General features: G+C 74.0%; 48 protein-coding genes, 4 tRNA genes and 1 pseudogene (2 of these 53 running past the window's edge). 35 read left to right on the forward strand and 18 right to left on the reverse strand.

The features are described 5' to 3' along the window. From NFS20_RS19620 to NFS20_RS19700, 15 genes are all read left to right on the forward strand, one after another. On the forward strand, positions 1-3,387 hold the 3' portion of the coding sequence (locus NFS20_RS19620) for an Ig-like domain-containing protein (RefSeq protein WP_285821159.1). The gene continues 2,547 nt to the left of window position 1, outside the view; only the last 3,387 of its 5,934 coding nucleotides appear in the window; the start codon falls outside the window, past its left edge; the stop codon is at positions 3,385-3,387. A gap of 40 nt (positions 3,388-3,427) precedes the next feature. Then, positions 3,428-4,402 carry an AAA family ATPase gene (locus tag NFS20_RS19630; RefSeq protein WP_251153486.1) on the forward strand — a complete coding sequence of 325 codons (975 nt, stop codon included), beginning with the start codon at positions 3,428-3,430 and terminating at the stop codon, positions 4,400-4,402. A 76-nt stretch (positions 4,403-4,478) separates the two neighbouring features. Further along, entirely contained in the window at positions 4,479-5,771 is a 1,293-nt protein-coding gene (locus NFS20_RS19635) for a DUF58 domain-containing protein (protein ID WP_251153487.1), read from the forward strand. Continuing rightward, positions 5,771-8,284 carry a transglutaminase-like domain-containing protein gene (locus NFS20_RS19640; RefSeq protein ID WP_251153488.1) on the forward strand — a complete coding sequence of 838 codons (2,514 nt, stop codon included), beginning with the start codon at positions 5,771-5,773 and terminating at the stop codon, positions 8,282-8,284. The genes NFS20_RS19635 and NFS20_RS19640 overlap by 1 nt, the downstream gene beginning before the upstream one ends. Continuing rightward, entirely contained in the window at positions 8,284-9,963 is a 1,680-nt protein-coding gene (locus tag NFS20_RS22190; protein WP_285821160.1) for an RDD family protein, read from the forward strand. Before NFS20_RS19640 ends, NFS20_RS22190 begins: the two co-directional genes overlap by 1 nt. Beyond that, complete coding sequence (locus NFS20_RS19655) at positions 9,960-10,814, forward strand: PP2C family protein-serine/threonine phosphatase (protein ID WP_251153489.1); 855 nt, start codon at positions 9,960-9,962, stop codon at positions 10,812-10,814. Before NFS20_RS22190 ends, NFS20_RS19655 begins: the two co-directional genes overlap by 4 nt. 11 nt (positions 10,815-10,825) lie before the next feature. Continuing rightward, positions 10,826-12,544: an FHA domain-containing protein gene (locus NFS20_RS19660; protein ID WP_251153490.1), complete on the forward strand. Its 1,719-nt coding sequence runs from the start codon at positions 10,826-10,828 to the stop codon at positions 12,542-12,544. Next, entirely contained in the window at positions 12,541-14,319 is a 1,779-nt protein-coding gene (locus NFS20_RS19665; protein WP_251153491.1) for a serine/threonine-protein kinase, read from the forward strand. Before NFS20_RS19660 ends, NFS20_RS19665 begins: the two co-directional genes overlap by 4 nt. Beyond that, the gene (locus NFS20_RS19670) at positions 14,316-15,017 is read left to right on the forward strand and encodes a hypothetical protein (RefSeq protein WP_251153492.1); all 702 of its coding nucleotides are present in this window, start codon (positions 14,316-14,318) and stop codon (positions 15,015-15,017) included. Before NFS20_RS19665 ends, NFS20_RS19670 begins: the two co-directional genes overlap by 4 nt. A 69-nt stretch (positions 15,018-15,086) precedes the next feature. Further along, positions 15,087-19,598 carry a type VII secretion EssC family protein gene (locus tag NFS20_RS19675; protein ID WP_251153493.1) on the forward strand — a complete coding sequence of 1,504 codons (4,512 nt, stop codon included), beginning with the start codon at positions 15,087-15,089 and terminating at the stop codon, positions 19,596-19,598. A gap of 146 nt (positions 19,599-19,744) precedes the next feature. After that, entirely contained in the window at positions 19,745-20,014 is a 270-nt protein-coding gene (locus NFS20_RS19680) for a hypothetical protein (protein ID WP_251153494.1), read from the forward strand. A gap of 129 nt (positions 20,015-20,143) precedes the next feature. Beyond that, on the forward strand, positions 20,144-20,617 hold the full coding sequence (locus NFS20_RS19685) for an LpqN/LpqT family lipoprotein (RefSeq protein ID WP_251153495.1): 474 nt from the start codon (positions 20,144-20,146) through the stop codon (positions 20,615-20,617). A 302-nt stretch (positions 20,618-20,919) separates the two neighbouring features. Next, entirely contained in the window at positions 20,920-22,326 is a 1,407-nt protein-coding gene (locus NFS20_RS19690; RefSeq protein ID WP_251153496.1) for an FAD-dependent oxidoreductase, read from the forward strand. A 229-nt stretch (positions 22,327-22,555) separates the two neighbouring features. Then, positions 22,556-23,443 carry a zinc metalloprotease HtpX gene (gene htpX / locus NFS20_RS19695; protein ID WP_251153497.1) on the forward strand — a complete coding sequence of 296 codons (888 nt, stop codon included), beginning with the start codon at positions 22,556-22,558 and terminating at the stop codon, positions 23,441-23,443. Between the two features lie 221 nt (positions 23,444-23,664). After that, positions 23,665-25,422 (forward strand): L-aspartate oxidase, encoded by a 1,758-nt coding sequence (locus tag NFS20_RS19700; RefSeq protein ID WP_251153498.1) that lies wholly within the window; start codon positions 23,665-23,667, stop codon positions 25,420-25,422. Here NFS20_RS19700 and NFS20_RS19705 read toward each other — a convergent pair. The 3 genes from NFS20_RS19705 to rarD all read right to left on the reverse strand — a co-directional run bounded on the left by NFS20_RS19705 (position 25,375) and on the right by rarD (position 27,996). Beyond that, positions 25,375-26,361, reverse strand: coding sequence for an HAD family hydrolase (locus NFS20_RS19705; protein WP_353050490.1), 987 nt, complete (start codon positions 26,359-26,361; stop codon positions 25,375-25,377). The genes NFS20_RS19700 and NFS20_RS19705 overlap by 48 nt on opposite strands. A gap of 5 nt (positions 26,362-26,366) precedes the next feature. Further along, on the reverse strand, positions 26,367-26,861 hold the full coding sequence (locus tag NFS20_RS19710) for a YajQ family cyclic di-GMP-binding protein (RefSeq protein ID WP_251153499.1): 495 nt from the start codon (positions 26,859-26,861) through the stop codon (positions 26,367-26,369). A 124-nt stretch (positions 26,862-26,985) separates the two neighbouring features. Then, entirely contained in the window at positions 26,986-27,996 is a 1,011-nt protein-coding gene (gene rarD / locus NFS20_RS19715; protein ID WP_502800844.1) for an EamA family transporter RarD, read from the reverse strand. Positions 27,997-28,124: 128 nt separating this feature from the next. Between rarD and NFS20_RS19720 the strand changes: the two genes are divergently transcribed. The 7 genes from NFS20_RS19720 to NFS20_RS19750 all read left to right on the forward strand — a co-directional run bounded on the left by NFS20_RS19720 (position 28,125) and on the right by NFS20_RS19750 (position 31,567). Further along, a tRNA-Tyr gene (locus NFS20_RS19720) sits at positions 28,125-28,206 on the forward strand. Between the two features lie 141 nt (positions 28,207-28,347). Next, a tRNA-Thr gene (locus tag NFS20_RS19725) sits at positions 28,348-28,420 on the forward strand. 62 nt (positions 28,421-28,482) lie between these two features. Then, positions 28,483-28,559 (forward strand) — tRNA-Met (locus NFS20_RS19730). 87 nt (positions 28,560-28,646) lie between these two features. Next, a complete protein-coding gene (gene rpmG, locus NFS20_RS19735) occupies positions 28,647-28,817 on the forward strand; it encodes a 50S ribosomal protein L33 (RefSeq protein ID WP_021482899.1) in 171 nt (56 codons plus the stop codon). Positions 28,818-28,840: 23 nt separating this feature from the next. Beyond that, the gene (locus NFS20_RS19740; protein WP_251153500.1) at positions 28,841-29,314 is read left to right on the forward strand and encodes an FAS1-like dehydratase domain-containing protein; all 474 of its coding nucleotides are present in this window, start codon (positions 28,841-28,843) and stop codon (positions 29,312-29,314) included. After that, positions 29,311-29,757 (forward strand): MaoC family dehydratase, encoded by a 447-nt coding sequence (locus NFS20_RS19745; protein WP_251153501.1) that lies wholly within the window; start codon positions 29,311-29,313, stop codon positions 29,755-29,757. Before NFS20_RS19740 ends, NFS20_RS19745 begins: the two co-directional genes overlap by 4 nt. A gap of 289 nt (positions 29,758-30,046) precedes the next feature. Further along, positions 30,047-31,567 carry a YyaL domain-containing protein gene (locus tag NFS20_RS19750; RefSeq protein ID WP_251153502.1) on the forward strand — a complete coding sequence of 507 codons (1,521 nt, stop codon included), beginning with the start codon at positions 30,047-30,049 and terminating at the stop codon, positions 31,565-31,567. A gap of 30 nt (positions 31,568-31,597) precedes the next feature. Here NFS20_RS19750 and NFS20_RS19755 read toward each other — a convergent pair whose 3' ends face one another. After that, complete coding sequence (locus tag NFS20_RS19755; RefSeq protein WP_251153503.1) at positions 31,598-32,770, reverse strand: LacI family DNA-binding transcriptional regulator; 1,173 nt, start codon at positions 32,768-32,770, stop codon at positions 31,598-31,600. 544 nt (positions 32,771-33,314) lie between these two features. On the opposite strand from NFS20_RS19755, the pseudogene NFS20_RS19760 reads away from it, so the two are divergent. The 3 genes and pseudogenes from NFS20_RS19760 to NFS20_RS19770 all read left to right on the forward strand — a co-directional run. Further along, a pseudogene (locus NFS20_RS19760) lies at positions 33,315-34,178 on the forward strand (MFS transporter); the annotation flags it as partial. Between the two features lie 241 nt (positions 34,179-34,419). Then, entirely contained in the window at positions 34,420-35,778 is a 1,359-nt protein-coding gene (locus tag NFS20_RS19765) for an MFS transporter (RefSeq protein ID WP_251153504.1), read from the forward strand. 75 nt (positions 35,779-35,853) lie between these two features. Beyond that, entirely contained in the window at positions 35,854-37,035 is a 1,182-nt protein-coding gene (locus NFS20_RS19770; RefSeq protein ID WP_251153601.1) for a UDP-N-acetylmuramate dehydrogenase, read from the forward strand. 21 nt (positions 37,036-37,056) lie between these two features. On the opposite strand, the gene NFS20_RS19775 is transcribed toward NFS20_RS19770, so the two are convergent. The 3 genes from NFS20_RS19775 to NFS20_RS19785 all read right to left on the reverse strand — a co-directional run bounded on the left by NFS20_RS19775 (position 37,057) and on the right by NFS20_RS19785 (position 39,417). Then, positions 37,057-37,989, reverse strand: a complete 933-nt coding sequence (locus tag NFS20_RS19775; protein ID WP_251153505.1) for a L,D-transpeptidase family protein — start codon at positions 37,987-37,989, stop codon at positions 37,057-37,059. A gap of 233 nt (positions 37,990-38,222) precedes the next feature. Continuing rightward, a complete protein-coding gene (locus tag NFS20_RS19780) occupies positions 38,223-38,609 on the reverse strand; it encodes a GntR family transcriptional regulator (RefSeq protein WP_251153506.1) in 387 nt (128 codons plus the stop codon). Further along, positions 38,602-39,417: a hypothetical protein gene (locus NFS20_RS19785; protein ID WP_251153507.1), complete on the reverse strand. Its 816-nt coding sequence runs from the start codon at positions 39,415-39,417 to the stop codon at positions 38,602-38,604. Before NFS20_RS19785 ends, NFS20_RS19780 begins: the two co-directional genes overlap by 8 nt. A gap of 119 nt (positions 39,418-39,536) precedes the next feature. Here NFS20_RS19785 and NFS20_RS19790 point away from each other — a divergent pair, with 119 nt between their 5' ends. Together NFS20_RS19790 and NFS20_RS19795 are read left to right on the forward strand one after the other, a co-directional pair. Next, positions 39,537-40,970, forward strand: a complete 1,434-nt coding sequence (locus tag NFS20_RS19790; protein WP_251153508.1) for a phosphotransferase — start codon at positions 39,537-39,539, stop codon at positions 40,968-40,970. Continuing rightward, positions 40,967-41,398, forward strand: coding sequence for a hypothetical protein (locus NFS20_RS19795; RefSeq protein WP_251153509.1), 432 nt, complete (start codon positions 40,967-40,969; stop codon positions 41,396-41,398). Before NFS20_RS19790 ends, NFS20_RS19795 begins: the two co-directional genes overlap by 4 nt. A 180-nt stretch (positions 41,399-41,578) precedes the next feature. Here the strand turns inward: NFS20_RS19795 and NFS20_RS19800 are convergent, their stop codons facing one another. The 8 genes from NFS20_RS19800 to NFS20_RS19835 form a co-directional block, all read right to left on the reverse strand. Next, positions 41,579-42,271: a response regulator transcription factor gene (locus NFS20_RS19800; RefSeq protein ID WP_251153510.1), complete on the reverse strand. Its 693-nt coding sequence runs from the start codon at positions 42,269-42,271 to the stop codon at positions 41,579-41,581. Then, complete coding sequence (locus tag NFS20_RS19805; protein WP_251153511.1) at positions 42,268-44,046, reverse strand: sensor histidine kinase; 1,779 nt, start codon at positions 44,044-44,046, stop codon at positions 42,268-42,270. Before NFS20_RS19805 ends, NFS20_RS19800 begins: the two co-directional genes overlap by 4 nt. Then, a complete protein-coding gene (locus tag NFS20_RS19810; protein ID WP_251153512.1) occupies positions 44,046-44,372 on the reverse strand; it encodes a hypothetical protein in 327 nt (108 codons plus the stop codon). Before NFS20_RS19810 ends, NFS20_RS19805 begins: the two co-directional genes overlap by 1 nt. A 71-nt stretch (positions 44,373-44,443) precedes the next feature. Then, positions 44,444-45,463, reverse strand: coding sequence for an adenosine deaminase (locus tag NFS20_RS19815; protein ID WP_251153513.1), 1,020 nt, complete (start codon positions 45,461-45,463; stop codon positions 44,444-44,446). A gap of 20 nt (positions 45,464-45,483) precedes the next feature. Beyond that, entirely contained in the window at positions 45,484-46,092 is a 609-nt protein-coding gene (locus tag NFS20_RS19820; RefSeq protein ID WP_251153602.1) for a response regulator transcription factor, read from the reverse strand. A gap of 77 nt (positions 46,093-46,169) precedes the next feature. Continuing rightward, a complete protein-coding gene (locus NFS20_RS19825) occupies positions 46,170-47,501 on the reverse strand; it encodes a sensor histidine kinase (protein ID WP_251153514.1) in 1,332 nt (443 codons plus the stop codon). Then, positions 47,488-48,360, reverse strand: a complete 873-nt coding sequence (locus NFS20_RS19830; protein WP_251153515.1) for an ABC transporter permease — start codon at positions 48,358-48,360, stop codon at positions 47,488-47,490. The genes NFS20_RS19825 and NFS20_RS19830 overlap by 14 nt, the downstream gene beginning before the upstream one ends. After that, on the reverse strand, positions 48,357-49,352 hold the full coding sequence (locus NFS20_RS19835; RefSeq protein ID WP_251153516.1) for an ABC transporter ATP-binding protein: 996 nt from the start codon (positions 49,350-49,352) through the stop codon (positions 48,357-48,359). The genes NFS20_RS19830 and NFS20_RS19835 overlap by 4 nt, the downstream gene beginning before the upstream one ends. Positions 49,353-49,613: 261 nt before the next feature. On the opposite strand from NFS20_RS19835, the gene NFS20_RS19840 reads away from it, so the two are divergent. From NFS20_RS19840 to rplA, 5 genes are all read left to right on the forward strand, one after another. Continuing rightward, a tRNA-Trp gene (locus NFS20_RS19840) sits at positions 49,614-49,686 on the forward strand. Between the two features lie 105 nt (positions 49,687-49,791). Next, positions 49,792-50,073 carry a preprotein translocase subunit SecE gene (gene secE, locus NFS20_RS19845; protein ID WP_251153517.1) on the forward strand — a complete coding sequence of 94 codons (282 nt, stop codon included), beginning with the start codon at positions 49,792-49,794 and terminating at the stop codon, positions 50,071-50,073. Between the two features lie 125 nt (positions 50,074-50,198). After that, on the forward strand, positions 50,199-51,032 hold the full coding sequence (nusG, locus tag NFS20_RS19850) for a transcription termination/antitermination protein NusG (RefSeq protein ID WP_251153518.1): 834 nt from the start codon (positions 50,199-50,201) through the stop codon (positions 51,030-51,032). 100 nt (positions 51,033-51,132) lie between these two features. Then, entirely contained in the window at positions 51,133-51,564 is a 432-nt protein-coding gene (rplK, locus tag NFS20_RS19855) for a 50S ribosomal protein L11 (RefSeq protein WP_251153519.1), read from the forward strand. A gap of 125 nt (positions 51,565-51,689) precedes the next feature. Beyond that, positions 51,690-52,406, forward strand: a complete 717-nt coding sequence (gene rplA, locus NFS20_RS19860) for a 50S ribosomal protein L1 (protein ID WP_251153520.1) — start codon at positions 51,690-51,692, stop codon at positions 52,404-52,406. Positions 52,407-52,507: 101 nt separating this feature from the next. Here the strand turns inward: rplA and NFS20_RS19865 are convergent, their stop codons facing one another. From NFS20_RS19865 to NFS20_RS19875, 3 genes are all read right to left on the reverse strand, one after another. Continuing rightward, the gene (locus NFS20_RS19865) at positions 52,508-53,791 is read right to left on the reverse strand and encodes a glycosyl hydrolase family 18 protein (RefSeq protein ID WP_251153521.1); all 1,284 of its coding nucleotides are present in this window, start codon (positions 53,789-53,791) and stop codon (positions 52,508-52,510) included. 171 nt (positions 53,792-53,962) lie between these two features. Continuing rightward, a complete protein-coding gene (locus tag NFS20_RS19870; protein ID WP_251153522.1) occupies positions 53,963-54,628 on the reverse strand; it encodes a hypothetical protein in 666 nt (221 codons plus the stop codon). Further along, complete coding sequence (locus NFS20_RS19875; protein ID WP_251153523.1) at positions 54,625-55,032, reverse strand: DUF4383 domain-containing protein; 408 nt, start codon at positions 55,030-55,032, stop codon at positions 54,625-54,627. Before NFS20_RS19875 ends, NFS20_RS19870 begins: the two co-directional genes overlap by 4 nt. Before the next feature lie 372 nt (positions 55,033-55,404). Here NFS20_RS19875 and NFS20_RS19880 point away from each other — a divergent pair, with 372 nt between their 5' ends. The 3 genes from NFS20_RS19880 to NFS20_RS19890 all read left to right on the forward strand — a co-directional run. Beyond that, positions 55,405-56,040: an RNA polymerase sigma factor gene (locus NFS20_RS19880; RefSeq protein WP_251153524.1), complete on the forward strand. Its 636-nt coding sequence runs from the start codon at positions 55,405-55,407 to the stop codon at positions 56,038-56,040. Beyond that, on the forward strand, positions 56,037-56,534 hold the full coding sequence (locus NFS20_RS19885; protein WP_251153525.1) for a hypothetical protein: 498 nt from the start codon (positions 56,037-56,039) through the stop codon (positions 56,532-56,534). Before NFS20_RS19880 ends, NFS20_RS19885 begins: the two co-directional genes overlap by 4 nt. A gap of 147 nt (positions 56,535-56,681) precedes the next feature. Then, positions 56,682-57,671, forward strand: the 5' portion of a protein-coding gene (locus tag NFS20_RS19890; protein ID WP_251153526.1) for a S8/S53 family peptidase. 816 nt of this gene lie beyond the right edge of the window; 990 of the gene's 1,806 nt are visible here — the first part of the coding sequence; it begins with the start codon at positions 56,682-56,684; its stop codon lies beyond the right edge, outside the window.

Here is a 57,671-nt window from a genome sequence, read left to right on the forward strand (position 1 = left end):
ACGATCCGCATCCGCGACGGTGAGGACAACGCGCCGCCGCAGCCGCGCCAGGTCGAGGCCCGCGTGCTCTCCGGCGCGTCGGTGCGCATCGACATCCCGGTGCACGGCATCGATCCCGACGGGGACTCCGTCCAGGTGACCGGTATCGGGGCGCCGGCGTCGAAGGGGACGGCCCGCGTCGTCGACGGCGTCGTGGAGTACGCGGCCTCGAAGAGCTCCGTCGGGCTCGACTCGTTCACCTACACGGTGCTCGACGCGCGCGGCGCGGTGGCGACGGGTTCCGTGCGCGTGGGCATCTCGGCGCCCGGCGAGACGAACCAGCCGCCGGTCGCCGTCGACGACGAGGTGACGGTACGACCCGGACGCACGGTCGCCGTCGCCGCGCTGGTCAACGACACCGACCCGGACGGCGACCAGATCGCGCTCGTGCCCGCCGCGGTCGAGGACGAGCACGGCATGGACGCCGAGGTCGTCGCGGACCGCGTGGTCGTGACGACGCCCGCCGAGGACGGCTCGTACACGTTCTACTACGGCATCCAGGACACCTACGGGGCGCGTGCGACCGGCGCGATCACCGTGAACGTCGCCGCGGACGCCCCGCTCCAGCCGCCCGTCGCCCGTGACGACACGGTGCCGGTCGAGGACATCCTGGGCAGGACGACGGTCACCGTCCCGGTGCTGGACAACGACGACGACCCCGACGGCGCGGCGACGGAGCTGACCGTCGCCGTCGAGGGGGAGACCGTCGCGGTCACCGACGGCAACGAGCTCGAGGTCACCCTGACCGAGAGGCGCCAGGTCGTGACGTACACGGCGACCGACCCCGACGGCCTGACCGCCAAGGCGTTCGTCAAGGTGCCGGGCCTCATGGACCAGGCACCGACCCTCCGCCCGGGCATCGCCCCGCTCGAGGTCAACAGCGGCGAGCCGCTCGAGATCGACATCACCGACTACGTGCTCGTCGTCGAGGGCCGCACGCCGCGGCTGACCGTCGAGGACAAGGTCACCGCGCTCGAGGGATCGCGCGAGGTGACGAGCACGACGCAGATCACGTACACGTCGACCGCCGGCTACGTCGGTCCCGCGGCCGTGACGTTCGAGGTCACCGACGGCTCGGGCCCGGACGACCCGGACGGCAGCACCGCGCTGCTCACGCTGCCGATCAGCGTGCTGCCGCCGGAGAACCTGCCGCCCGAGATCGTCGGGTCGCCGACCCTGGACGTCGCCGCGGGCGAGGAGGCGGCCGTCGACCTCGCGCGCTTCGTCGAGGACGTGGACGGCGACCCGCTGACCTTCCGGACCACCGCTCAGCCGCAGGGTGTCACGCTGGCCGTGGAGGGCTCGACGCTGCAGGCCCAGGCCACGCCCGACGTGCCCAAGGGCACGGTCGTGCAGGTGCCGATCACCGTGACCGACGGCGAGCACCCGCCGGTCGAGGGGGCCGCGACCCTGACCGTGGTGGCGTCGACGCGCCCGCTCGCGCGGGCGAACGACGACGCGGTCCCCGACGCCCACCAGGGCAAGGAGACCGTGGTCCCCGTGCTCGACAACGACTCGAACCCGTTCCCCGACACCCCGCTCACGCTCCTGGACGCCGTCGTCGAGACGGGGCAGGGCACGCCCACGGTCCGCGGTGACTCCGTCGCCGTGACGCCGCGCGAGGACTTCGTCGGGGTGATGGTCGTGCGCTACCGCGTGCAGGACGCGACGAAGGACCCCGACCGCGAGGTCGAGGGCCGGATCCAGCTCACCGTGCTCGGCAAGCCCGAGGCGCCGCCCACGCCGCAGGTCGAGGAGGTCCGCTCGAAGACGGTCGTGCTGTCCTGGGACCCGCCGAACAACAACGGCGCCGAGATCACCGGCTACACCGTGCGGTCCCAGAACGGGTACGAGAAGGCGTGCGGCACCACGACCTGCACCCTGGACGGGCTGACGAACGACGTCGAGTACACGTTCACCGTGTTCGCGACCAACGACGTCGGCGACGAGTCCCTCACCGCCGCGCGGAAGAACGCGACCTACACCGACCGGTCCGCGATCGAGTGCGTCAACCTGCGCATCTCCCCGGCCCCCGCCGGCGGCGCGACCGACAAGACGTGCCTGACCGAGACCACCACCACCTGGGAGGGCCTGACCAACGGCCAGGCCTACACCGTCCAGGTCCAGGCCGAGAACCGCGCACCCGACCCGTCCGAGTGGGGCGAGACCTCGGCGCCGGAGATCCCGGCCGGCAAGCCGGCGGCACCGGCCACGCCGACCGTCTCGCGCGGCGGGCTCGGCAACGAGGTGCAGATGACGGTCTCCTGGACCCCGCCGCACGACAACGGTGGCCCGATCACCAGCTACACCGTCGAGGCCCTGCAGGGCGGTGCCGTCGCCAAGACCGTCACCGCCGGCGGCGGTGCGACCAGCGCCACGGTCCCCGTCCCGGCCTCGACCACCGACTACACGTTCCGTGTCCGGGCGCACAACAAGGCCACCGAAAAGTTCGGAGACGCCGAGTTCTCGCCCCCCTCCGCACCGGTGCGCGCCTTCGCGACGCCCGGCCAGGTGTCGAACCTCCGCGCTGACGCGACCGGGGCGAACGGGCGGATCCAGCTCTCCTTCGGCGCCGCGTCGGGCAACGGGGTGCGTGCCGACGAGATCCGGTACCAGTACGACGCCGGCGGCGGCTGGGCCGCCCTCGGCGCCGACAAGCTGGTCGCCGGCCTCGAGAACGGTCGGAACTACACCATCAAGGTCCGCGCCCTCGCCGGCGTCGCCGGCACGACCGAGCCCGGGCCGGCCGCCAGCGCCAACGCGGAGTCGCCGTACGGCCCGATCCCCGCGCCGGACGTGGCGATGAACGGCGGCAACCAGACGATCTCCTACAGCTGGTCGACGTCCGGCAACGGGCGGGACTACACGACGTCGGTCACCGGCGCGGTCAGCTCGTCCGCCAAGAACGGGTCGGGCTCGCTCAACGTCGGCTACTCCGACACCCGCCGGATCTGCGTGACCGTCACGCCGACCGAGGGCGAGGCCAAGCAGACGTGCCGCGAGGCGACGTCGGACAAGAAGCCCGAGCCGGTGTTCACCGTCAGCAAGGGCAGCAACCACAAGCTGCCCGACGGCAACTGGCCCGGGAACTGCCAGCACTCGTCCTGCGCGGAGCTCTACCTCACGATCAAGGACGGTCCGCCGAACACGTCCTTCCGCTCCACGTGCTACGCGGGCGGGAACCGGATCGGCTCCGGCAACTACTTCCAGGACGCCCAGTACCGGAACCTGCGGACCGACGGCAACGGGAACTACTCCGGTGGCCAGCAGTGCGTGTGGGGCGGCCCCGGCACCCAGGTGTGGGTCGAGACGACGATCGGCACCACGAACCGCATGGCCTGGTACTGAGCACCCCGCCACGTACCCGCGACATCGAACGGAAGCGACAATGACCACGATGACCCCCGAGCAGGCCGCCTGGTTCGCTCAGACCTTCGACCGCCTCGTCGGCAACGTCGGCCAGGCCGTGCTGGGCAAGCCCCACGTCGTGCGCCTCGTGCTGACGTGCATGCTCTCCGAGGGCCACGTCCTCCTCGAGGACGCGCCGGGCACCGGCAAGACGTCGCTCGCGCGAGCGATCGCGGCCAGCGTGCAGGGCACGCAGCAGCGCATCCAGTTCACTCCGGACCTGCTGCCCTCCGACGTCACGGGCGTGACGATCTACGACCAGAAGACGGGCAAGTTCGACTTCCACCCGGGCCCGATCTTCGCGTCGATCGTCCTCGCGGACGAGATCAATCGCGCGTCGCCGAAGACGCAGTCCGCGCTCCTCGAGGTCATGGAGGAGGGTCGGGTCACGGTCGACGGCGTCGGGCACGAGGTCGGCCGCCCGTTCATGGTCATCGCGACGCAGAACCCCATCGAGCAGGCCGGCACCTACCGGCTGCCCGAGGCACAGCTCGACCGCTTCCTCATGAAGACGTCGATCGGCTACCCCGACCACGCGTCGACGGTCGAGATCCTCTCGGGCGCGTCGGTGCGCGACCGCAGCAAGACGCTGCAGCCGCTCATCACGACGCAGGCGGTCACCGAGATGGCCGAGCTCGGCGCGCGCGTGCACGTCGACGGCGCGGTGCTCGAGTACATCTCCCGGCTCGCCGAGGAGACGCGCAACGCTCCCGAGGTCCGCGTCGGGGTCTCGGTCCGTGGTGCCCTCGCGCTGGTGCGGGCCACCAAGGTCTGGGCGGCGGCGCACGGCCGCAACTACGTGCTGCCCGACGACGTCAAGGAGCTCGCGCAGCCCGTCTGGGCGCACCGCTTCGTCCTCGACCCCGAGGCCGAGTTCGCGGGCGCGACCAGCGAGGCCGTGCTCGGCCGCCTCCTCGCCGACGTCGCCGCGCCGCAGGAGCGCCGCAGCGCCTGACCCGGACGCGCCGCCCTCCCCGGCGGTGCGGACCGCCCGACACCCATCTCGCAGGACCCGTTCCGAGAGCAGGACGATGAACGCCTCACGACCCCGATCCCGCGGCGCCACCGCCGGCACCCCGCCGTCGACCGCGCTCGCCGGGCTCCTGCGTCCCCTCCGGGACGTGGTGGCCCGCGCCCTGGCCGGGGTCGGCCGGGCGCTCGCCCCCCTCGAGCCGGTGACGTCCGCGGTGAGCCCGCTCGGCTGGGCCACGGTCGTCGCTACGGTCGCCGCGTGGTGGGCGGGGCTGCGCTACTCGTGGCTCGAGCTGGTCGTCGTGGCGATCCTCCTCACGGTCGCGCTGCTCGCGGCGGTCGTCTTCGTGCTCGGACGCTTCCGCTACGCCGTCGTGCTCGACCTGGCGCAGCGCCGGGTGACCGTCGGGGACAGGGCGGTGGGCCGGCTCGACGTGAAGAACGACTCGTCGCGCCCGCTGCTGCCGTCGGTCATGGAGCTTCCCGTCGGCCAGGGCATGGCGACGTTCCCCGTCCCGCGCCTGCGTCCGGGGGCGAACCACGAGGAGATCTTCACCGTGCCGACCCACCGGCGCTCCGTGATCTCCGTCGGGCCGGTCCGCTCGGTGCGGGCCGACCCGCTGGCGCTCCTGCGCCGAGAGGTGGTGTGGACCGAGCCGGAGGAGCTGTTCGTCCACCCGCGCGTGAAGAACCTCTCCGGGTCGTCGACGGGCTTCCTCAAGGACCTCGAGGGCCGCGTCACGACGGACATCTCGAACTCGGACGTCTCGTTCCACGCGCTGCGGGACTACGTCCCCGGGGACGACCGGCGCCACATCCACTGGAAGACGACGGCGCGCACGGGTCAGCTCATGGTGCGCCAGTTCGAGGAGACCCGGCGCTCGCACCTCGCGGTGCTCCTGTCCACGCGCGCCGAGGACTACGCGAACGACGACGAGTTCGAGCTCGCGGTGAGCGCGTGCGGCTCGCTCGGGCTCCAGGCCATCAAGGAGGACCGCGGGGTCACGGTGCTCGTCAACGACGGCAACCTGCGCGGCGACCACCGGACGCGGCTGCTCGACGACCTCGCGCGCGTCGAGACCCGGTCGCAGCGGGCGTCGCTCGTCGACGTCGCGCGCGTCGCGGGCCTGACGATCACGGACGCGTCGGTCGTCGCGTTCATCGTCGGGTCGCGCGTGACGCCGACCGAGCTCCGCGCGGCGTCGGCGCGGCTGCCCCAGGACGTGCGGGTCATGGCGATCCAGTGCGTCCCGGGCGCGTCGCTGAGCCGGCACGCGATCGCCGAGCTCGTGGTCCTGACGATCGGGGAGCTCGGCGAGCTCCCGCTCGCCCTGCGGAGGCTGAACGACTGATGAGCGCCACCGGTACCACCACCCGCGGCTCGCGCCGCGCACCGTCGGGACAGCCCGGCACCCCGTCCGGCGCCCCCTCCGGCACGTCGTCGGGCACGTCCCGCCGGGGAACGACCCGCCTCCGCGAGGGACGTCCTCGCGCGCTCACCGCGCTGGGCGCCGTCGACGCCGTCGCCCTGGTCGTCGTGCTCGGCGCGACGGTCGTCGGGTTCGCCCCCGTCTGGGGCTCCACCGGCTACCTCCTACCCGCGGTCGGGGGCGTCGTCGTCGGGCTCGGCGTCGCGTGGCTCGGGGCCTGGCGGCGCTGGCCCGCCGTGACCGTCCTCGCGGTCGCGGTCGTGGCCTACGTCCTGCTCGGCGGCGTGCTCGCGCTGCCCGCGGACGCGATCGGCGGCGTGCTGCCGTCGCTCGACACGGTCCGGAACCTGCTCCTCGGCTCCGTCACCGGGTGGAAGGAGTTCGTGACGACGGTCCCGCCGCTGCACTCCTTCCCGGAGCTCGCCGTGGTGCCGTACCTGCTGATGATGGTCACGGCGCTCGTGGCCGGCTCGATCGCGTGGCGCGCGAAGCACGCCGCCTGGGCGCTCGTCCCGCTGGTCGTGACGTTCGTCGGCGTGATCCTCCTCGGGACGGTCATCGCGGCCTACCCCGTGGTGCAGGGGCTCGTCGTCGGGATCGTCGGTCTCCTGTGGGCGAGCTGGCGCGTCACGGCCGCACGGCTCGGCGCGCACCAGGTCACGACGGAGGCGAGCAAGGCCGCCACGCGTCGCCTGTGGTGGCACCGCGTGCGCGCGGGCGCGGCGATGCTCGCCGTCGGTGCCGTCGCCGCCGCCTTCGGCGGCCCCGCCCTGCTGCCCGACGCACCGCGGACCGTGCTACGCGAGACGGTCGTGCCCCCGCTCGACCTCCACGAGTACGTCAGCCCGCTCACCGCGTTCCGCAAGTACGCCAAGGACATGAAGGAGGCCGAGCTCTTCACGGTGCGCGGGCTCCCCGCGGGCACGAAGGTCCGGCTCGCGACGCTCGACGCCTACAACGGCGTCGTCTACGACGCGTCGAGCGGCCTGCCGGGTTCGGGTGTGTACACCCGGGCCGGCGAGGAGATCGCGACCGTGGCGCCCGGCACCGAGGCGACCCTCGACGTCGTCGTCGGCGACTACGCGGGCGTGTGGGTCCCGGAGACGGGCACCCTCGCGGGCATCTCGTACACCGGGAGCCGCGCGCGGGAGCTCGCCGAGGGCACGTACTACAACGCGACGACGGGGACGGCGCTCACGACCGCCGGACTGCGGCCGGGGGACACGTACACCGTCGCCACGCGCGTGACGCCCGAGCCGACCGAGGAGGACCTGCGGGCCGGTGCGATCGACCAGGTCCCGGTGCCGCCGACCCCCAAGGGCCTGCTGCCCGTCTCGCTCGCGGGCAAGGGCGCCCAGTTCATGGGCGAGGAGACCGACCCGGTCGACCAGCTCTTCGCGCTGCGCGACGGGCTCGTCGCCAGCGGGATCTTCTCGAGCGGCCTGGACAACCAGCCGCCCTCGCGGCCCGGTCACTCCGCGGAGCGCATCGACACGCTGCTCGCCGACGACGAGATGGTCGGCGACGACGAGCAGTTCGCCGTCGCGCTCGCCCTCATGGCGAACCAGGCCGGGATCCCGGCGCGCGTCGTCATGGGCTTCTACCCCGACGAGAAGAACCCGTTGGAGCCGGGGGAGCCGTTCACCGCGACGGGGGCCGACGTGCACGCCTGGGCGGAGGTGCCGTTCGTCGGTTACGGGTGGGTGCCGATCACGGCGATCCCGGACGAGGACAACAAGATCCAGCCCGAGCCGAAGAGCCTGCAGGTCCCGAAGCCGCCGGTGCTCGAGGACCCGGAGCCCCCGGAGGAGCCCGCGGAGGCGGAGGCCGGCAAGGTCGACGACGAGGACAAGGAGAAGGCCGACAGCGACGGGTTCGACTGGGGCACCGTGCTGATCATCGGTGTCGCGGTGGCCGTCCCGCTCGCGCTGATCGCCCTGCCGATCGTGCTGATCCTCGCCTACAAGTCGCGTCGCCGGGCCCGGCGGCGCGCGGCCGAGCGCCCGGTCGACCGGGTGAGCGGCGGCTGGCGGGAGGTGCTCGACGCGGCGACCGACCTCGGGACGCCGGTCCCGTCCGGCTCCACCCGGCGCGAGGGGGCGGGCGTCATCGCGCAGACCTTCGGCGCGACGACGACCATCCCGCTCGCCCACCGCGCCGACGCGACGGTCTTCGGGGCCGGAGAGCCGACCGAGCAGGAGATCGAGGCGTTCTGGGCGGACGTCGACGGAGTCGTCGGAGGGCTACGCTCCTCCGTGAACCGGCGTGCCCGGATCCGTGCCGCGCTGTCGACCCGGTCGCTGCGCTCGGCCCGGTCCGCCGGTCGGGCCGGGACGCGACGTCTGACGTCGTGGCTCCGGCGCGGCTCGACACCGACGACCACGTCGTCGCGGAACCCGACGAAGGGCTCCTCGACGAAGCAGGGAGAGAAGTGATGACGGACGTGACGTGCGCCGCGTGCGGTTCCGCGCAGTCGTCGGGCTCGGCGTTCTGCGCGGTGTGCGGCCAGCCGTTCCCGCGGACCGGTCGTCCCGTCGCCTCGGCCGTGGCCGGGCCGCAGGGCGGCGTCCAGGCCGCCGCGGGCGGACCGGGCCTGCCGCCGTTCGCCTCCGGCGGCGGCGCGCCCGACACCACGACCGAGCCCGAGGTCTACACGGCGACGCAGAAGGCCGTGCTGGGCGCACCGTCGTCCGGCGGGCCGACCCTGCTGACGGCGCCGTACGCGGGCGTCGGGCGCAGGTTCCTCGCGTACCTGGTCGACGGCGCCGCGATCGGCGTGATCGTGCTCGCCGTGCTCCTGGTCGGGACCGCGGTCGTCGGCGTCCCGCTCCTGGGCGGCACCCGGACCGTGAGCGCCGAGGAGGCGTCGGCCCTCCTCGGCAGGCTGCTCGGCGTCTACGTCGTCGCCGCCGTGATCGCGATCGCGTGGTGGGTCGGCCTCTGGTTCTGGGAGGGCACCACGGGCAAGACCCTGGGCAACCTCGCGACCGGGATCCGCACGCTCGACGCCGCCACCCGCGCACCGGTCGGCTTCGGGCGGGCGTTCCTGCGCTGGCTCGTCGTCGGGGCGGGCTCGATCGTGGTCTTCGTCGGTCAGCTCGTCGTCGTCCTGAGCCCCGCGTTCGACTCGTCGGGCCGCCGCCAGGGCTGGCAGGACAAGGTGGCGAGGTCCGTCGTCGTCGACGCCCGTGGCGTCGCCCCGGCGCGCGACGGCTTCGAGGGCGTCGCGTCGCTCGTCCCGCCGGCCGCGGGGACCCGGGCTGGAGCGGGGTACCCCGCGCAGGACGCGTACGGGCCGACCGGCGGATACGCCCCTGGCGGGTACGCGCCGGCCGCGACGCCCAGCGGGTACGCGCCGGCCCCGGCTCCCGGCTACCCGACCGGGGCCTCGCCGACCGGGTACGCGCCCCCCGCGCCGCCGCGCCCCACGGGAGCGCCGACGAGCGCGGCACCGTCGGGGCAGCCCGCTCCCACGCAGGCCGGACGAGCAGGGCAGCCCCCGGCACCGCTGCCGGACCCGTGGGCCTTCCCGTCGTCGGCGTCCTCGCCCGCGAGCAGCGGTGGCGGCCTCATCACCGGCGTCCCGGGATCGGCCGGTCCGGCCGTGCCCGCCCAGGCCGCACCGCACCCCCAGCAGCACGTCCCCGCACAGGCCGTCGCGCAGACGCCCGAGCCGGTGCACGCCCGGGCCGCGGCCCCGGTCGCGGAGCCCGAGGACCCGGAGTGGGACAGCACGCGCATGGGCGCCCGCGACGTCCGGGCGATGGAGCCCGCGCCGGTCGTGACCGTCGTGCTCGAGCTCGAGTCAGGCGAGCGGCGCGTCGTCGACGGCCCCGCGCTCGTCGGGCGCAACCCCCAGCCGGCCGACGGCGAGGACTGGATCCTCGTCGCCGTCGAGGACCCGACGCGGTCGGTCTCGAAGACGCACGTCGAGCTCGGCGTCGACCCGGACGGTCTGTGGGTGAGCGACCGCGGATCGACCAACGGGACCGTCGTGTCCGCCCCGGGGACCGCCCCGCGCGTCGCGGCGCCGGGCGCACGCGTCCGCGTGCCGGTCGGCGCGACGATCCACGTGGGCGACCGTCGCCTCGTCGTGCACCCGGGACCGGCATGACGACCCCCGAGACCGAGGTGCACCTCGCCTGGGGTGCCGCGTCGCACCGCGGCGCACGGCGCCTCCTCAACGAGGACCGCTTCCTCGTCTCGCGCTCGGTCTTCGTCGTCGCCGACGGCATGGGGGGCCACGACGCGGGCGAGGTGGCGAGCGCGACCGCCGTCGACGCCCTCCGGCCGCTCGCCGACCTCGAGGTCGTGACGCCCGACGACGTCCGCACGCACCTCGCGGTCGCCCAGGAGAACGTCCGCGCGATCACGACCGAGCCCGGCCGCGGTGCGGGGACGACCGTGACGGGCGTCGCGGTGGCCGAGCAGGACGGCAACCCGTACTGGCTCGTGGTCAACGTCGGGGACTCGCGCACCTACCACCTGTCCGGGGGGCGCCTCGAGCAGGTGAGCGTGGACCACTCGGAGGTCCAGGAGATGGTCGACGCCGGTCTGCTCACCCCGAGCGAGGCGCTCACGCACCCGCGCCGGCACGTCGTGACCCGCGCGCTGGGCTCGCGCGGGGTGCCGCAGGCCGACTTCTGGTACGTCCCGATCCACCGGCACGACCGGATCCTGGTCTGCTCCGACGGCCTCACGGGCGAGCTGTCGGACGAACGGATCGCCGAGGTGCTCCTCGAGAACCCGGACCCGCAGGGTGCCGCCGAGCGCCTCGTGCACGAGGCGATCGCGGCCGGCGGTCGGGATAACATCACAGTCGTCGTCGTCGACGCGACGGGCGTGTCCGACGACACGAGCGGTGGGAGCACCGCACCGCGGGAGCGGACGCCCGAGCCGGGTTCGACGGTCGACGAGGACACCTTGCCGAGAGAGGCTCGACTCCAGATGGGGGGCATGGCGTGACGCTGCGCTACGTGACGGGACAGGCACGCGCGCTCGTGCGGGGCGGTGCCGTCGTGGTGCTCCCCGCGCCGGTCGAGACGGACCTCGTCGACCAGGTGTGGGACCAGCTCGGTGCCGCGCCGGGGGTCGTGGAGGTCCTCCAGGTCCTCACCGGCGCCTTCGGCTCGAGCCTGCGCACGATCCCGCCGTTCGCGGTCGCCGTCGTGGCCGACCGCCGGGTCCACGTCGCCGTGCGGGGTGCCCTCGCGGTGACCCTGGAGGTCGAGGGTGGTGACCGCGTCCACGTCGACGGTGACGACGTCACCACCTGGTCCGAGCGGGTCGTGGACGACGTGGTCGAGCTGCTCGTGCGCACGGGCGCCGCCCCCGCCGACGCCCCGGTCGGCGAGCCGTTGCTCGGGGACCGCGCGACGTGGCCCCTCGCGTCCGCGGTCGTGCTGGCCGACGCCGTGGCGTGGCAGCTCGCCGAGCGTCCCGCGCGGGCGGTCGCGGACCCCGAGCGCGACGAGGCCCCGGTCCACGAGACCTCCGTTCCTGGGACCGCGGCGTCGGCACCGGTCGTCGCCGGCGGCACGAGCAGCGGCACGGACGACTCGCTCCGCGCCGAGCCCGCGTCCGCGGGGGCGCTTCCGGCTGCACCGTCCGAGCAGCCCGGGACGTTCGGCGCGACCATCGCGCTTCCCGAGGAGACGATGGCGCCCGAGCCGGACGGCGCCGGCCTCCTCGACCACCCCGGTACGGCGAGCGAGACCGAGGACGATGCCCCGGTGACGCCGGACGACCCGTTCCCGGCGGCCGACGACTACTCGCACCTGTGGGGCTCGACGGTGCTGCGCACCGTCGAGGACGCGGCGGTCCGGGCGCAGGACGCCGACGACGACGAGGGCGAGCCCTCTACGTCGCCGGCGGAGACACCTGTGCCGGCCGTCCCGGCGCCCGGCTCCGCCGAGCGGGTCGACGCGACCGTCCCGCCGCCCCCGGGGATCGGCGTCCCGCCCGTCCCCGGTCCGGACGAGCCGCCGCAGGCCGGCGGCCTCATCGCCGGCGTCCCGCGCGAGTGGACGGGTGCGACCCCGGCCGCGGCCCATCGCGCCGCGACCGTCACCCCGGACGACGCGGCGCCCGACGGTTCCGCCGACGGCGGTCTCGACCACGACGGGCACACCGTGCTGTCGTCCGCGATCGCCGACCTGCGTGCGGCCGCGCAGGAGGCCGACACCCCGCCGCCACCGCCCGCGACCCCCTCGTTCACGACGCCGCCCGCCTCGGGACAGCAGCGGATCCTCGCGCGGACGTGCGAGCAGGGGCACGGCAACCCGCCGTCGCGCGACACGTGCGCGGTCTGCGGCGGTGCGCTCGACGGCGACGCCGCGCTCGCGGTGCGCCCGCCGCTCGGTCGGCTACTGGTCTCCACCGGGCAGACGATCGAGCTCGACCGCGGGGTCGTCGTCGGGCGGCGACCCAGGACGCCCCGGACGCAGGCGGCCGACCTGCCGCGCCTGGTGACCGTGCCGAGCCCGCAGCAGGACATCTCGCGCTCGCACCTCGAGGTCACCCTCGAGGGCTGGCACGTGCTCGTGAGCGACATGGCGACGACGAACGGCACCACGCTCCTGCGCGCCGGCCAGCCGCCGCGCCGCCTGCACCCGTCGGAGCCCGTGCTCGTCGTCGACGGCGACGTCGTCGACCTCGGGGACGACGTGACCCTGACGTTCGAAGGAATCTGGTGAGCACCAAGCGAGCACCGTCCCCGCCGCCGGAGATCCAGGGCTTCGAGTACGTCTCGCTCATCGGCTCGGGCGGTTTCTCCGACGTCTTCCTGTACCAGCAGCAGCGGCCACGGCGCCGCGTCGCGGTGAAGGTCCTGCTCCAGGAGTGGTCGAGCCCGTCGCAGCGGGCCGCCTTCGACGCCGAGGCCGACCTCATGGCGACGCTGTCGACGCACCCGTCGATCGTCACGATGTACGAGGCGGACGTCGCGGACGACGGGCGTCCGTACCTCGCGATGGAGTTCTGCTCGCGACCCAACCTCGGCGCCCGCTACCGCACCGAGCGGCTGTCCGTCGCGGAGGCCCTGCGGACCGCGGTGCAGATCGCGGGAGCCGTCGAGACGGCGCACCGCGCGGGCATCCTCCACCGCGACATCAAGCCGGCGAACATCCTCGTCACGGAGTACGGCCACCCGGCGCTCACGGACTTCGGCATCTCGTCCACCGTCGACGACGCCGCGCGCGCCGAGGGGATGTCGATCCCGTGGTCCCCGCCGGAGTCGTTCGCGGAGCCCCCGCGCAGCGGCATCGCGACGGACGTGTGGGCGCTCGCCGCGACGACCTACACGCTCCTCGCCGGTCGCTCGCCGTTCGAGGTCCCCGGCGGCTCCAACTCCAGCGCGAACCTCATCTCCCGCATCGAGACGTCGCCCCTGCCGCGCACGGGGCGCACGGACGTGCCCGCGTCGCTCGAGCGCGTGCTCGACACGGCGATGGCCAAGAACCCTGCGTCGCGGTACCCGTCGATGCTGGCGTTCGCCCGCGCCCTGCAGCAGGTCCAGAACGAGCTCTCGTACGCGGTCACACCGGTCGACCTCCTGGACGACTCGGGTCACGTCCACGAGGAGGAGCCGGACGACGACGGCGGGACGCGCCTGCGCCAGGTCGTGTCGATCGACCCCGGAGGTCAGGCGCAGCCGACCCCGACGCGCAACCCCACGCTGCCGACCACCCCGCTCCACCCGCCGCGACAGCCCGCACCGCAGTGGCCCGCGCAGCCCACGCCGGGCGCCCACGTCCCGCAGCAGGCATCGGCGGCACCGGCGGCGTGGGCTGACCGTCCGACCGGCACGTCGCCCGGCCACCCGTCGTCGGGCACCTCGGGCACCTACCCGACCGCCGGTCCGTACGCGCCGGTCGTCGAGGCGACGGACCCGTCGCGGCGGCACCCGGGCGCCGTCGCGCCCTACGCGCCCTGGGGGACGGCGCCGGTCGAGGACACGGTGCAGCGCACCGTCGGTCCGGGGGAGGGAGCGGCGCCGGGCGCGCCGGAGCAGGAGGCGCGACGCGGGGCGCTGGTCCCCGTCCTCGTCGGAGCGGGAGTCCTCGTGCTGGCGGGCGTCGGCATCTTCGCCCTCACCCAGGGCGGGGGCTCCTCCGAGGCCGACGACGACCCGAGCACCACCCCGACGAGCGAGACCTCGACCGTGCCGTCCGACAACCTCGGCGCGCTCGTCCCGCCCGTCAACGACCTCACCGGGACGTACGACCCCGAACGTCAGGTCGCGACCTTCACGTGGGCGTACGACAGCCTGGACGCGCAGGAGGGGGACGGCTTCGCGTGGCGCAAGCTCGACCTCGTGGAGACGGCGCAGTACAAGCAGATCTGGGACCAGGACACCGTCGAGCTGAGCGCGAAGCCGGGCGAGCGCGTGTGCATCGAGGTCATCGTCGAGCGTGACGGCAAGCCCTCCGCCAGCCCGCAGACGGCGTGCGTCGAGGGGGAGGCCGGGTGAGCGAGCTCGCGATCGAGTTCTGCGGCGAGTGGTTCCGTCCCTCCGCGGACGACGGCGACGTCTTCGAGATCGGCCGTGACGGCGACCTCTCGATCGAGGACAACCCGTACCTGCACCGCCGCTTCCTCCGGGTCTCCTTCGAGAGCGGGATCTGGTGGCTCGCCAACGTGGGTTCCCTCATCTCCGCGACGGTGTGCGACGCCGGCGGTGGCGTCCAGTCCTGGCTCTCGCCCGGGAACCGGCTCCCGATCGTCTTCCCGACGACGTCGATCGTCTTCACCGCCGGTCCGACGACGTACGAGATCCTCGCGCAGCTGCACGGCGCGCCGTACCAGGAGATCCGGTCGGAGGACGCCGACTCCGGTGCGACGACCATCGGGATGATCACGTTCACGACGAGCCAGAAGCAGCTCATCGTCTCGCTCGCCGAGCCGATGCTCCGCCGCGACGGCACGGGGCTGTCCGAGATCCCGTCGTCGGCCGCGGCGGCCGCGCGGCTCGGCTGGGCGACGACGCGGTTCAACCGCAAGCTCGACAACGTGTGCGACAAGCTCGACCGGATCGGCGTGAAGGGGCTGCGCGGCGGCCCCGGGGCGCTCGCGACGAACCGGCGGGCGCGGCTCGTCGAGTACGCGGTCGCGTCACGCCTCGTGACGTCCGCCGACCTCCCCCTGCTCGACGCGACCGACGACGGCTGACCCGCTCGCGCCCGTGTCGGCGCGGCCACGACCCAGGACCACCCCCGAGGACCCCCCGAGGACGCCCCTGTGCGCATCAAGCTCACCCTGCACCGCCCCGACTCGACGACGACGAACGTCGCGGTCACGGCCGACGCGACCGCGACCGTGCGCGACGTCGCCGAGGCGCTGTTCGCGGGCGACCCGACGCGCGCGGGGTCCGCCCTGCCCGAACGGCTCACGCTCCAGGTGACCGGGGCGCCGACCGCGAGCGGCGCGTCCGTCCAGGGCCGGGTCCTGTCGCCCACGAGCGACCTGATCGAAGCCGGGCTGCGCTCCGGCTCGACGGTCTCGATCGTGCGGGTCTCCGAGCAGTTCGACTCGCCCGGCCAGGACCGTGGCGCAGCGGTCGCCGTCCTGCGGGTCCTCGAAGGACCGGACGCCGGACGCGAGTTCCCCCTGCCGGTCGGGACGAGCTACGTCGGCCGCGACCGCAACATGGACATCCGGCTCTCGGACCCGCAGGTGTCGAAGCGGCACGCGCGCATCACCGTCGGCGAGTCGATCGAGATCACCGACACGAACTCGGCGAACGGCCTCGTCATGGGCGGTCAGCGCATGACCCGCTCCACGCTGACGTCGGCGGACACCGTCGCGATCGGCAGCACCGTGGTCTCCGTGGTGTCGCTGCACCGGTCGACGAGCCTCGCCCCGACGAGCCCCGTCGTCGAGTTCAACCGCTCGCCGCGCGTGGTCGCGCGCTTCCCCGAGCGCAAGCTGCGGGCACCGAAGCCCCCGCAGCCCCAGGACCCGACGCGCTTCCCGTACCTCGCGATGGTCGCGCCGCTCCTCATGGGCGTGATCCTCTACTCGGTGACGCAGAACATCCTGTCGATCGTGTTCATCGCCCTCAGCCCGATCCTCATGCTCGGCAACTACCTCGACCAGCGGGTGCAGGCCAAGCGCAAGTTCAAGGCCCAGGTCGAGCAGTTCCGGGCCTCGGTCGCCGCGATGCGCGACACCATCGACCGCACGCACGCCGTCGAGCGCGCCGTGCGGCTCACGGAGGCGCCCTCCGTCACGGACACCGTGGACGCGGTCCGTCGCCTGGGCGGGCTCCTGTGGACCCACCGGCCCGAGCACGAGGCGTTCCTCACCGTGCGGGTCGGGCTGGGGACCGCGCCGTCGCGCGCCCAGGTCGACCAGCAGAACGAGAACAACACGCTCCCCGAGTTCTGGAACGAGCTCGAGAAGCTCCACGCGCAGTGCGCGACGATCGACGGCGTGCCCGTCGTCGCGCGCCTGCGCACGGACGGCGCGCTGGGCATCGCTGGTGCCGGGGCGACGGCGGACGCCGTCGGCCGCGGGATCCTCGTGCAGCTCGCGGGGCTGCACTCGCCGTCCGAGCTCGTGCTCGCCGCGATCACGTCGCAGCGGTCGCGCGCCGACTGGGAGTGGCTCGAGTGGCTCCCGCACACCGGCTCGCCGCACAGCCCGCTCGGCGGCGGTGCGCACCTCGCCGACAACCCGGGCGCCGCCCTGTCGCTGCTGTCCCGGCTCGAGGACATCGTCGAGCTCCGCGGGGCAGACCTCGGTGCGCACGCCGAGCTGCGCGGGCCGATCGACCCCGAGGAGCCCCAGGACACCCCGCAGCCCGTCCTGCCGACCGTCGTCGTGCTCGTCGAGGACGACGCGCCGGTGGACCGCTCGCGCCTCACCCGGCTCGCCGAGCGCGGCGCTGACGCGGGAGTCCACCTCGTGTGGGTCGCGCCGTCGGTGGAGCAGCTGCCTGCGGCGTGCCGCACGTTCGTCCTCGTCGAGGAGAACGGCGCCGCGGCCGACGCACAGGGCGCGGGCCGGCCCGGGGCCGCCCAGGGCGCGACCACGGGGGAGGTGCGGGTCGGGCGCCTGTCGTTCCCCGTGACGTGCGAGACCGTCGACCTCGCGACGGCGCACGACGTCGCGCGCATCCTCGCGCCCGTCGTCGACGTCGGCGCGCCCGTCGACGACGACTCCGACCTCCCGCGCTCCGTCTCCTACCTGGCGCTGGCGGGCACGTCGCTCGCGGACGACCCGGGCATCCTCGTCGACGCGTGGCGCGAGAACGGGTCCCTGACCCCGCGCGACGGCTCGCCTCCCGTGCGTCGCCGCACCCCGACGAACCTGCGCGGCCTCGTCGGGCACTCGGGGACGGAGCCGCTCTACCTGGACCTGCGCACGCAAGGGCCCCACGCGCTCGTCGGCGGGACGACGGGTGCGGGCAAGTCGGAGTTCCTCCAGTCGTGGGTGCTCGGCATGGCGGCCGCGCACAGCCCGGACCGCGTGACGTTCCTGTTCGTCGACTACAAGGGCGGCGCGGCCTTCGCGGACTGCGTGAACCTGCCGCACACCGTGGGCCTCGTCACCGACCTGTCGCCGCACCTCGTGCGGCGCGCGCTGACGTCGCTGCGCGCGGAGCTGCGGTACCGCGAGCACCTGCTGAACCGCAAGAAGGCGAAGGACCTCGCGTCGCTCGAGCGCACCGGTGACCCCGACGCCCCGCCGAGCCTGCTCATCGTCGTCGACGAGTTCGCGGCGCTGGTCAACGAGGTCCCGGAGTTCGTCGACGGCGTCGTCGACGTCGCGCAGCGCGGTCGCTCGCTCGGCCTGCACCTCATCCTCGCGACGCAGCGGCCCGCGGGTGTCATCAAGGACAACCTGCGCGCCAACACCAACCTGCGCGTCGCGCTGCGCATGGCGGACGAGGACGACTCGACGGACATCCTCGGCATCCCGATGGCGGCGCACTTCGACCCGTCGATCCCGGGCCGCGGAGCCGTGAAGACGGGCCCCGGCCGCATCACCCCGTTCCAGACGGGGTACGCGGGCGGATGGACGTCCTCACGGCCCGAGCCGTCGCGCATCGACGTCCAGGAGATGTCGTTCGGCACGGGCATGCGCTGGGAGCTCCCGGAGCCGGACGTCGAGGACGACACGCAGGACCCCGGTCCCAACGACATCTCGCGCGTGGTCGCGACGATCTCGCGCGCCGCGGTGGAGGCGGCGGTCCCGGCGCCCCGCAAGCCGTGGCTCCCCGAGCTCGCGCGCACCTACGACCTCGCCCGGCTGCCGAACCCCCGTACCGACGCCATGCTCCTGCTCGGCGTCGAGGACGACCCGACCACGCAGACGCAGCCCACCGTGTTCTACGAGCCCGACCGTGACGGCAACATGGCGATCTACGGCACGGGCGGCTCCGGCAAGAGCGCGACGCTGCGCACCATCGCGGTGTCGGCCGCGATCACGGCGCGCGGCGGTCCCGTCCAGGTGTACGCGATCGACGCCGGCGCCAGCGGCCTGCGCATGCTCGAGGACCTGCCCCACGTGGGGGCGGTCGTCTCGGGCGACGACGAGGAACGGGTCCAGCGCGTGCTGCGCACGCTGCGCGACGTCGTGGACGAGCGCTCCGCGCGGTACGCCGCGGTGCGGGCGGGAGGCCTCGACGAGTACCGCCGGATCGCGGGCGTCCCCGACGAGCCGCGCATCCTGCTCCTCGTCGACGGGATCGGGGCGTTCCGCGACGCGTACGAGTTCCGCCCGTCGCACGCGTTCCCCGTGTGGGGCGCCTTCACGCAGATCGCGACGGACGGTCGCCAGGTGGGCGTGCACGTCGTCGTGACGGGCGACCGTGCGGCGTCCGTCCCGACGTCGCTCGGCTCGACGATCCAGAAGCGGCTCGTCCTGCGCCTCGCGAACGAGGACGACTACATGACGCTCGGCGTCCCGAAGGACGTCCTCACGCTGACCTCGCCCCCCGGCCGCGGCATCCTCGAGGAGAACGAGGTGCAGGTCGCGGTGCTCGGCGGCGACCCCAACGTCGCGCTCCAGGCCCGCGAGCTGGGCAGGCTCCGCGACGCGATGTCGCGCCTCGGCATCCCGCAGGCGCCCGGGGTCGACCGGCTGCCGGACAGCTTCACGCTGGACGCGCTGCCGGAGCTCACGGGGGACCGGCCCACGATCGGCCTCGACGACCTGGACATCGCTCCCGTGGCGCTCCCGGCCCGGGGCACCTTCATGCTGTCGGGACCGCCGGGGGGCGGGCGGACGACGGCGCTGGTCACCATCGCGCAGGCCGTGCGCCGTGCGCGCGCGGGCCGGGTGGTCTACCTCGCACCGCGACGCACGAGCATCTCCTCGCTCGACGCGTGGGACACGACCGCGACGTCCCCCGAGGACGTCGTGACGCTGCTCGGGAGCCTCACGGCCGCGCTCGAGGGCGGTTCGCTGCGCCCGGGGTCGCTGACCGTGCTCGTCGAGTCGGTCACGGAGTTCACGGGGACGCCCGCGGAGCAGCCGCTCGCGGCGTTCGTCCGGACGGCCGTGCGCGCGGAGCAGCTCGTGGTGGGCGAGTCGGAGTCGTCGACGTGGGGCCAGGCGTGGGCCATCGCCCAGCCGTTCAAGGCCGGCCGGTCGGGGCTGCTGCTGACGCCGGGCGACCTCGACGGGGACACGCTGCTCGGCACGGGCCTGGGACGGCTGCGCCGCGCCGACTTCCCGCCCGGTCGCGGCTTCCTCGTGGTCTCGGGGAGGGCGCGCAAGATGCACGTCGCGCTGCCCCGCTGAGGGCGCGGAGGCTCGAGCACACTTCCGGCACGGCGATGGGGAGGCCTCCCCATCGACGCCGTGCGGGGGCCGATGGTTGAGTAGGGCCATCGACAACGGGACGGCGTCCACGCAAGGTGGAGGCCGAGGACAGAAGGAGATGAACCATGGCTGGATACTGGGGCGCTAACGTCGAGGACCTCCGCGGGCTCGGTCAGACGCTGCAGCAGAAGGCGGACGAGATCCGGACCACGATGAACACGCTGAACACCCAGGTCCAGGGCGTGACGTGGGAGGGCCCCGACGCCCAGCAGTTCAAGGGCAGCGACTGGCCGGCCGCGCAGACGCAGCTCAACAACGTCTCGCAGATGCTCACCGAGGCGGGCCAGAAGGCTCAGCAGAACGCGCAGCAGCAGGAGCAGGCTTCGAACTCCTGATCCGCGAGCTCCACTGCGGTCCACCGAGGGCGCAGGATCCCGAGAGGGGTCCTGCGCCCTCGGCGTGTCGGGGGAGCCGGCGGTCTGCGAGACTGCTGACGCACCACCCCCGACGAGAGGCCCTGCCGCATGACCGAGCTGCGCTACCCGAGCGACGACTTCCCCGGGCCCGTGGGCGTCCGCGCGACCGCCCCGGAGGGCTGGGTGCCGCTGCCTCACGTCGCGCTCCCGCTCGCGCTCGGGCGGGAGGTGCCGGAGGGCGAGTTCAACCCGAACGTCATCGTCGTCGTCTCGCGCGTACGGGCCGACGCGACCCTCGAGGACGCGCACGCCGAGGTGCTGCGCAAGCTGCGCCCCCTGCCGAAGCTGCGCGAGCTCGGCAGCGGCGAGATCGAGGTGGACGGGCTCGCAGGCCGCTGGGTCGAGGCGTCGTTCAAGGGCGGGGGCGGGGTGGTGCTCGTCCAGTCGGTGCGGACCGTGGTCGTGCCGCGGGGGCCGGTCGCGGACGTCGTGCAGACGACGGGCACGTGCACGCTCGTGCAGCACCCGTGGGCCGGGGACGAGATCCGCGCGGTGCAGGAGAGCCTGAGCCTCGACCGCTGAGGACCGGTGACGAACCCGTGACGCCCGGTGACGGCATCGCGAGACCGTCACCGTTTACATTCGCCCGGATCACAAGACGCCCTATCCACCTGGCGAGACCGCTGGCACAGTAGGAGGATCGGGAGAGGGCTGAGTGAGGCTACCCTCACCCGGTCGTACAATCGAGGTGGTCTCCTGCGGTCGGTCAGCTCCGGACCGCCGTCCTGCGGCCGGGCACGAGCCCTGCTCACCCGACTGCGAGCCAGACCGAGCACCAGACCGAGCACCAGACTCCCGTCCTCCACCGGAAGGCACCCTGTCCTGTGAGCAGCATCCGTCCCCTGCGCGTCGCGATCGTCGGCGCGGGTCCCGCCGGGATCTATGCCGCGGACATCCTGTCCAAGACCGATCTCGACGTGAGCATCGACCTCTTCGAGCGACTGCCCGCACCGTTCGGGCTCGTGCGCTACGGCGTCGCGCCGGACCACCCGCGCATCAAGCAGATCATCGTCGCGCTCCACAAGGTGCTGAGCCGCGGCGACATCCGCCTGCTCGCGAACGTGGACTACGGCGTCGACCTGAAGCTCGACGACCTGCGGCAGTACTACGACGCCGTGATCTTCTCGACCGGCTCGATCCGCGACGCGGCGCTCCCGATCGAGGGCATCGACCTCCCCGAGTCCTACGGCGCCGCGGACTTCGTGTCCTGGTACGACGGGCACCCGGACGTCCCGCGCACGTGGCCCCTCGAGGCGCAGCAGGTCGCGGTGCTCGGCGCCGGCAACGTCGCGCTCGACGTCGCCCGTGTCCTCGCCAAGCACGCCGACGACCTGCTCCCCACCGAGATCCCGCAGAACGTCTACGACACGCTCAAGGCGTCGCCCGTGACGGACGTGCACGTGTTCGCCCGTCGTGGTCCCGCGCAGGCCAAGTTCTCGCCGCTCGAGCTGCGCGAGCTCGGTCACGTCCCCGACGTCGACGTCATCGTCTACCCGGAGGACTTCGAGTTCGACGAGGGCTCGATGGCCGCGATCAGCTCGTCGAACCAGACGAAGCAGGTCGTGAAGACCCTCACGGACTGGACGCTCAAGGACCCGAGCGAGCACACCGCGTCGCGCCGCCTGCACCTGCACTTCCTGCACGCCCCGGTCGCGATCCTCGGCGACGGCAAGGTCGAGGCGCTGCGCACCGAGCGGACGCAGCTCAACGGCGACGGCACCGTGTCGGGGACGGGCGAGTTCCACGAGTGGCCCGTCCAGGCCGTGTACCGCGCGGTCGGCTACTTCGGCTCTCCGCTCCCCGAGATCCCGTTCGACGAGCTCAAGGGCGTCATCCCGAACCGCGAGGGACGCGTCCTCGACATCGACGGCGAGCACCTGCCGGGCGTCTACGCGACCGGGTGGATCAAGCGCGGACCGGTCGGCCTCATCGGTCACACGAAGTCCGACGCGTCCGAGACGATCCGCCACCTCGTCGAGGACGTCACGGGCGTCGGCGACGACGTCGCTGCGGCCGACCTCGAGGCGGGGCGCGTCGCCCCGCTCGGCACGCCGGACGCCGTCGTCGAGTTCCTCGCGGAGCGCGGCGTCGACTACATCGAGTGGTCCGGCTGGGAGCTGCTCGACGCGTACGAGCGCGGCCTCGGCGAGCCGCACGGCCGTGAGCGCATCAAGGTCGTCCCACGCGAGGACATGATCCGCGTCGCGCGCGGCGAGTCGCAGGCCGGCTGACCGGCGCCACGCACCGTCACGACGGCGCCCTGCCCGCCCGGGTGGGGCGCCGTCGTCGTGCCGGGAGCCGGCCGGGTGACAGCGCGGGCGTCCAGCCCGGGCGGCGCGACGGGTGCCTCGGGAACGTGTCGGGACCGTGGCGCGTTCACCTGGTGGGCGGCGGCAGGACCGCCGCCCTGCGGGCGGCCCGGCACCACGGTGGGCCGCCCCGAGCGTGGAAGGAGCGCCCGTGGGACGACGCCAGCACTTCAACGGCCTGAAGACCGCCGCGCTGTTCGGGAGCATGTGGGTCGTCGTCCTCGGCCTGTGGGCCTTGTTCGGCGCCCGGGCCAACCTGCTCTGGATCTTCGTCGGGATCGGTCTCGTGACGACGTTCTACGGGTACTGGAACTCCGACAAGATCGCGATCCGGGCCATGCACGCCCGGCCCGTGAGCGAGCTCGAGCAGCCGACGATGTACCGCATCGTCCGCGAGCTCTCGACGGAGGCCCGCCAGCCGATGCCGCGCCTCTACGTCTCGCCCACGCAGGCGCCCAACGCGTTCGCCACCGGGCGCAACCCGAAGAACGCCGCGGTCTGCTGCACCGACGGCATCCTGCGGATCCTCGACGAGCGCGAGCTGCGCGGAGTCCTCGGGCACGAGCTCATGCACGTGTACAACCGCGACATCCTCACCTCGTCCGTCGCGGGTGCGCTCGCGGGGGTCATCACGTCCCTCGCGCAGTTCCTGCTGATCTTCGGCGGCGACCGCGACCGGGGCGGCAACCCGCTCGCCGCCCTCGCGATGGTCTTCCTGGCACCGATCGCGGCGATGCTCATCCGGATGGCGATCTCGCGCACGCGCGAGTACGACGCGGACGAGGACGGCGCGCGGCTCACGGGCGACCCGCTCGCGCTCGCGTCCGCGCTGCGCAAGCTCGACGCGGGGACGCAGCGTGCCCCGCTGCCGCAGAACCGAGACCTCGTCGACGTCTCGCACCTCATGATCGCGAACCCGTTCCGGGGCGCAGGCGTCGCGAAGATGTTCGCGACGCACCCCCCGATGACCGAGCGCATCAAGCGCCTCGAGGCGATGGCCGGGCACGGGCCGGGCTACGGCGGGATCACGTACCACTGACCCGGTCGGGCGGCACGCCGTTGTGTGACCTCCCTGCGTGACGCAGGAGCGTGACCTGCGAGCGTGACCTGCGAGCGTGACGTACCGGCTGCGTGACCCGGCTCACGACCCCGTCCGTGGGGGCGTCGCGGTGCCTACCGTGGACGAAGGCCCCGGTTCCCCGGGACCGTCGCCCGGACCTCCGGGCCGGGCGACCCTGGTGCACCGACGGAGGTCCCGCCATGCAGTGGAGTCATCGACGTCTCGCGACGAACGTCCTGGTCATCGGCACAGGAGGCGCCGGGCTGCGTGCCTCGATCGAGCTCGCCGAACGGGGGATCGACGTGCTGGCCGTGGGCAAGCGGCGCCGTCACGACGCCCACACGAGCCTCGCCGCGGGCGGCATCAACGCCGCGCTCGCCACGACGGACCCCGAGGACTCGTGGCAGCAGCACGCAGCGGACACGATCACCGAGTCGTACGGCCTCGCCGACCCTGAGGTGGTCGAGGTGGTCACGCGGGGCGCCGCGCGCGGCATCGAGGACCTCGAGCGCTGGGGCATGCCCTTCGCGCGCGACGCCGACGGCCGGATCAGCCAGCGGTTCTTCGGCGCGCACACGTACCGCCGCACGGCGTTCGCGGGCGACTACACCGGGCTCGAGATCCAGCGCACCCTGGTGCGGCGTGCCGGCGAGCTGCACGTCCCGGTCCTCGACACGGTCTACGTCACGCGGATCCTCACCGCGCACGGGCGGGTCTTCGGCGCGTACGGCTTCGACGTCACCGACGGGACGCGCGTGACGATCCACGCGGACGCGGTGATCCTCGCCGCCGGGGGACACACGCGCATCTGGCGGCGGACGTCCTCGCGCCGGGACGAGAACACCGGTGACTCGTGGCGCCTCGCGGTCCTCGCCGGCGCGCGGCTGCGCGACGCGGAGCTCGTCCAGTTCCACCCGTCGGGGATCCTGGAGCCCGAGGAGGCCGCCGGCACGCTCGTGTCGGAGGCAGCCCGTGGCGAGGGCGGGATCCTCCGCAACGCGCTGGGGGAGCGGTACATGGAGCGGTACGACCCGCAGCGCATGGAGCTCTCCACGCGCGACCGCGTCGCGCTCGCGGGGTACACCGAGATCTCCGAGGGACGGGGGACCCCGCACGGTGGCGTCTACCTCGACGTCTCGCACCTGCCGCGCGAGCAGGTGCTCGAGCGCCTTCCGCGGGTGTACCGGATGATGCTCGACCTCCAGATGCTCGACATCACGACGACGCCCATGGAGGTCGCGCCCACCGCGCACTACTCGATGGGCGGCGTCCGGGTCGCGGCGGCCGACCACGCCACGGAGGTCGACGGGCTGTACGTCATCGGCGAGGCGGCGAGCGGGCTGCACGGGGCGAACCGCCTCGGGGGGAACTCGCTGATCGAGCTGCTCGTCTACGGGCGGATCACGGGCGAGGCCGCGGCGGACTTCGCGACGGCGTCGGACGCGCCCCGGCGGGACGCGGGAGCGGTCGCCGAGGCCGCGCACGAGGTCGACCGCGCGCTCGGGCTCGGGACGCCCCTCGCCGCCGACGCCGCGCGCCAGGAGAGCGCCCGCCGCCTCCAGCGGGAGGTCCGCGACCTGATGTCGGCGCACGCCGGCGTCGTGCGGTCCGAGGACGGGCTGACGGAGGGCCTGCGACGGCTGGGGGAGGTGGAGGGTCGGTCCGGGGACGTCGTCGCGCACCCCGACATCGCCGGGTACGACGACCTCGCCCACGCGTTCGACCTCCAGGGGTCGCTGCTCGCGGCGCGGGCGACCCTGGAGTCCGCGCTGGTCCGGCGCGAGACGCGCGGTGCCCACAACCGGTCGGACCACCCGGAGACGGACCGGGCGCTGCGCGTCAACCTCGTCTGGTCGCCCGACCGCGGCGTGGAGGCGGAGCAGGTCCCGCCGGTCCCGGACGAGATCGCGTCACTGCGTCGCGACGACGACTCCGTGGCGGGCAAGCTCGTCGAGTAGCGCGTGCGCGACCCCGTCGTCGTCGTTCGCGGCGGTCACGTCGGTCGCCGCGGCCAGGACGTCGGGGTGGGCGTTCGCCACGGCGAACGAGCGTCCGGCCCAGCGCAGCATGGGCAGGTCGTTGGGCATGTCGCCGAAGGCCCAGACGTCCTGCGCAGGGATGCCGAGCCGGTCGCACCAGCGCGCGAGCGCGGCGTCCTTCGTGATGTCGGGCGCGAGGAGCTCGGCGAGACCCGCTGCGCCCGAGTAGGCGAGGTGGGCCCGGCCGCCGACCACCTCGCGCACCTGGGCGAAGAAGTGTTCCTGCGTCTCGTCCTGGTGCGACGTGACGACGACGGGCTGCGTCGCGGGCGCGTCGGGCGGGGGAGGGGCGGTGGACAGGCGCGCGAGCATCTTGCCCACCGGACGGGGCACCGTCGCGCCGGCGTCGGTGTCGTGCCCGCCCAGCGTCTCCTCGACCCGCCGGACGACCGTCGCGGCGCCCGCAGGGTCGGACGCGTCGTCCGCGGCGGACCGGAAGCCGGGGTCGAACGTCGGGCCGTCGACGCGCTCGAGCGCGAGCGCGACGTCGGGCAGGCCCGCGCGCAGGTCGGCGACGAGCTCGCGCGCCGCGACGTCGTCGAACCCGCAGACGTCGATCGCCTGCTCGGTCGCGAGGTCCCAGACGGCCGCCCCGCCGAGGCAGATCACGCGTCCGTGCCCGCCCACGACGTCGCGCAGCGGCGCGAGCCAGCGCGGCGGGCGGGCCGTCACGAAGACGATCTCGACGCCGGCCTCCTCCGCGGCGAGCAGGGCGTCGCGCGTGCGCTGCGACAGGCTCCCGTCGGAGCGCAGCAGCGTGCCGTCGAGGTCGGTGGCGACGAGCCGAGGCAGCCGGGCCGCGGTCTGGCGTGGGCCGCCCGACGGCGTGAGGTGCGGGCCGCCGTCGGGCACGGGCACCGCGACTACCGGTAGTTCGTGAACTGCAGCGCGACGTCGAGGTCGGCGGCCTTGAGCAGCGCGATGACGGTCTGCAGGTCGTCGCGCGACTTCGACGTCACCCGCACCTCGTCGCCGGTGATCTGCGTCTTGACGGCCTTGGGGGCCTCGTCCCGGATGATCTTGGTGATCTTCTTCGCGTTCTCGCTGGACAGACCCTCCTTGAGGGTCGCGGCGAGGCGGTACTCCTTGCCGGAGGGCTTGGGCTCCTTGTCACCCGTGTCGAGCGACTTGAGGGAGATGCCGCGCTTGATGAGCTTCGTCTCGAAGACGTCGAGGATCGCGAGGACGCGCTCGGCCGAGTTGGCGACCATGACGATGCTCTCGCCGCTCCACGCGATGGAGGCGCCGATGTTGCGGAAGTCGTACCGCTGCGCGACCTCCTTCGCGGCCTGGTTGAGCGCGTTGTCGACCTCCTGGCGGTCGACCTTGCTGACGATGTCGAACGACGAGTCGGCCATGGTGGCCCTCCCTCGGGGACGGGTGCGGGTGCTGGGTCCACCGTAGTCGAGTGCGCGCCGCCCCGACGGCCGTAGGCCGACCGGGGGCGACCCCTCGACGCGCCTCGCGGGTGCTCCCGGGCCGTCAGGCGCGAGCGGCCAGCCGGGTCGCCCGCGCGGCGTGCACACCGTCGACGGTGAGCACGACGAGCGCCAGCCACACGAGGACGAAGCCGGCCCACCGCGCGGGCGGCATGTGCTCGTGGAACACGAGGACGCCGCAGAGGAACTGCAGGACGGGCGCGAGGTACTGGAGCATGCCGACGAGCGACAGCGGGATGCGGCGCGCCGCGGACGAGAACAGCAGCAGCGGGACGGCGGTGACCAGGCCTGACGACGCGAGCAGGAGGGCGTGAGCGGGGTCGTCGGGGGAGAACGTGCCGTTGCCCGAGACGCCGAGCCACGCGAGGTAGGCGAGCGCGAGCGGCGCGATCGTCGTGGTCTCGGCGGCGAGACCGGGCAGCGCCTCGACGCTGCGCCCCACGCGGTTCTTCACGAGGCCGTAGAGCCCGAAGCTGAACGCTACGCCGAGGGCGATCCACGGCACGCGGCCGACGCCCACCGTGATGACGGCGACCGCGGCGGTGCCGATCGCGAGGGCGACCCACTGCGCCGGCCGCAGCCGCTCGCGCAGGACGACGACCGCGAGGAGCACGGTGACGAGCGGGTTGACGAAGTACCCCAGGGCGGCGTCGAGCACGTGGCCGGACAGCACGCCGTACACGTAGATCGTCCAGTTCGTGGCGACGAGCACGCCGGCGACGCCGAGCAGCGCGAGCGTGCGCGGGCTGCGCAGGACGCGCACGAACCGGCCGAGCTGTCGGGCGACGACGAGCAGCAGCACGCACACGACGAGGCTCCAGACCACGCGGTGCGCGATGATCTCGAGCGGGCTGGCGGGTTCCAGGAGCGGGAAGTAGAGCGGCATCGCGCCCCACAGGACGTAGGCGCTGGCACCGAACAGGACACCTCGGCGGTCGAGGGCGCCGGCGGCGGGTGCGGGATGCCGGTCGGGTCGTGCGGCGGTGTCGTCGAGGCCCGGCGTGCGTTCCGGTGTGGCAGGAGTGCGCTCCGGCGAGGGAGCAGGGTCGGTCACGAGACCACTCTAGGAGCCCGCCGCGGAGCGGATTTCGCACTGCGGCCGGACGGGCTGTATCGTTGGCTCGCCGCCATGGCCACCCCGCACGACGTTGCACGGGTCGGTCGTGCGCGACAGCTCCACACGGCAGGTTGCCCGAGCGGCCAAAGGGATCTGACTGTAAATCAGACGGCTCAGCCTTCGGGGGTTCGAATCCCTCACCTGCCACCGGAGCGACGGGGCGTCACCTCATGGTGGCGCCCCGTCGTGGTTCGTCACCGGTGTGCCGGCCGAGCCAAGGCGGGCCCGGACTGGCGGAATCCCGCCGATTTCGTACCCGGCCCGGTTGCGTGTAGAGTTTTCCGCGCTGCCCCGATAGCTCAGTCGGCAGAGCGTCTCCATGGTAAGGAGAAGGTCAAGGGTTCGATTCCCTTTCGGGGCTCTGTGGTGACGCGGGGTCGTCTTGCTGGAATACTGCGAGACGACCTCGCGTTCGCCTCATGCGGCGGGGTAGCTCAGATGGTTAGAGCGCACGACTCATAATCGTGAGGTCGCGGGTTCGATCCCCGCCTCCGCTACCACTTTCGACAATCTCCGTACGGCGGCCGGCGTCGTGCGGCCTGCACAGCACAAGCGCCCTCCGGAGGCGCGAGAGGTGGCTCACTACCGTGGCAAGCAAGAGCGCTGACGTTCGCCCCAAGATCACGCTGGCCTGCGTGGACTGCAAGGAGCGCAACTACATCACCAAGAAGAACCGTCGTAACGACCCGGACCGCCTGGAGCTCGCGAAGTTCTGCCCGCGCTGCGGCAAGCACACCGCGCACCGCGAGACCCGCTGACCCAGCGGTCCGGCACCCGACCCGTGGCGATCAACGCAGGCTTCGCCGGTCGCGAGTACCCGGCGAACGCCCCGTACTCCGTCGGCCGGGAGAAGCTCCGCGAGTTCGCCGCGGCGGTCGGTTCCCTGCACCCCGTGCACCACGACCTCGTGGCGGCGCGGGGTGCTGGCTATCCGGACCTCGTCGCACCGCCCACGTTCGCGGTCGTCGTCGCGCAGCGCGCCGAGGCGCAGCTCATCGAGGACCCCGAGGCGGGCATCGACTTCTCGCGCGTCGTCCACGCGGACGAGCGCTTCACGCACCACCGGCCGATCGTCGCGGGCGACGAGCTCGTGACCGTGCTGCACGTGGACTCGATCGTCGAGCGGGCCGGCCTCGCGATGGTCACCACGCGCTGCGAGATCCTGGCGGAGTCGCCGGGCGACGACGACGCGCCCGTCCGGACACCGGTCGCGACGGTCCGCTCCACCCTCGCCGTCCGCGGGGAGGACGCATGAGCACCGAGTCCGCCGGCGCAGCGCGCCGCCCCGTCCTCGCGGACCTCTCGGTCGGCGACGTCGTCGGGACGCGCACGGTCGAGGTCGACCGCGCACGGCTCGTCCGCTACGCGGGCGCGAGCGGCGACTTCAACCCGATCCACTGGAACGACGCGTTCGCGGCCGAGGTCGGCCTGCCGGGCGTCATCGCGCACGGCATGTTCACCATGGGCGCGGCCGTCGCGCTCGTCGAGGACTGGGCTGGAGACCCCGGCGCCGTCGTCGACTACCAGGCGCGCTTCACGCGCCCCGTGCCCGTCCCCAACCCCGGCGTCGCGACGCTCGAGGTCACCGGCACCGTCGGCGCGATCGACGCCGAGGCCGGAACCGTGCGCGTCGACCTCACGGTGATGTTCGAGGGCGCGCGCGTGCTCGGCAAGAGCCAGGCGGTCGTCCGCCTCTGATCGCCGCGGTCGCTCTGCACGCGACGAGCTCCTGACGCCACGAGGGCGCCGCACCCGGCGGGTGCGGCGCCCTCGTCGTACCAGGGTCTCAGCAGGTCTCTCCCAGCAGTCGACGCCCCCGTCGTCGTCGGGCGGCGCATCCACGGCCCCCTCGTCGAGGAACGTCGTGCGGTCCACGACGGGGGATCCGACGACGCGCGGCACGCCGGACACGGTGGACCCTTCCCAAGGTGGGAACGCTCCCACTACCGTAGGTGAGCACGGTTCGCCGACGTCGAAGGAGACGCTCATGACCCTGCCCGACCCTCACGACCCTGCCCCCGTCGACCGGCGTCCCGGTCCCGGTCGCGCGCTCGACCGTCGCGCGTTCCTCGCCCTCTCCGGCGCCGGAGCGGCGGCGCTGACCACCCTGCTGGCCGCACCGGCGTCGGCGACGACCGCCGCCACGCCCGTCCTGCCGACGGCCGGTGGGCACGGGGGCTCCCACGGCGGCGACCAGCGCGGGTCCGTCCGTCGCGCGCAGGGCTTCCTCGACGTCATGACGGACGCCTACCCGGAGCAGAACCCCGGGCCGCGCCTCGCGCAGTCGTACGCGGACCAGCTCGGGCTGTTCTCGACGGCGTTCGTCTACGACAACGCGCTCGCGATCTGCGCGTCGCTCACCGCCGGCCGCGCGCACCTCGACCGCGCCCGCGCGCTCGGCGACGGCTTCCTCTTCGCGCAGGAGAACGACCCGGCGCACGACGACGGCCGCCTGCGCCAGGCGTACAACGTCGGCCCGTACGTGTTCTACGACGGCACGCCGCAGGAGCACGGCCTGGTGCTCCCCGACGGGACGGCGAACATCGGCTGGCAGTTCGGGTTCCTCGGCACCGCGGTCGGCGACATGGCCTGGCCCGGGATCGCGCTGCTCCACCTGCACGCCGCGACGCGCGACCGCCGCTACCTGCGCGGCGCGCTCCGGATCGCGGAGTGGATCGTCGCGAACACGTGGTCGACGCAGCCGCTCGGCGGGTTCTCGTTCGGTGTCGACGCCGCGAACGCACCGGTCCCGAACGGCTCGACGGAGCACAACGTCGACTGCGTCGCGTTCTTCCGCCAGCTGGCCGCCGCGACCCGGGACCGGCGCTGGACCCGCGCGAGCGAGCACGCGCGCGCGTTCGTCGACCGCATGTGGGAGCCCGACGGCGGCTACCTGTACACCGGCACGAACGACGGCACCGAGATCAACCGCGACCCGCTCCCGCTCGACCCGCAGACCTGGGGCTGGCTCGCGCTGCGCGACCGCCGCTACGCACGGGCTCTCGACTGGGCGGCGGACGCCCTCGCGGCGCGCGACGTGGCGGGCGACGGCGTCTCCCAGCTCCCGGCGGGCGTGGCGGTCGAGGGCGTCACGTTCTCGAGCGCGAGTCTCACGTCGACCGCGTCGTACAACGGGCTGCCCGTGCATCCGCAGGGCGTGTGGCTCGAGGGCACCGCCCAGCTCGCGGCGGCGCTCGCGGACCGTGACGACAAGAGCGGGCGAGGCCGCGACAAGAGCAAGGACGACACGGGGAGAGGCGGGAAGCGCGACCGCGACCGGGCGGCCCACCTGCTGCGCGAGGTGCGGGTCGCGCAGGACTCCGTGGGCGCGGGTCAGACGGTCGGCGGGGCGGCGCTGCCCGAGCGGTCGGGCGTCGTCGCGGCGTCGAGCCTCCTCGACACCGGGTTCGGCTTCGGCTACTTCCAGGTCCAGCACGTCGGTGCGACGTCCTGGTACCTCATGGCCGCGGCGGGGGCGAACCCGCTCCAGGTGGGCGGGCTGCGCTGACCTGACGCTCCGGGCCCGCGCCGTCCGTCGTCAGGCGACCGGTGCGGGCCCGGTCGTCGTCCCGACGACGAGCTCGACGTCGAGCACGACCGTCCGTGGCTCCTCGCCCGCCAGCAGGCCGATGACGGCGTGGCCGAGCTCCGCGCCCTTGCGCGCGAGGGGCTGGTCGACGCTCGTCAGGACGTCCGGGGCGAGCCACGGCAGGTCGAGACCGTCGAACCCGGCGACCGACACGTCGTCGGGCACGCGCAGGCCCAGCTCACGCGCCCCGAGCAGCGCGCCCGCGGCGAGCAGGTCGGAGTGGGCGATGACGGCGGTCGGTCGGGTCGCGGGGTCGAGCGGCACGACGGCGTCGTGGTCCCCGCGTCGGCCGAGCAGCGCGATCGCGGCCGAGCGGCCGTGCTCGACGAGCGACGCCTCCGTCTCCCAGCTCGCGACGGGCTCGACGACGTCGCGCACCCCGGCGAGGCGGTTCGCGGTCGGGGTCCGGTCGACCCGGGCGAGCCGCGCGGCGTCGAGAGGCCCGCTCTGGTCGGAGGTGTCGAGGGGGAGCGAGATCTCGGCGATCCGGGTGTGGCCGAGGTCGACGAGGTGGCGGACGACGTCGGCCGTGCCCCGGCGGTCGGCGATCCCCACGAGCGGCGAGCCCTCGACCTCGCGCCCCTCGCCGATGACGACCGGCACCCCGCGTCGACGCAGCGCGGTGAGCGTCGCGTCCTCGGCGCCGACGCCCCAGACCAGCACCGCGACGTCCATCGCTGCGCTCTCGACGAGGGGATCGACGGCGTGCGCCGGGTCGTCGGACGGGATGCCGGGGATGAGGAGGACGCCGAGACCGTTCTCGCCGAGCGTGGACACGAGCCCGTCGAGGACCTGGACGGCGACGGGGTCGCGGAAGGCGCGGCGCAGCTGGTCGCCCACGACCACCCCGACGACGCCCGACCGCCCGGACCGCAGCTGCCGCCCGAGCGGGTTGGGCCCCGTGTAGCCGAGCTCCTCGGCGGCGGCGTGGACGCGCGCCCGCGTCTCGGGCGTGATGGGGCCGGCTCCGGAGAACGCGAGGGACGCCGTCGAGACGGACACGCCGGCGAGCTCGGCGACCTTGGCGAGCGTCGGGCGCGGCCGGGCCGCCGGGGCCGGGCCGTCCCCGCGGTCGGGCTTGTCCCCGGCGGTACCGCCGGTCGTGCCGCGGGTGCCGCTCATCACGCTCCTGCCTGCCCGTCCCTGCTCGTCCGCCCTGGTCCGGACGGGATGTCGATTGACGCGCGGCCAGCGTACCCGCACACTGGTGACCATGCCTCGAATCGATTCGAAGCGCACTGCCCTCCGTCGGATCGAATCGATTCGAGGGAGTGCTGCGCACACGCCCTCCCTGTCCCGCGCCCGCTGGGCCCTCCTCGGCCTCTTCGCCCTCAACGGCGTCATGATGTCGAGCTGGCTCGCGCGCATCCCCTCGGTGCGCGACGCGCTCTCGCTGTCACCCGCCGACCTCGGCGTCGTGCTGCTCGCCGGCGCCGTCGGGGCGCTCGCGACCGTCACCGCCGCAGGACCGTTCGTCACCCGCTTCGGCGGCCGGGTCGCGTTCGCCGTCTCCGCGGTCCTGTTCGGCGGCGCCTTCCTGCTGCTCGGCCTCGGTCCGGCCACGGGATCCGTCGCGCTCCTCGCCGCGGGCATCTTCCTCAACGGCATGGCGTTCGCGCTCGGCAACGTGCCCATGAACGTCGAGAGCGCCGGGATCGAGCGGCGCATGGGGCGGACGGTCCTCCCGCAGTTCCACGCGGCGTTCTCCGTCGGCGCCGTGATCGGCTCGTTGATCGGCGCCGCGTGCGCGCACGGCGAGGTACCGGTCCTCGTGCAGTTCACGGTCACCGGCGCGGTGGCCCTCGTGTGGCGGCTCGCCGCGATCCCCGCGACCGTGCACGACACGGCCGTCGTCCGTCGGTCGCGCCGCGCTGGGGCCGCGTCGGAGCACGCGTCCGCTGCCCTCGAGTCGCTCGGCGACGCCGTCGTCGACGTCGAGACCGCCGGACTGCGCTCTCGCCCGGCGCGCCGCGGCGCCCGTCGTGGAGCGCGCATCGGCGCGGCGCTCGGCGCCTGGCGCGAGCCGCGCACGTTGCTCATCGGCCTCGTCATCCTGTCCGCCGCGCTGTCCGAGGGGTCGGCGAACGACTGGCTGTCGCTCGCCGTCGTCGACGGGTTCGCGCAGACCGAGGCCGTCGGCGCGGTGGTGTTCGGCACGTTCGTCGCCGCGATGACCGTCATGCGCCTCCTGGGCACGCGGCTCATCGACCGGTTCGGCCGGGTGACGGTGCTGCGCGCCTCGGGCGTCACGTCGATCGTCGGGCTCGTCCTCTTCGGGTTCGCACCGACGCTCACGCTCGCCGGCGTCGGCGTCGTCCTGTGGGGCTTCGGCGCCGCGCTCGCGGTGCCCGTCGGCATCGCGGCGGCCTCGGATGAGCCGTTCCGTGCCGCAGGGCGCGTGTCCGTCGTGTCGGCGTTCTCGTCCATGGCGTCGCTCGCCGCGCCGCCGCTCCTCGGCCTCGCCGCCGAGGCGATGGGCGCACGGCACGCGCTCGTCCTCATCGTGGGCGCGATGGTCCTCAGCGTCCTCCTCGCGCGTCAGGTGGCGCCGCTGCGCACGCCCGCGGCGCTCGCCGCCCGCCAGGCGGGGGAGGATGGGACGGTGGACGACGCCGCCCCCACCCCGGACCCGGCACCCGCACCGCACCCGCCGGCGCTCGACGCGACGCCGCACGACGTCCGCCACGCGCGCGTCCGTCGGCGCGGCGACGTCCGGCACGGGCGCCGTCGCCCCCACCGCACCTCCCCCACCGCCGCGAGGAGACCTCCGCATGACCGCCCCGTCCCTGCCCGCGCCCGCACGCGCCGTCGCGCTCGCCGCGTGGGCCGTCTTCGCGGTGTTCTTCCTCAACGGCTTCAACTTCGCGACCTGGGCGTCGCGGCTGCCCGCCGTGCGCGACGAGCTCGGGTTCGCCGAGTCCCAGATGGGTCTGCTGCTGCTCTTCATGGCCGTCGGTTCCCTGCTCGCGCTCCCGCTGTCCGGGCTCGTGGTGCAGCGCCTCGGTGCGGCGCGCGCGGTCGTCATCTTCGCGACCATCAACACCGCCGGTCTCGTGACGACCGCGTTCGCCGTCTCCGAGGGCGCGGACTGGGTCGTGCGCGTCGGGCTGTTCGTCACCGGCGTCGGGACCGGCGTCTGGGACGCCGCGATGAACCTCGAGGGCGCCGCCGTCGAGCAGCGCCTGGGTCGCGCGATCATGCCGCGATTCCACGCCGGGTTCTCGTTCGGCACGATGGCGGGAGCGGGCCTGGGCGCCGTGGCCGCGGCCACGCACGTGCCCGTGCAGTGGCACCTGGCCGTGGCCGTGGCCGTGAGCCTGGCCGCCGTCCTGTGGTGCGTGCGGCTCTTCCTCCCGGCCGGGAAGCCGGACGGCGGCGGGTCCCGGCTCGCGGACGACTCCCGCGGGGCGGACCCCGCCACCGCGGTCCCCGTCCACGGGCCCGGCGACGACCGGTCGCGGGGCGCCCGCTCGGCGCTCTCGGCCTGGACCGAGCCGCGCACGCTGCTCATCGGTCTCGTCGTCCTCGCCGCGGCGCTCACCGAGGGCGCGGCCAACGACTGGGTGAGCCTCGCGGTGGTCGACGGGTTCGGCACGGACAACGCCATGGGCGCCGTGGGGCTCGCCGTGTTCCTCACCGCGATGACGGGGATGCGACTGCTCGGGACGGGCCTGCTCGACCGCTACGGGCGGGTCGCCGTCCTGCGCGGGTCCGCCGGGCTCGCGCTGGCCGGGCTGCTGCTCTTCGGCCTCGCCCCGAGCCTGTGGCTCGCGCTCGTCGGCGTCGTCCTGTGGGGCATGGGTGCGGCGCTCGGGTTCCCCGTCGGGATGAGCGCGGCCTCGGACGACCCGCAGCGCGCCGCGGTGCGCGTGAGCGTCGTCGCGACCATCGGCTACTCGGCCTTCTTCATGGGCCCGCCGCTCATCGGGTTCCTCGCGCACGAGGTCGGGTACCGGTCGGCGCTGCTCGTCATCGCGATCCCGGTCGTCGTCGGGCTCCTCGTCGTCGGTGCGGCGCGGCCGCTCCCGACGGCGGCCGGCTCGGCGGGCGCGGCGGGCGGCCGGTCCGTCGAGGACGGCGACCTCCCCGGTGCGAAGGATCGACCGTCGACCGTCGAGCGCCCCAACTAGGCTGTCCGGGTGACCTGCGAACCTGCCGCACCGCGCGTCGTCGACCCCGCGACCGCCACCTCGACCGAGCCGGGCCTGCGTCCCGACTCCGTCGGTGACCCGACGCTCGCCGAGCTGACGACGCTGCGTGTCGGCGGACCCGCCGACCACTACGTCGAGGTGCACGACGAGGCCGAGCTGATCGCCACCGTGCGCGCCGCCGACGACGCGGGCGAGCCGCTGCTCGTGCTCGGTGGCGGCTCGAACCTGCTCGTCGCGGACGAGGGTTTCGGGGGCGTCGTCGTGCGCGACCTGCGCCAGGGCGTGACGGTCGACGCGCAGGACTCGTGCGGCGGCGCGAGCTTCTCGGCCCCCGCCGGCCAGGACTGGGACGCGCTCGTGGCGCGCGCCGTCGCGGAGGAGTGGGTCGGCGTCGAGGCGCTGTCGGGCATCCCCGGCACGGTCGGCGCGGCGCCGGTCCAGAACATCGGTGCCTACGGCCAGGAGGTCGCGGGCGTCGTCTCGACCGTGCGCGTGTGGGACCGCGCGCGCGGCCGCGTGCGCACGCTCGCGCTCGGCGAGCTGGGCTTCGGGTACCGCACGTCGGTGCTCAAGCGGTCGATGCACGTCGCGGCGGCAGCCGATGCCGCTGCCGACGGCGAGGTGTCCGGTCCCTGGTACCCGTCACCGCGCTGGGTGGTCCTGGAGGTCGGTTTCCAGACACGGCTCGGCTCGCTCTCCGCGCCCGTCGCGTACCCCGAGCTCGCGCGCCGGCTCGGCGTCGAGGTGGGTGAGCGGGCGCCGATGGCGGACGTGCGCGAGGCCGTCCTCGCGCTGCGCGCGGGCAAGGGCATGCTGCTCGACGGCGACGCCGCCGCTCCCGACCACGACCGCTGGAGCGCGGGCTCGTTCTTCACCAACCCCGTCGTGCCGGCCGACCAGGCGGGCCTGCTGCCGGCCGAGGCGCCCCGCTACCCGGTGCGCTCCGCGACCCCGAGCCGGACGACCGGCCCGAGCCTCGGTGAGATCGACCCGACGCTCGTCAAGACCTCCGCCGCGTGGCTCATCGAGCACGCGGGCTTCGGCAAGGGCTTCGGCGTGCACGGAGCGTCGAGCCCCGCGACGCTCTCGACCCGGCACACGCTCGCGCTGACGAACCGCGGCGGGGCGAGCGCCGCCGACGTCCTCGAGCTCGCGCGCGCGGTCCGGGACGGCGTGCTGGACGCGTTCGGGGTCGAGCTCGTCCCGGAGCCGGTCCTCGTCGGGGTCTCGCTGTAGGCGCTGCCCGCACGGGCAGGGTCAGTAGACGACGACGGTCGTCCCGGGCGGGGCGCCCCACGTGTCCCAGATCCAGTTCATCGCGCTGTTCGCGACGCGGATGCACCCGTGCGACGCGGGCCACGGCGGGATCGAGCCCGAGCCGTGGACGGCGATGCCGCCCGTGAAGAACTTCGGGCGCCACATGCTGCCGAGCTCGAGGCTCGACTCGTAGTTCGCGTCGACCTGCCGGCCCACCTGGAACGTCCCGCGCGGCGTGCCGGCCCGGTAGGTCCGGCCCTTCGCCTCGAACTGCTCCCCGTTCCCCGACGACGCGTTGATCACCGTCACGACCCGCCCGTCCTCGACGGCGAGGAGGAGCTGGCGGTCGAGGTCGATCTCGATGACCTTGCCCGACCCGGTCTGCGGCTGCGGCCGCACGCCCTGGTCGAGCGCGGACTGCGTCGCGGGGCCGACGACGCCGTCGCGCGAGATGCCCGCCGCCTTCTGCAGCGCCCACACGGCCTGCTGGGTCCCGGGACCGAAGTCGCCGTCGGGCGCGCCGATGAAGTAGCCGAGCTCCGCGAGCCGGGCCTGGAGCGCGACGACCCGGTCGCCCTCCGCACCGCGCTCGAGCTCGGCGGGCTCCGCGGGCGGCGGTGGTTCGGCGGCTGGCGGGGGAGTCGTCTCCTCCGGGGTCGGCGCCGGCTCGGGCTCCTGGGTGGGCTCGGGCTCGGGCGCCGGCTCCGGGGTCTCGGCCGGGGTCGGCTCCTGCGTCGGGGTCTGGCTCGGGGACGGTTCGCCGGTGGGGTCGCTCGTCGGCTCCGGCGTCGTCTCCGCGGTGGCCGACGGCGTGCGAGCCGGCTCCATGTCCGGGAGCCCGGCCTGGCAGCCGGTGAGCACGAGCAGGGCGACGACCGCCGGCGCGACGACGCGGAGCAACCCGGCCCGGTGTCCGCCCTTTCGTGCGGGCACAGCGTTCGCTCCTCGCGGCACGTCGTGCCCGGTCCGTCCCTGCTCCACGGCGGTCCCCCTCCGGTCTCCGCGCGTCGGCCGGCCCCGGCCCGCGCGGTGCGGACGACCATCATGTATCGGACCACGCCCTCCGGGCCGCGACCCGAGCGGGTGAACCCTGGATCGTGATGATCTCGTGACGCGGTGGCCCCGACCCGGGGTGCAGTGGCTCGTACAGGCCCGCCGGTCAGGGCTCAGCTCTCGACCCGGTCCGGCTCGTGCCCGAGGGCGGCGAGGACGAGCGCGAGGACGGTCTCGTCGCTCAGCCCGGATGCGCGCGCGGTCGCCACGAGGTCGCGCGCCGCGCGGCGGGCGTCGACATCGGCGGGGGAGACCCCGTCGGACACCACGGTCCCGGCCCGGCGCCGGGTGGTCACCACGCCCGACTCCTCGAGCTCGCGGTAGGCGCGCGCGACGGTGCCGGGCGAGAGACCGAGGTCGGTCGCGAGCGCACGGATCGTGGGCAGGCGGTCGCCGGGGACGAGGCCGCCCGCCGCGACGTGCGCGACGACCTGGGCCCGGATCTGCTCGTAGGGCGCGACGCCGGACCCCAGGTCGATGCGGACCCGCAGCTCAGGCACCGGCGGGCGCTCCTTCGCGCGACGCGTGCCCGGTGACCGCGTCGGGGTCCGGGGCGGCGCGCACCAGCACGGCCAGCGAACCCAGCGCGAGCAGCACGGCCACGACGGCGAGGGCGACGGCGCCGGGGTAGCCGACCCGTGCCGCGGCCGTCCCGCCGTAGAAGAGCATGCCCGCGGCGGTCGCGGCGAGCGTGAGCTGGACACCCCGCAGGACCCGGTGGGCCGACAGGCGCCGCAGGCCGACGTCCCACGTGGCGCTGACCGTGGCCACGGCGGGCCGTCGCGCGACGAGGCGCAGGACGGCCTCAGACCCGGCGAGGAGGAGCACGGCGCCGAGCGCGAGCCAGACGCCGTAGAAGGCGCCCGGGTACGGGCCGGCGGTCGAGGTGACGTCGCCGGCGACCCGCGTGACCGACCGGCCGTCGTACCCGGCGGTGAGCGCGCCCACGGCGGCGAGGACGAGGATCCCGGCCGCCAGCGCCCACGTGAGGCGGCGCAGGCCGGCGGGTGCCACGTCCGTCACGGTCCGCGGCCGGAGCGTGGCCGAGCGGACGGCGGCACTCTGCCGTGGCCACGTGCGCTCGCCGACCGCGTGCACGCTGAGGAAGGCGGCGCCGACGAGCGCAGGCGCCAGGCCGAGGAGCACGCCCTCGGCGAGCCCGTCGACGACGGACGTGGCCCGTGCCACGACCATCGCCGTGAGCACGCCCGCCGCGGCCGCGGACCCGGCGACGACCCCCGCGTGCCGCCGCGCGGCGCTCCGGACCGGGTCGACGGTGATCGTTTGTGCCAGGGTTTGTATCGGCATGCTGCGACGATCCCACCGTCGTCGCGGAGTGTCAAGGAGCGGATCGACCGTCCGGCCGGATGAGAGCCCTCTCATCTGCGTCTCACAGGTGCCACACGCTGCCGGGGTGAGATGGTGCCGTGACCGTGACCTCCGACCCCGTCTCCGTCGACCAGCGCGCCTGGCTCGATCTGCTGGCGACCCCCGACGCCGCGGACCTCCTCGAGGTCGCCCTCGGGGCCGACGGCGCACGACTCGGGGCGTGGAGCGTCGACCGCGTGCACGCGCGCCCGGGTGCCGAGGTCACGGTGGGGTACGACGTCGTCGCCCGGCGCGACGTGGCCGCGGCGCCGGGTGCGACGACCCGGGCCGTCGCCGAGTCGCCCGAGTACCTGCTCGCGACGACCGCCGATCTCCCCGACGGCGCGGCCGGTCCGGGCGTGGTGCGTCTCGCGGACGGGCCGCGTGTGGTGCACGTGTGGCGGCACCCGGCCGACCCGCTGCTCCCGGGCCTGGCCGCCGCGTGCGACTCCGCGGAGCTCACCCGACGTCTGCGCGCCGCGGGGGAGCGCGTGGACGTCGAGTCCGTCGAGATCGTCGCGTACCGGCCGCTGCGCCGCGCGGTCCTGCGGGCCCGCACCACTCGCGGTGCGGTCTACGTCAAGGTCGTGCGGCCCGACCGGGTCCGGTCGCTCGTGCGGCGGCACGTGCTGCTCGGCGGTGCGGACCGGTCGCGCGACGTCGTCGTGGCCCCGCGCTGCCTGACGTGGTCCGCCGACGGCGTCGTCGTGCTGGAGGAGGAGCGTGGGCGATCCCTCGCCCAGCACCTGGCCGCGGCAGCGCCCGGCGGGCGCGCGACGGCGATCGACCCGCACGCGCTCCTGCGCGCCCTCGACGAGCTGCCCGCCGCCGCGACCACGCTCAGCCGGCGTCCGGCCTGGGCCGACCGCGTCGAGCGGTACGCCCGGACCGCCGCCGAGGTGCACGGTCTCGACCCCGCGCGCACGGGACGGGTCGCCCGGACGGTCGAGGCGGTCGGCACCCGCGGGCTCGGCCCGGTCGTCGCGACGCACGGCGACTTCCACGCCGCGAACATCCTCCTGGCCGACGACGCCGCGGCGTCCGGCGAGGTCCGGGTCGGCGTCCTGCTCGACGTCGACACGCTGGGACCGGGCCATCGCGTGGACGACCTGGCGTGCGTCGTCGCGCACCTCGCCGTGCTGCCGTCGCTGTCCCCTGCGGACTACCAGGGCGTCGACGGTCTCGTCGACCGGTGCCTCCTCGCGTTCGACGCCGTGGTCGACCCGGCCGTGGTGCGGGCCCGTTCCGCGGGTGTCGTGCTGTCCCTCGCCTCCGGGGCCGCGACGCCTGAGCTCGCCGCGGCGTGGCTCCGCGTCGCGGAGGAGCTCGCCGAGGCGGCGCTCGCGGCCGGGGCACGCAGGGGCACGGATGCCACGTTCTCTGAGAGCTCTCTCATCGACGGCTCCTCGCCGTCTCACGTCCCGCCGGAAGACTCAGGTCCAGACGCGGCCGAGAGGTCGCGCACACCACGACACGAAGGAGAAGGATCATGAAGGCTCGCAGCGCATGGATCGTCACGGGGGCTCTCGGGGCGGTCGGCCTCGGCGCGACCGTCGCCACCGCGCAGGGGGTCTTCGACGCTCCCGACGCGACCGTCGTCTCGCCCGCGGTCGAGGTGCAGGGGTCGACGCCGGCGGCGACGACCGCGACCAGCACACCGAGCCCGAGCGCGGTCCAGAACGGCTCGTCGGTCACGACGGTCACCGCGAACACCGCTCAGACGCCGCAGACCGCGCAGACGGCGAACACGGCTCCGACCGCGCAGACGGCGCAGACGGCGAGCACGGCTCCGACGCCGAGCACCGCGCCGACCGCGAGCACGGCTCCCACGACGGACACGGCGAGCACCGCGCCGACGCCGAGCACCGCGCCGACGGCCGACACGCCGATCACGCCCCCGACGCCGCAGTCCGCCGGCTGACCGGCCCACGACCGCGGGCGGCCCCCGCACGACGACGCCCGTCCCACCGCACCGGGACGGGCGTCGTCGTCCCGGCACGAGCCGTGCGACGAGGGCACGACGCGTGCCACGAGCTCGGCGAACGGACGCCGACCACGACGCGCCGAGGGCACGTCGGGCGTGCCGGCGGCGTCGGGGTGCTCAGGAGCTGGTCGCGGACTGCGTCGCGCGGGGAGCGTCCGCGAGCCGGTAGCCCATGCCCCGCACGGTGACGAAGTGCTCGGCGCCGAGCTTGTTGCGCAGGTACCGCACGTACACGTCGACGACGTTCGAGCCCGGGTCGAAGTCGTAGCCCCACACGCGCGACAGGAGCTGCTCGCGGCTGAGGACCTGCCCGGGGTTGCGCAGGAACGCCTCCGCGAGCGCGAACTCGCGCGCCGAGAGGTCCACCTCGCGCTCGGCGGTGCGCGCGCGGCGCGTGCGCAGGTCGAGGCTGAGCGACCCGTGGCTGAGGACCGTCACCTCGCCCGCGGGCTCGGTGCGCAGGCGCAGCCGGATGCGCGCGAGGAGCTCCTCGAAGCGGAAGGGCTTGGACATGTAGTCGTCGGCTCCGCCCTCCAGCCCCGCGACCGTGTCGTTCACGCCCGTCCGCGCGGTGAGGATGATGACCGGGATGGCGTTCCCGGTCTCGCGCAGGCGGCGCAGCACCGTGAAGCCGTCCTGGTCCGGCAGGCCCAGGTCGAGCACGAGCAGCGCGAAGTCGCCGGTGCTCGCGAGGTCGAACGCCTCGCGACCGTTCGCGACGGTCGTGCTCGCGTAGCCCGCGGAGCGCAGGCCCTTCGCGACGAACGACGCGATGCGGGTCTCGTCCTCGGCCACGAGGATCTGGCTCACGGGGTGGTCCTTCCGTCGGTGCGCGCGGGTGCGCCGGTGTCGGTCTCGGTGCCGGGCAGGAGCGGCGTCCGGGCCGTCGGCACGGTGGGGGCCGTCGTGGTCGTCGGGCCGGCCGGTGCGGAGGGCACGGCCGGGACGGCACGGTGCGGTGCGGGGACCGCGGGAGACGCCGGGCCCGCGCTCCCGCCCGTCGCCGTGTGCGTCGTCGTGACCTCCCTCGGGCTGGGCACCGGGAGGTCGAGGGAGAAGGTCGAGCCGACGCCCGGGGTGGACGCGACGGCCGCGTGCCCGCCGTGCCCCTCGGCGATGGCGCTGACGATCGCGAGGCCGAGCCCGGCGCCCTCGGGGCGCTCGCGGCCCGCGGGAGACGGCGCCTGGGCGAACCGCTCGAAGATGCGACCTACCTGGTCGGGCGGGATGCCGACGCCCTCGTCCCGCACCCACAGCCGCAGGCGCGCGCCGTCGTCGGACACGGCGGACCCGATCGCGACCACCGACCCCGGTGCGGAGAACTTCACCGCGTTCGCCGCGAGCTGCATGAGGGCCTGGGTGATCCGCTGCCCGTCGACGGGAGCGACGACGTCCGCGCGCGCGTCGACCAGCCAGCGCCGGTCGCCGAGGGTGCGGATCTTGTCGAGCACGTCGTCGGTGAGGCGCCCGACGTCCGTCTCGGCGGGGCGCACGAAGTCGGGACGGCCGACCGTCGCGAGGGTCACGAGGTCGTCGACGAGACGGTTCATGCGGTCGAGCTCGTCGAGCGTGAGGTCGCGCGTCTCGCGCGCGTCCTGCGGGTCGTGCGGGTCCATGAGCTCGAGGTGCCCGCGCACCACGGTGAGGGGGGTGCGCAGCTCGTGACCGACGTCGTCGAGCAGCCGGCGCTGGGACTCGAACGACCCCTCGAGGCGGTCGAGCATGCCGTTGACCGTCCGCGACAGGTGCGAGAGGTCGTCGTTGCCGGTGACGGGGATGCGTGCGGTGAGGTCGGTGTCGCCGATGGCCTGGGCGGTGCGGGCCAGGACCCGGATCGGCTGCAGGAGCCTCCCGGCGACGACCCACCCGACGATCCCGGTGAGCACGAGCGCCCCGAGCGCGACGAGGGCGTAGGTGCCGAACACGCGGGTCAGCTCGGCGTGCTCGGCCGTGCGGTCGTAGGCGAGCACGAGGGCGGCGGGCTCGGCGGCGGCACCGGTGGCGTCGGCCGCCCCGGTCGTGCCGGCCACCGCGACGGGAGCGACGAGCACGCGGTAGTCCGCCGTGGCGGTCGTGATCGAGCGCAGCACGTTCATCTCGCCGTCGATGAACGGCGCGACGGCCGCGAGGAGCTCGGAGTCGTCCTCGAGGTGCACCTGGACGTCCTGCTGCGAGACGAGCGGCGCCCGCCCGGCCCGCAGCCCGATGATGCCCTCGTTGCGTGCGGGGACCACGAGCTGGATCGCGGCGACGACCACGTCCTCGGACGACGTGAACGGCTCGCCCGTCACGGGGTTCACGCCGGAGGCGCCGAGGGTCGTCAGCTCGACCGCGCTCCGCCGCAGGCTCTCGTCGGTGCGCGCGTCGACCTGCCCACGCTGCAGCAGCCACGCGGCCCCACCGGCGACGACGAGGGCGAGCGCGGACAGCGCGAGGAACGCCGCGAGCATCCGCGTGCGCACGGTGAGCCCGAAACGGTGCCGGTCGCTCGCCCGGTGCCCGTCGTCGCCGTGCGTGGCGTCAGGTCCAGGTGACGTGGTGGTCTCCGCCGTCGTCGCGCCACCGGACGGAGGGCGTCGCGACATCAGTCGTCCCCGTCGTCGTCGTCGTCATCCCCGTCGTCGTCCCCGTCCTCATCGTCGTCGTCGTCCGTCGACGGCGGCGCGGGGGCCACGGGGGCGACGTCGCCGCCGGACGTCGGCGGCTCCGACGCCGGCGGTGTGGTCCCCGTGGGGACCGGGGTGGGGTCCGTGGGCTCGGGGGACGTGGTCGGGGCAGGGGAGGGCGTCACGACGACGGCTCGGCCCACCTCCCGGTCGTCCGGTCGGGAGGAGAGCGCCGCGGCGGTGGCACCCCCGGCGAGCACGAGCAGCAGGGCACCGACGATCCAGGTGACGGTCCGGCGTGTCATGCGTCCAGTATCCGAGAGGCTCATGAGACGCACATGAGAACCCGGGCGGAGCGGACGCCCGCCGGCGACCGTCAGGCGGCCGCGAGCCAGTCGTCCACGCCGGCGAGCAGGCGCGCCCGCGTCGCGTGCGACGCCTGGCTCGCCCGGATCGACGAGCGCGCCAGGTCGGCGAGGTCGTCGTCGGAGAACCCGTGCTCGTGCCGCGCGATCTCGTACTGCGCGACGAGCCGTGACCCGAAGAGCAGCGGGTCGTCGGCCCCGAGCGCGACGCGCGCGCCCGCGTCGACGAGCGTCCCCAGCGGCACCTGGGCCGCGTCGTCGTACACGCCCAGCGAGACGTTCGACGCGGGGCACACCTCGAGCGCGATCCCGCGGTCCACGAGGTCGTCGAGGACCCGACGGTCCTCGGCGGACCGGACGCCGTGACCGAGCCGGTCGGGGACGAGCGCCTCGACGACCTCGTGCACGTGCGCCGGCCCGAGCAGCTCGCCGCCGTGCGGCACCGAGGCGAGGCCTGCGCGCCGCGCGATGGCGAACGCGCGCGCGAACTCCGCCGTGTCGCCGCGGCGCTCGTCGTTGCTCAGCCCGAACCCCACGACCTCCCCGGGCCCCTCGCCCGCGTACTGCGCGGCGAGACGCGCGAGGGTGCGCGCGTCGAGCGCGTGGCGCATGCGGGACGCCGCGACGACCACGGCGACCTCCGTCCCGGTCGCGGCGCTCGCGGACCGGGCGGCGTCGAGCACGATCTCGACGGCGGGGGTGATCCCGCCGACGAACGGCGCGTACGACGTCGGGTCGACCTGGATCTCGAGCCGTCCCGATCCCTCGGCGTCGTCGTCCTGCGCCGCCTCGAGCACGATGCGGCGCATGTCGGCCTCCGAGCGGACGCACGCGCGCGCGGCGTCGTAGAGGCGCTGGAAGCGGAACCACCCGCGCTCGGTGGCGGGCAGGCGCAGCGGGTCGCCGTCGAGGAGCGCGTGGGGGAGCCGGACGCCGTACCCCTCGGCGAGCTCGCGCAGCGTCTCGAGGCGCATCGACCCCGTGAAGTGCAGGTGCAGGTGGGCCTTGGGGAGCGTCGCGAGGTCTCGCACACGCCGGAGTCTGTCACGGGTCAGGAGGACGTCAGGTAGCCCCGGTCCATCGCGACGGTCACCGCGGCCGTCCTGTCGTCCACGCCGAGCTTCGCGAACGCGCGCAGCAGGTGGGTCTTGACCGTCGCCTCGGCGATGAAGAGCTCCCTGCCCACCGCGGCGTTCGACAGGCCGCGCGCGACGAGCCGCAGCACCTCGGTCTCACGGTCCGTGAGCCGGTCGCCGCGGACCGACGTCACGAGCCGCGTCGCGACGCTCGGTGCGAGCACCGTCTGCCCACGAGCCGCGGCGCGCACGCCTGCCACGAGCTCCTCGCGCGGCGTGTCCTTGAGCAGGTACCCCGTCGCCCCGGCCTCGACGGCCCGCAGGATGTCCGTGTCCGTCTCGTACGTCGTGAGCACGACGACGCGCGGCGCGGCACGGTCCGCTGTCCTGCCGCCCGGCGTGGACCGTCGGCCCGGACCGCCCGCGGCGGCGAGGATCTCGGCCGTCGCCCCGACACCGTCGAGCACGGGCATGCGCAGGTCCATGAGCACGACGTCGGGGGCGAGCTCTCCCGCGAGCGCCACGGCCTGCGCGCCGTCGCCCGCCTCGCCGACGACCTCGAGGTCCGGCTCCGCCGAGAGCATGCCGACGAGCCCCGACCGGACCACCGGGTGGTCGTCGACGACGAGCACCCGCACGGTGGTGACGCGCGCGGGGGCGCTCACGCCGCACCGCCCGTCGTCGCCGTCGCGTCCTCGGCCGCCGCGCGCGGCGGGTCCGTGGGTGCTGCCGTCGCGACCCGAGGCACCGGCGTCGTGCCGGGGGGCGGTACGGTGCGCGGCAGCTCGACCACGACCACGGTCCCGCCGTCGTCGCCGCGGCCGAGACGGACCGTCCCCCCGCCCGCGGCCACGCGCTCGCGCATCCCGCGCAGCCCGAAGCCCTCGGTGAGGTCCGCGGGCAGCCCGCGACCGTCGTCGCGCACCGCGAGACGCGTGACGGCGGCGTCCTGCGCGAGCTCGACCCGGACCGACCGTGCGGCCGCGTGGCGGCGGACGTTCGCGAGCGACTCCTGGGCCGAGCGCAGCAGCACGACCTCGTCGGCGCTGGAGAGACCCGTGACGGCGTCGAGGTGCGTGCCGACGGCGACGCCGGACTCCGCGCCGAACCGCTCCGCGAGGCGCAGGATCGCGTCCACGAGCGTCCCGCCCGCCTCCAGCGGCACGGGGCCCGTCGCCGCGACGAGGGCGCGGGCCTCCGCGAGGTTCTCGCGCGCGGTGGCCTCGACGAGCGCGAGCCGCTCGGCCGCCGCGTCGGTCGCGCCCCGGTCGAGGTCGGCGCGCGCGGCCTGGGCCAGCATGACGACGCTCGTGAATCCCTGGGCGAGCGTGTCGTGGATCTCCCGCGCCACGCGTTCGCGCTCGGCGGCGACGCCCTCCTGGTGGTGCGAGCGCGCGAGCTCGGCCTGGGTCGCGCGCAGCGCGTCGACGAGGCGGGCGTGCCGCTCCGACTGGCGCATGGTGTGGGCCGTCCACAGGCCGAGGCCGATCGAGAAGGCGAGGGCGACCCCCATCTGCGGTGCCGTGCTCGCGAGCGCTGACGCGTCGACGCCGCCGCGAGCAGGGTCCCACGCGAGCGCGAGCGCGGTGCCGCCCGCGAGCGCGACGCACAGCACGACCTGCGCCCACAGGTGCTCGGACATCATCCAGATCTGCGTGAAGGTCGCGAACAGCAGCAGCGTGCCGAGGCTGTCCTGCGCGGCGACGACGACCGTCGCCGTGACGGCCACGACCAGGTAGAGATGGGCCGCCACCTGGTCGCGCGTGCGCGCCGCGCGCCGGCCCCAGGCCACGTACGCGGCGACCATCGTGGCGATCGCCCCGAGCGCCACGACGAGCTCCGTCCCGCGCACGGACGCGGTCAGCAGCGCGACACCGCTCAGGCCGGCGATGAGGTAGAACGCGACGTCCCACCAGCGCACGTCCCGGGCCCAGGTCCCGTCGAGCTGCGCCGTCGCGTTCTCCGCGGCCCCGGACGGGTCAGCCGTCGTCACGGCGCCTCCACCGGAACGTCCGCACCCCGACCACGAGCCCCACCACCAGCCATGCGACCAGTACAGCAGCCGTCGCCCCGTGCTGCCACGACCCCGACGGCTCGAGGACCACCGCCTGCTCGGGCAGGAAGACCGACCGCATGCCCTGCGCCATCCACTTCAGCGGGAAGAGCGACGCGACCGTCTGCATCCACGACGGCAGCGCGAAGAAGGCGAAGAAGACGCCGGAGATGAACTGCAGGACGAGCACGACCGGTGTCACGACGGCCGTCACCGACTTCCCCGAGCGCGGCAGGGACGAGAACCCGACCCCGCACACCGCGCCCGTCGCGCAGCCCAGCACGAACACCCACACGAACGTCGCGACGCGACCCGCGCCGTCGGGCATGTCCCACGGCATGGGCACGTCGAACGCGAACGCGGCGAGCGCGAGGAGCAGCACCGTCTGGCCGATCGCCGTGGCGAGGACGAGCCCGATCTTGCCGAGGAAGTACGCGACGGCCGGCAGGGGAGTGGAGCGCAGCCGCTTGAGGGTGCCGTCGTCGCGCTCGACGGCGATCGAGATCGCGAGCGACTGGAACCCGGTGAGCATGATGCCCGTGGCGAGCATGCCGGGCAGGAAGTACTGCGCGAAGGGCACGCCGTAGTCGCCCGTGGACTGCTCCTGGCCGTCGAACACCGTCGCGAAGATCGCCAGCATGATGACGGGGTAGGTGAAGACGAAGATCACCGCGTCGCGCTCGCGGAAGAACCCGCGCAGCTCCGCCCTGGTCCGGGCGAGACCCAGACGGGCGACCCCGGGCAGGGCGGACGCGCGGCTCGGCGCGGTGCTCGCGGTCGGTGCGGTCGTGGTGCTCACGGTCGTTCCTCCTGGTCGGGGGTGGGAGTAGGGAGGTCGGCGGGTGTTCCGGGTCCGGGACGCGGCGGTATGACGGCGGCGTCGCCGATGAGCTCGAGGTAGACGTCCTCGAGCGACGGGCGGACGACCTCGAGGCCGGGCACCTCCCCGTCCGCGTAGCGGGCGGCCAGCCGTGCGACGACCGCGGCGGGGCGGTCCGTGCGCTCCTCGCGGTGCAGGCCGTCGTCGAACCAGCGGACGGCGGGCCGGCGAGCGTCCGGGCCACCCAGGCGGTCGGGGGCGTCGAGCGCGACGACGACGCCGTCTCTCAGCACCGCGACGCGGTCGGCGAGCTGGGCCGCCTCGTCGAGGTAGTGGGTCGTGAGCAGGATCGTCGTGCCGCCGTCGCGCAGCGAGCGGACGAGCTCCCAGAACGCGCGCCGCGCCTGCGGGTCGAAGCCGGTGGTCGGCTCGTCGAGGAACACGAGCTCGGGCCGTCCCACGATGCCGAGGGCGACGTCGAGCCGGCGCCGTTGGCCGCCGGACAGCTGACGCGTGCGGGTCCCCGCCTTCTCGCGGAGCCCGACGGCGTCGATCACCTGCTCCGGGTCGCGCGGGTCGGCGTAGAAGCCGGCGAAGTGCCTGACTGTCTCGGCGACCGTGAACTCGGAGAGGTCGCGCGAGTCCTGCAGCACGACGCCGATGCGGTCGCGCCACGCGCGGCCCGCGGTCTGCGGGTCCACGCCGAGCACGCGCACCTCGCCGTCGTCCCGCGAGCGGAAGCCCTCGAGGATCTCGACGGTCGTCGTCTTGCCGGCGCCGTTGGGCCCGAGGAGGGCGAAGATCTCGCCCCTCTCGACCCGCAGGTCGATCCCGGCGACGGCCTGCTTGGCGCCGTACCGCTTGCGCAGGCCGCGCACCTCGACCGCCGGCGCCGGCGGTGGCAGCGTCCCGGTCGCGCCGGCGCGCGACGCGCCACGGGGTGCGCTCGTGCCTTCCTGTGTGCTCTTCATGACGACCAGCGTCGTCCTCCGGGGGCGGCGACCGCGACGACCGTTCGTCCGCTCCTGACGTCCACCGATCGGTGGACGAGCGCTCCGGTCCGGGTCGCGTCGACACGGCGCGGACGTCGTGCGGACGTGGTTCGGACGTGGTTCGACCAGGCGCCCGGTGTCGCGTACAGTATTCCTTCGGTGGTTGATGCCCACCTGTTGTGCCGCGCCTCGACGTTCCACGTCGAGCCTCCGGAGGCGGCAGAGGGGTGTCGGTCGCGAAGGGTAGTGGCGCAATTGGTAGCGCAGCGGTCTCCAAAACCGCAGGTTGCAGGTTCGAGTCCTGTCTACCCTGCACAGCACCTCCCTCTCGGGGGTCGTGCGTGGTCCGAGAACGGGCTGCACGAGAGGTTCCAGCAGGTCCGGGGCACGTCCCGCACGTCAGCGATGGGGTAGATCAGTGAGCGAATCGCCGTCAGAGGCCGTGGGTGCGGACGGCGCACGCGCCGACGAGGTGACGAAGGGCCGTCCCGTCAAGGACAAGAAGCCCAACCTCTTCGCCCGTATCGCGCTCTTCGTGCGCCAGGTGGTCGCCGAGCTCCGCAAGGTCGTCACGCCGACGCGGTCCGAGCTGATCACCTACACCACGGTCGTCCTGGTCTTCGTGGTCGTCGTCATGGCCTTCGTGACGGTGCTCGACCTCGGGATCGGCCAGGCCGTCCTGTGGGTCTTCGGGGACTAGCCGGCCACGACGCACCCGACGTGCCGGTCACCCGGCACCCGGCGCCCCTCGGGGCGCCGTCGGCGCTTCCAGCAGCAGTCCTTCCAGAAGTCATCGAAGCCGGTCAGCAGAAAGCAGGTTCGTTCGTGTCCCAGGAGTCGCTGGACCAGACGGAGAACGTCGACCCGACGCAGCCCGAGGGTGCCCAGGACGAGGTCGACGAGACCACGGACGCGCCCGAGGTCGACGAGACCGGCGAGCTCGTGGAGAGCGACGAGCTCGAGACGGACGACGACGAGTCCGGCGCGACCGAGGCCGACGCCGACGACGTCGATGACGTCGAGGACGAGCGCCCGTCCGACGAGGACGGAGACGTCATCGAGGACCCGGTCGCGGAGTTCAAGCGCGCGCTGCGCACGCAGCCCGGCGACTGGTACGTCATCCACTCGTACGCCGGGTACGAGAACCGTGTGAAGGCCAACCTGGAGAACCGCATCCAGAGCCTGAACATGGAGGACTACATCTTCCAGATCGAGGTCCCCATGGAGGAGGTGGCCGAGATCAAGAACGCGCAGAAGAAGATCGTGCGTCGTGTCCGCATCCCCGGCTACGTCCTCGTGCGCATGGACCTCACCGACGAGTCGTGGGGCGCGGTGCGTCACACGCCCGGTGTCACCGGCTTCGTCGGTCACACCCACCAGCCCGTGCCGCTGACGCTCGACGAGGTCTTCTCGATGCTCGCGTCGACGCTCGCGCCGGCACCCGAGCCCGGCAAGCCGCTCCCCGCGGCGGCCAGGGCCCCGATCGAGGTCGACTTCACCGTCGGCGAGTCGGTCACCGTCACCGACGGACCGTTCGACACGCTGCCCGCCACGATCTCCGAGATCAACGTCGAGAACCAGAAGCTCAAGGTCCTCGTCTCCATCTTCGGCCGGGAGACCCCGGTCGAGCTGTCGTTCAACCAGGTCGCCAAGATCTGACACGGCGCCCGGCGTCCGCCGGGAGCGCGTGCGAGCGCAGTACTGCAACCGGGTCATCGCCCACGGCGTCGGCCCACGAGAAGAAGGACAGGGAAGACTCATGCCTCCCAAGAAGAAGGTCTCCGGCCTCATCAAGCTCCAGATCCAGGCCGGTGCGGCGACGCCCGCACCGCCGATCGGCCCCGCGCTCGGTCAGCACGGCGTGAACATCATGGAGTTCTGCAAGGCCTACAACGCGGCCACCGAGTCGCAGCGCGGCAACGTGATCCCGGTCGAGATCACCGTCTACGAGGACCGCTCGTTCACCTTCGTGACGAAGACCCCGCCGGCCGCGGAGCTCATCAAGAAGGCCGCGGGCGTCCAGAAGGGCTCGGCGACGCCGCACACGGTCAAGGTCGCGAAGCTGACCGCCGACCAGGTGCGCGAGATCGCCCAGACCAAGCTCGAGGACCTCAACGCGAACGACATCGACGCCGCGTCGAAGATCATCGCCGGCACGGCCCGCTCGATGGGCATCACCGTCGAGGGCTGACGCCCTCGACCTCTCCCCGCTCGGGCGTCGTCCGCGCAGGGAGACCGACGTCCGCCCACGTCCGTGGGCGGCAGTGGCAGGGTCCGCGCGGACCCGCTGACCACGACTGCAGAAGGAGAAGCAGCATGGCAACGCGCAGCAAGGCGTACCGCAACGCCGAGGAGAAGATCGACCGGGAGCGTCTCTACGCCCCGCTCGAGGCGATCCGTCTCGCCAAGGAGACGTCGACCGTCAAGTACGACGCGACCGTCGAGGTCGTCTTCCGCCTGGGTGTCGACCCGCGCAAGGCGGACCAGATGGTCCGCGGCACGGTGAACCTCCCCAACGGCACGGGCAAGACGGCCCGCGTCATCGTCTTCGCGAACGCGGCGAAGGCCGAGGAGGCCCGCGCGGCCGGCGCCGACGAGGTCGGTGGCGACGAGCTCATCGAGAAGGTGGCCGCCGGCTACACCGACTTCGACGCCGCGGTCGCGACGCCGGACCTCATGGGCAAGGTCGGTCGCCTGGGCAAGGTGCTCGGTCCCCGTGGCCTCATGCCGAACCCGAAGACCGGCACCGTGACGATGGACGTGACCAAGGCCGTCACCGACATCAAGGGCGGCAAGATCGAGTTCCGCGTCGACAAGCACTCGAACCTGCACTTCATCATCGGCAAGGTCTCGTTCGACGAGACGGCGCTGGTGGAGAACTACGCGGCGGCGATCGAAGAGGTCCTGCGTCTCAAGCCGTCGTCGTCGAAGGGCCGGTACATCACCAAGGCCACGCTGACGACGACGATGGGCCCGGGCATCCCGCTCGACCAGTCCAAGACGACGAAGCTCCTCGAGGACGACGCGGCCTGACCGCAGCGTTCCTCGTCGCGACCGGGCCCAGCCCGAGCGCACCACGCCGACGGCGCGGTTCCCCCCGGGGAGCCGCGCCGTCGGCGTTCCAGGAGGGGATGTCAGCAGGCGCCGAGGTCTCGCCAGACGCCCCACTGACCGCTCTGGCTCGGGTTCTCGTTCGTCGTCCACCACTTCGCCTCGTACGTGCGGCCCTGGTACGTGACACGGTTGCCGCCGGTGTAGACCGCCGAGGCGGACCACGAGGGTGCGGTGCAGTCGCCCGGGTCCGTGGGGTCGGTCGGATCGGTCGGATCGGTGGGGTCCGTCGGGTCGGTCGGGTCGGTCGGGCCGCTCGCGAGCCGGCCACCGATCACGTCCGCGACCTCGTAGCCGTTGGTCTTGTCCCAGTTGATCGACCACGTCATGACGCCGCCGATCTTCCCGTAGGGCGTCGCGGGCCGGAAGGTGCCGCAGCCGGTCCCGACCTCGAGGCAGTCGACGGCCTTCACGACGTTCGCCAGCGGCTGGTACCCGCCACCGGCAGCGCGGGGGACCGCGGGGACTCCGATGCCGACCTGGTCCGGCCGGAGCCCCATCTCGAGCTGGATGCACGACAGCGCGGTGAGGAAGTCGACCGTGCCCTGGGAGTAGACCTGCTGGTTGCAGCCCATCATCGAGCCGGAGTTGTAGTACTGCGTGTTGACGATCGTGAGGATGTCCTTGATGGCGAGCGTGAGCTGGTAGTAGCCCATGCTCGTCGCCTGGTAGTCGATGGTCTGCGGCGCCATCGTGATGACGAGGTCGGGCCCGGCCTTGGCGGACAGCTGGCGCAGCGCGCTCGCCATGTACGTCGCGTTGATCCCGTGCTCGAGGTCGATGTCGACGCCGTCGAAGCCGTACTCCTGCATGAGCGCGTACGTGGTGTCGGCAAAGTTCTTCGCCTCGGTGGCGTTGGAGACGACGACGTTCCCGCGCTCGCCCCCGACGGAGATCACGACCTTGCGCCCCTGGGAACGGATCGTCGCGACGTCGGCCGTGAACTGCGACTCGGTGTACCCGTCGAGCTCCGCGCTCGCCAGGTTGAACGTGATGCCGCCGGGCGTCCCCGCAAGGTTGTCGGCGAACGCGATCGCGACCAGGTTGTACGCCTGCGGGATCTCCGACAGGCGCATCGTCACGGAGCCGTTGTCGAAGTTGTGCCAGTAGCCGGTGAGCCACTGCGTGCCCGACGGCGCAGCGGCCGCCGGTGCGGTCGCCGTCGGGCTGGTCGCGGGGGCGGCCGTCGCCGGGGCGACGGTCAGCGCACCCGTGGCGGCGAGGGCCAGAGCGGTCGCGGCGGTGGCGAGCGCGCGCAGCGCCCGTCCGGTCCCGCGGCGCGGGCGGGCGGTCGAGTGGGTTCTCACGGTGGTGCTCCTCGGGTCTCGGACGCGCGCGACGTCGCCACGCGCCGACCCGTCTCGTCGACGGGTCGTCTCGACGCTAGGAGCCCGCGGTGCGGCGTGGCATGAGGGATCTCCCGCTACTTCGGTCCGGTCGGCTACGGGAGAACGCGTAGACGCGACGGGTCGCGCGGCTCACGGATGGTGCCCGCGGAGGCCCGGAGGGCCGGGCAGACGGTGGTCGCCGTGCGGGACGGCGTGCTCGCCCGCCTCGGTGGCACCGAGCCCGAACGTCGCGACCGTCGCCACGAGGATCGCGCCGGTGAAGAGCGCAGCGAGTGAGCCCGCGGTCCGCAGGCCGGTTCCCGAAGGAGCCGTTCCCGGACCCGCGCGCGCACCGGCGCCGGCACCGGCGTCTGTCCCGGTACCGGCTCCGGAGCGACCAGCGGGTCGCGGTCCGGGGGGTTCCGCGGCGGCGGAGGCGACGTCCCGACCCGGCGCGGCCGGCGCGGTGCGCGTCAGGACGCCCAGCATCGCCGCACCCGCGAGCTGGAGTGCGGCCGCCGCGGTGACGGTCGGGCCGAGACGTCCGCCGCCCGAGACCGCGAGGGCCGCCTGGGCGACGCTCCCCGCGGCGAGCGCGCCGATCCCGACGCGACCGAGCGTCGTCGGGCCCAGGCGCCGGGGACGGGCGTCGGCGAGCGCGAGGAGCGCCGTGCCGACCTCCGCCGCACCGAGCCCGAGCGCGAGGAACCCGGCGGGCTCCGGGAAGGTCCCCCGGACCAGGCCGAGGTTGACGATCCCGGCGCCCAGCAGGGCGAACCCGACGAGGACGCGGAGCAGAGGTACCTGTCTGCTCACGCCGTCGCGGCGCGGGGAGCGGCCTGCTTGTCCGCCGCGAGGCCCACGCCGAGCAGGAGGATCGCGCTGCCGAGGTGCAGCACGTTGTCGGCGCCGTTGAGCGCGATGATGTTGGCGGCCGTCCCGACGAGGAAGAGGCCGACCACGCCGACCAGCAGGTAGACGGCGCCGACCGTCACGTTGACCGCCTTGGCGGCGGAGACCGAGCGGGACGCCAGGAGCAGTGCGGCGCCGATGCCGAGGTGCACGACGTTGTGCAGCGGGTTCACCTCGAACAGCAGCAGGTTCTCGCCCTCCGTGGCGGCGAAGCCGACGCCGGACGTCACGACGAATCCTGCGAGGCCCACGAGCAGGTAGACGGCGCCGAGCACGGTGGCGAGGAGTCGGTTCGGGGACGAGGACATGGTGCGTACCCACCTTCGGTGTCGTGGCGCGGGCCGCTCCCGCGCTCGGACCGGGTTCGGAGACGTCGCAGGCACGGATGGGTGACCGGCAGGTGGGGCCGGAAGAAACCTGTGCGCAAACTGGGTGCCATCGGATGTATCAGACGCGGACGGGGGCCCCTCTCGTCCGGGTGCAGGGTGCGATCCGTACCCCGAGCAGCCGGTTCACGCTCACCACGGAGGAGAACGATGAGGCCGCGACAGAGCAAGCACGGAGGGTCGTGACCAGTGACGATGGTTGTCGAGCCCGATGAGTTCGCCGTACCATCAGGCGTCCCGGCGGAACCCCCGCCGCCGGCTGATCGCACGAGCGTGCCGAGGACAGAGCCGCCGATGACGAGGACGACCGAAGATCTCGCCGACACCGGTCAACCGGAACCCAGCCTCGGGGACCGGGGAGCCGTCGCGCTCCTCGAGTACCGGGACGGGCGACCGCAGGCCCTGGGCGACTTCGTCCGCGAGGCGACGCCGCTGCTCTGGCACACCGTCCGTGCGCAGGGCGTCGACCGCGAGCAGGCCGACGACGTCGTGCAGACCGTGTGGGTGGCGCTCGTCCGCAACGCGATGACCATCAAGGAACCGCACGCCGTGCTCAAGTGGCTGCTCATCACGGCCAAGCGCGCGGCGTGGGAGACGGTGCGCAAGCACCGTGACGACGCGCGACGCCGCACCGAGCTGCCCGACGACACCGACGAGGGCGTGCCAGAGCTGCCGTCGGGAGACCCGACGCCGGACCTCGAGGTGCTGCGCAACGAGCGGGACCGCGGGTTGTGGCGAGCCCTCGACCTGCTTCCGGACCGGTGCCAGAAGCTGCTGCGGCTCGTCTCCCTGGCCGACCGGCCGGACTACAAGGCCATCTCTGCTGCGATCGGCATGCCGGTCGGCAGCATCGGCTCCACGCGCGGCCGCTGCCTCGCCAAGCTGCGCGACATCATCGACGACCAGGGGGAATCGTGGGAAACATCATGAGCGCCGAGTCCAAGCACAGCCCCGACGAGCCCCTGGACGCGGTCGACGTCGCGCTCCTCGCCGACCTCGCCCGCATCGCGGACGAGCTCGACCCCGTGCCCGCGGGCCTGGTCGAGCGGTCCCTGTTCGCCATCACGCTCGCCGGCCTCGAGGCCGAGGTCATGGAGCTGGAGTACGTCCAGGCCCCCGCCATGTCGGTGCGCGGCGACGCGCCGCCCGTCGAGGCGCGGACGATCACGTTCACGTCCGAGTCCGTCACCGTGATGATCTCGCTGTCGCCCGCCGAGGGCGGCCGGGTACGCGTCGACGGCTGGGCCGCGCCCGCGACGGCGCTGCGCGTCGAGCTGCACCGGCCGGGGTCGGTGACCGAGACCGCGAGCGACGACGACGGCCGGTTCGTCTTCGACGCCGTCGACCGTGGCCCGGCGAGCCTCGTCGTGCGCCGCGCCGACGGCACCGGCGGAGCCGTGAGCACGCCGGTCATCGAGCTGTAGAGCCGCAGGTCGGCGCCGTGACCCGGTCGGTCGCGGCGCCACGACTGCACCCTGAACCCCGCCGCGCGACGGTGAGCGTCGCGCGTGCCGGACCGGCCGTGGCACCGGACCGGGCCGGCGAGACCTGTCGTCCTCGAGGAGGAGCACGTGAGCGAGACCCCTGAGATCCCCCCGGCCCGCACGGTCCGAGACGCCGTAGGCGGTCGTCGACCGGTCCGGCACCTCGACCCGGAGCGCGTCCGTCGCAGTCCGGGCGCCTCGCGCGTGGAGCCCACGGCGTACGTGTCGGACCGCATCATCGTCCGTGGAGCACCGCCCGCCGGTCTGCGAGACCTCGCCCGCCCGGAGGCCGAGAGCCTGCGGGCGGGTGGTCCCGGCGCCGAGGTCGCCCTCCCGGCGTGGACCGGCGACGACGCACCGACGACCTGGCTCGACGGCGTACGCCGTATCGCGGCCGACCTGGGGTACCAGGTCGTGTACGACAGCCGGCTCGGTGACCTCGCGATGGACGACGACGACGCGTTCGGGTACGCGCTGCGGTTCGTGCCGGTTCGTCCGGACGACGTCGAGGCGGACACGTGGGAGGTGCTGGAGCGCATCGGTTCCGAGCTCGGCGACCTGCGGGACGACGACGGGCTCGAGGCGCCGGCCGCCGGGCTCGACCACGTCATGCGTGCGCAGCGCCGCACGACCCCGCTGCCCTTCGTCCCGGTGTCGCGTCCTCGCTCGACGCCCCTCCCCGTGAGCGCGATCGACGAGTACGGGGTGCCGGGCTCCGGGGGCCTCGTCCCGGTCCGGCTCATCGCGCCCGCGCCGGTGCGACGCTTCGCCGACGGCCCGAACCCGTGGTTCACGGCAGAGGGCTTCCGGAGGACCTCGGTCGCTCTCGTCGACACGGGTGTCGGGACGCACCCCTGGTTCGGGACCTACGTGCCGGGCGAGCCGTCGGACCGGCCGGACTCGGTGGTCGTGCGCGACGCGACGCTGGACGACACCCCGATCGGCACGTTCCCCGTCCCGCGCATCGACTCGGAGGACGCGGAGTACGGAGGGATGAGCAAGGACCCGCTCACGGGCCCGCTCGACCCGGTCGCGGGCCACGGCACGTTCCAGGCCGGCATCGTGCACCAGCTCTGC

The sequence above is a fragment of the Cellulosimicrobium sp. Marseille-Q4280 genome, assembly GCF_943181405.1.
In the GTDB taxonomy this organism is placed as follows: domain Bacteria; phylum Actinomycetota; class Actinomycetes; order Actinomycetales; family Cellulomonadaceae; genus Cellulosimicrobium.

What these genes read in the sequence shown, in the direction of transcription:
- NFS20_RS19750 (WP_251153502.1), top strand. Translation starts at nt 30,047, where the DNA reads ATGACCCTGCCCGACCCTCACGACCCTGCCCCCGTCGACCGGCGTCCC.
- NFS20_RS19655 (WP_251153489.1), top strand. Translation starts at nt 9,960, where the DNA reads ATGACGACCCCCGAGACCGAGGTGCACCTCGCCTGGGGTGCCGCGTCG.
- NFS20_RS22190 (WP_285821160.1), top strand. Translation starts at nt 8,284, where the DNA reads ATGACGGACGTGACGTGCGCCGCGTGCGGTTCCGCGCAGTCGTCGGGC.
- rplA (WP_251153520.1), top strand. Translation starts at nt 51,690, where the DNA reads ATGGCAACGCGCAGCAAGGCGTACCGCAACGCCGAGGAGAAGATCGAC.
- NFS20_RS19640 (WP_251153488.1), top strand. Translation starts at nt 5,771, where the DNA reads ATGAGCGCCACCGGTACCACCACCCGCGGCTCGCGCCGCGCACCGTCG.
- NFS20_RS19795 (WP_251153509.1), top strand. Translation starts at nt 40,967, where the DNA reads ATGAAGGCTCGCAGCGCATGGATCGTCACGGGGGCTCTCGGGGCGGTC.
- rplK (WP_251153519.1), top strand. Translation starts at nt 51,133, where the DNA reads ATGCCTCCCAAGAAGAAGGTCTCCGGCCTCATCAAGCTCCAGATCCAG.
- NFS20_RS19875 (WP_251153523.1), bottom strand. Translation starts at nt 55,032, where the DNA reads ATGTCCTCGTCCCCGAACCGACTCCTCGCCACCGTGCTCGGCGCCGTC.
- NFS20_RS19835 (WP_251153516.1), bottom strand. Translation starts at nt 49,352, where the DNA reads ATGAAGAGCACACAGGAAGGCACGAGCGCACCCCGTGGCGCGTCGCGC.
- NFS20_RS19635 (WP_251153487.1), top strand. Translation starts at nt 4,479, where the DNA reads ATGAACGCCTCACGACCCCGATCCCGCGGCGCCACCGCCGGCACCCCG.
- NFS20_RS19680 (WP_251153494.1), top strand. Translation starts at nt 19,745, where the DNA reads ATGGCTGGATACTGGGGCGCTAACGTCGAGGACCTCCGCGGGCTCGGT.
- NFS20_RS19685 (WP_251153495.1), top strand. Translation starts at nt 20,144, where the DNA reads ATGACCGAGCTGCGCTACCCGAGCGACGACTTCCCCGGGCCCGTGGGC.
- NFS20_RS19805 (WP_251153511.1), bottom strand. Translation starts at nt 44,046, where the DNA reads ATGTCGCGACGCCCTCCGTCCGGTGGCGCGACGACGGCGGAGACCACC.
- NFS20_RS19755 (WP_251153503.1), bottom strand. Translation starts at nt 32,770, where the DNA reads ATGAGCGGCACCCGCGGCACGACCGGCGGTACCGCCGGGGACAAGCCC.
- NFS20_RS19630 (WP_251153486.1), top strand. Translation starts at nt 3,428, where the DNA reads ATGACCACGATGACCCCCGAGCAGGCCGCCTGGTTCGCTCAGACCTTC.
- NFS20_RS19880 (WP_251153524.1), top strand. Translation starts at nt 55,405, where the DNA reads ATGACGAGGACGACCGAAGATCTCGCCGACACCGGTCAACCGGAACCC.
- NFS20_RS19745 (WP_251153501.1), top strand. Translation starts at nt 29,311, where the DNA reads ATGAGCACCGAGTCCGCCGGCGCAGCGCGCCGCCCCGTCCTCGCGGAC.
- NFS20_RS19765 (WP_251153504.1), top strand. Translation starts at nt 34,420, where the DNA reads ATGACCGCCCCGTCCCTGCCCGCGCCCGCACGCGCCGTCGCGCTCGCC.
- NFS20_RS19710 (WP_251153499.1), bottom strand. Translation starts at nt 26,861, where the DNA reads ATGGCCGACTCGTCGTTCGACATCGTCAGCAAGGTCGACCGCCAGGAG.
- NFS20_RS19885 (WP_251153525.1), top strand. Translation starts at nt 56,037, where the DNA reads ATGAGCGCCGAGTCCAAGCACAGCCCCGACGAGCCCCTGGACGCGGTC.
- NFS20_RS19820 (WP_251153602.1), bottom strand. Translation starts at nt 46,092, where the DNA reads ATGCTCTCGGCGGAGCCGGACCTCGAGGTCGTCGGCGAGGCGGGCGAC.
- NFS20_RS19700 (WP_251153498.1), top strand. Translation starts at nt 23,665, where the DNA reads ATGCAGTGGAGTCATCGACGTCTCGCGACGAACGTCCTGGTCATCGGC.
- NFS20_RS19785 (WP_251153507.1), bottom strand. Translation starts at nt 39,417, where the DNA reads ATGCCGATACAAACCCTGGCACAAACGATCACCGTCGACCCGGTCCGG.
- NFS20_RS19810 (WP_251153512.1), bottom strand. Translation starts at nt 44,372, where the DNA reads ATGACACGCCGGACCGTCACCTGGATCGTCGGTGCCCTGCTGCTCGTG.